The organism is Delftia sp. PX-1 (assembly GCF_055797465.1).
Map to the genome: position 1 here is coordinate 2228924 of NZ_CP184763.1, position 54898 is coordinate 2283821.

The 54898-nt window shown below is 67.5% G+C and carries 52 protein-coding genes, 1 tRNA gene and 1 riboswitch (1 of these 54 only partly in view); of the genes, 23 read left to right on the forward strand and 30 right to left on the reverse strand.

The genetic code is table 11. The features are described 5' to 3' along the window. Positions 1 to 208 precede the first annotated feature (208 nt). Positions 209 to 377, forward strand: a riboswitch (FMN riboswitch). Positions 378 to 486: 109 nt separating this feature from the next. Together ACN20X_RS10335 and ACN20X_RS10340 are read left to right on the forward strand one after the other, a co-directional pair. Further along, on the forward strand, positions 487 to 1029 hold the full coding sequence (locus ACN20X_RS10335; protein WP_016448969.1) for a 6,7-dimethyl-8-ribityllumazine synthase: 543 nt from the start codon (positions 487 to 489) through the stop codon (positions 1027 to 1029). A 158-nt stretch (positions 1030 to 1187) separates the two neighbouring features. Continuing rightward, complete coding sequence (locus ACN20X_RS10340) at positions 1188 to 2318, forward strand: branched-chain amino acid ABC transporter substrate-binding protein (protein ID WP_016448968.1); 1131 nt, start codon at positions 1188 to 1190, stop codon at positions 2316 to 2318. A 47-nt stretch (positions 2319 to 2365) separates the two neighbouring features. On the opposite strand, the gene ACN20X_RS10345 is transcribed toward ACN20X_RS10340, so the two are convergent. Then, positions 2366 to 3322 (reverse strand): LysR family transcriptional regulator, encoded by a 957-nt coding sequence (locus tag ACN20X_RS10345; protein ID WP_016448967.1) that lies wholly within the window; start codon positions 3320 to 3322, stop codon positions 2366 to 2368. 123 nt (positions 3323 to 3445) lie between these two features. Here ACN20X_RS10345 and ACN20X_RS10350 point away from each other — a divergent pair, with 123 nt between their 5' ends. The 3 genes from ACN20X_RS10350 (at position 3446) to ACN20X_RS10360 (ending at position 5895) form a co-directional block, all read left to right on the forward strand. Beyond that, positions 3446 to 4099: an NAD(P)-dependent oxidoreductase gene (locus ACN20X_RS10350; RefSeq protein ID WP_016448966.1), complete on the forward strand. Its 654-nt coding sequence runs from the start codon at positions 3446 to 3448 to the stop codon at positions 4097 to 4099. Positions 4100 to 4178: 79 nt separating this feature from the next. After that, complete coding sequence (locus ACN20X_RS10355) at positions 4179 to 4568, forward strand: VOC family protein (protein ID WP_016448965.1); 390 nt, start codon at positions 4179 to 4181, stop codon at positions 4566 to 4568. Between the two features lie 100 nt (positions 4569 to 4668). Beyond that, positions 4669 to 5895, forward strand: coding sequence for a sugar transporter (locus ACN20X_RS10360; RefSeq protein WP_473210560.1), 1227 nt, complete (start codon positions 4669 to 4671; stop codon positions 5893 to 5895). 6 nt (positions 5896 to 5901) lie between these two features. Here the strand turns inward: ACN20X_RS10360 and ACN20X_RS10365 are convergent, their stop codons facing one another. Both ACN20X_RS10365 and ACN20X_RS10370 read right to left on the reverse strand, forming a co-directional pair. Next, positions 5902 to 7140 (reverse strand): cyanate transporter, encoded by a 1239-nt coding sequence (locus ACN20X_RS10365; protein ID WP_016452581.1) that lies wholly within the window; start codon positions 7138 to 7140, stop codon positions 5902 to 5904. 4 nt (positions 7141 to 7144) lie between these two features. Next, a complete protein-coding gene (locus ACN20X_RS10370; RefSeq protein ID WP_473210561.1) occupies positions 7145 to 7606 on the reverse strand; it encodes a nucleoside deaminase in 462 nt (153 codons plus the stop codon). A gap of 117 nt (positions 7607 to 7723) precedes the next feature. Between ACN20X_RS10370 and ACN20X_RS10375 the strand changes: the two genes are divergently transcribed. Continuing rightward, positions 7724 to 8602: a LysR family transcriptional regulator gene (locus ACN20X_RS10375; RefSeq protein ID WP_016452579.1), complete on the forward strand. Its 879-nt coding sequence runs from the start codon at positions 7724 to 7726 to the stop codon at positions 8600 to 8602. A gap of 46 nt (positions 8603 to 8648) precedes the next feature. Here the strand turns inward: ACN20X_RS10375 and ACN20X_RS10380 are convergent, their stop codons facing one another. The 3 genes from ACN20X_RS10380 to ACN20X_RS10390 form a co-directional block, all read right to left on the reverse strand. Beyond that, entirely contained in the window at positions 8649 to 9623 is a 975-nt protein-coding gene (locus ACN20X_RS10380) for a tripartite tricarboxylate transporter substrate binding protein BugE (protein WP_016452578.1), read from the reverse strand. Positions 9624 to 9763: 140 nt separating this feature from the next. Then, a complete protein-coding gene (locus ACN20X_RS10385; protein ID WP_046986356.1) occupies positions 9764 to 11011 on the reverse strand; it encodes a CaiB/BaiF CoA transferase family protein in 1248 nt (415 codons plus the stop codon). Positions 11012 to 11200: 189 nt separating this feature from the next. Next, positions 11201 to 12397 (reverse strand): acyl-CoA dehydrogenase, encoded by a 1197-nt coding sequence (locus tag ACN20X_RS10390; RefSeq protein ID WP_016448959.1) that lies wholly within the window; start codon positions 12395 to 12397, stop codon positions 11201 to 11203. 229 nt (positions 12398 to 12626) lie between these two features. Between ACN20X_RS10390 and ACN20X_RS10395 the strand changes: the two genes are divergently transcribed. Next, positions 12627 to 13574, forward strand: coding sequence for a LysR substrate-binding domain-containing protein (locus tag ACN20X_RS10395; protein ID WP_012204131.1), 948 nt, complete (start codon positions 12627 to 12629; stop codon positions 13572 to 13574). A 120-nt stretch (positions 13575 to 13694) separates the two neighbouring features. Here ACN20X_RS10395 and ACN20X_RS10400 read toward each other — a convergent pair whose 3' ends face one another. Next, positions 13695 to 14441 carry an LrgB family protein gene (locus ACN20X_RS10400; protein WP_047217793.1) on the reverse strand — a complete coding sequence of 249 codons (747 nt, stop codon included), beginning with the start codon at positions 14439 to 14441 and terminating at the stop codon, positions 13695 to 13697. Next, a complete protein-coding gene (locus tag ACN20X_RS10405; protein ID WP_016448957.1) occupies positions 14438 to 14815 on the reverse strand; it encodes a CidA/LrgA family protein in 378 nt (125 codons plus the stop codon). Before ACN20X_RS10405 ends, ACN20X_RS10400 begins: the two co-directional genes overlap by 4 nt. A gap of 252 nt (positions 14816 to 15067) precedes the next feature. On the opposite strand from ACN20X_RS10405, the gene ACN20X_RS10410 reads away from it, so the two are divergent. Beyond that, positions 15068 to 15289 (forward strand): hypothetical protein, encoded by a 222-nt coding sequence (locus tag ACN20X_RS10410; protein WP_016452574.1) that lies wholly within the window; start codon positions 15068 to 15070, stop codon positions 15287 to 15289. Positions 15290 to 15927: 638 nt separating this feature from the next. On the opposite strand, the gene ACN20X_RS10415 is transcribed toward ACN20X_RS10410, so the two are convergent. Further along, positions 15928 to 16012 (reverse strand) — tRNA-Leu (locus ACN20X_RS10415). 39 nt (positions 16013 to 16051) lie between these two features. Between ACN20X_RS10415 and cysM the strand changes: the two genes are divergently transcribed. The 3 genes from cysM to ACN20X_RS10430 all read left to right on the forward strand — a co-directional run bounded on the left by cysM (position 16052) and on the right by ACN20X_RS10430 (position 17891). Beyond that, positions 16052 to 16957 carry a cysteine synthase CysM gene (cysM, locus tag ACN20X_RS10420; protein ID WP_017407070.1) on the forward strand — a complete coding sequence of 302 codons (906 nt, stop codon included), beginning with the start codon at positions 16052 to 16054 and terminating at the stop codon, positions 16955 to 16957. Positions 16958 to 17034: 77 nt separating this feature from the next. Further along, positions 17035 to 17637: an NUDIX hydrolase gene (locus ACN20X_RS10425; RefSeq protein ID WP_016452506.1), complete on the forward strand. Its 603-nt coding sequence runs from the start codon at positions 17035 to 17037 to the stop codon at positions 17635 to 17637. Between the two features lie 26 nt (positions 17638 to 17663). After that, positions 17664 to 17891, forward strand: a complete 228-nt coding sequence (locus tag ACN20X_RS10430) for a sulfurtransferase TusA family protein (RefSeq protein ID WP_012204137.1) — start codon at positions 17664 to 17666, stop codon at positions 17889 to 17891. A gap of 85 nt (positions 17892 to 17976) precedes the next feature. Here ACN20X_RS10430 and galU read toward each other — a convergent pair whose 3' ends face one another. From galU to ACN20X_RS10445, 3 genes are all read right to left on the reverse strand, one after another. Then, complete coding sequence (gene galU, locus ACN20X_RS10435; protein ID WP_016448953.1) at positions 17977 to 18864, reverse strand: UTP--glucose-1-phosphate uridylyltransferase GalU; 888 nt, start codon at positions 18862 to 18864, stop codon at positions 17977 to 17979. A gap of 11 nt (positions 18865 to 18875) precedes the next feature. Continuing rightward, the gene (locus ACN20X_RS10440; RefSeq protein WP_016452505.1) at positions 18876 to 21788 is read right to left on the reverse strand and encodes a valine--tRNA ligase; all 2913 of its coding nucleotides are present in this window, start codon (positions 21786 to 21788) and stop codon (positions 18876 to 18878) included. Positions 21789 to 21934: 146 nt separating this feature from the next. Further along, positions 21935 to 22564 (reverse strand): VOC family protein, encoded by a 630-nt coding sequence (locus tag ACN20X_RS10445; protein WP_012204140.1) that lies wholly within the window; start codon positions 22562 to 22564, stop codon positions 21935 to 21937. A gap of 246 nt (positions 22565 to 22810) precedes the next feature. On the opposite strand from ACN20X_RS10445, the gene ACN20X_RS10450 reads away from it, so the two are divergent. Together ACN20X_RS10450 and ACN20X_RS10455 are read left to right on the forward strand one after the other, a co-directional pair. Beyond that, positions 22811 to 23704 (forward strand): cation diffusion facilitator family transporter, encoded by an 894-nt coding sequence (locus ACN20X_RS10450; RefSeq protein ID WP_126311794.1) that lies wholly within the window; start codon positions 22811 to 22813, stop codon positions 23702 to 23704. 37 nt (positions 23705 to 23741) lie between these two features. After that, entirely contained in the window at positions 23742 to 23990 is a 249-nt protein-coding gene (locus ACN20X_RS10455) for a DUF1272 domain-containing protein (protein ID WP_012204142.1), read from the forward strand. Here ACN20X_RS10455 and ACN20X_RS10460 read toward each other — a convergent pair whose 3' ends face one another. From ACN20X_RS10460 to ACN20X_RS10470, 3 genes are read right to left on the reverse strand one after another with little or no spacing between them, the layout of a single operon-like run. Beyond that, positions 23991 to 24395 (reverse strand): ribosomal maturation YjgA family protein, encoded by a 405-nt coding sequence (locus tag ACN20X_RS10460; protein WP_473210562.1) that lies wholly within the window; start codon positions 24393 to 24395, stop codon positions 23991 to 23993. It abuts the gene before it with no gap. Positions 24396 to 24415: 20 nt separating this feature from the next. Next, a complete protein-coding gene (locus ACN20X_RS10465; RefSeq protein WP_473210563.1) occupies positions 24416 to 24763 on the reverse strand; it encodes an antibiotic biosynthesis monooxygenase family protein in 348 nt (115 codons plus the stop codon). A 34-nt stretch (positions 24764 to 24797) separates the two neighbouring features. Further along, entirely contained in the window at positions 24798 to 25427 is a 630-nt protein-coding gene (locus ACN20X_RS10470; protein WP_473210564.1) for an FMN-binding negative transcriptional regulator, read from the reverse strand. Between the two features lie 100 nt (positions 25428 to 25527). On the opposite strand from ACN20X_RS10470, the gene pdxR reads away from it, so the two are divergent. Further along, positions 25528 to 27033 (forward strand): MocR-like pyridoxine biosynthesis transcription factor PdxR, encoded by a 1506-nt coding sequence (gene pdxR, locus ACN20X_RS10475; RefSeq protein WP_473210565.1) that lies wholly within the window; start codon positions 25528 to 25530, stop codon positions 27031 to 27033. A 63-nt stretch (positions 27034 to 27096) separates the two neighbouring features. Here pdxR and ACN20X_RS10480 read toward each other — a convergent pair whose 3' ends face one another. From ACN20X_RS10480 to hemC, 7 genes are all read right to left on the reverse strand, one after another. After that, positions 27097 to 27675: a YceI family protein gene (locus tag ACN20X_RS10480; protein ID WP_016448945.1), complete on the reverse strand. Its 579-nt coding sequence runs from the start codon at positions 27673 to 27675 to the stop codon at positions 27097 to 27099. Between the two features lie 69 nt (positions 27676 to 27744). Continuing rightward, positions 27745 to 28317, reverse strand: coding sequence for a YceI family protein (locus ACN20X_RS10485; RefSeq protein WP_016448944.1), 573 nt, complete (start codon positions 28315 to 28317; stop codon positions 27745 to 27747). 92 nt (positions 28318 to 28409) lie between these two features. Continuing rightward, positions 28410 to 29003 carry a cytochrome b gene (locus ACN20X_RS10490; RefSeq protein WP_016452500.1) on the reverse strand — a complete coding sequence of 198 codons (594 nt, stop codon included), beginning with the start codon at positions 29001 to 29003 and terminating at the stop codon, positions 28410 to 28412. 198 nt (positions 29004 to 29201) lie between these two features. Further along, on the reverse strand, positions 29202 to 30509 hold the full coding sequence (locus tag ACN20X_RS10495) for a heme biosynthesis HemY N-terminal domain-containing protein (protein WP_016452499.1): 1308 nt from the start codon (positions 30507 to 30509) through the stop codon (positions 29202 to 29204). Between the two features lie 19 nt (positions 30510 to 30528). Next, positions 30529 to 31671, reverse strand: a complete 1143-nt coding sequence (locus tag ACN20X_RS10500; protein ID WP_034399587.1) for a uroporphyrinogen-III C-methyltransferase — start codon at positions 31669 to 31671, stop codon at positions 30529 to 30531. Continuing rightward, positions 31668 to 32477: a uroporphyrinogen-III synthase gene (locus tag ACN20X_RS10505; RefSeq protein WP_034365390.1), complete on the reverse strand. Its 810-nt coding sequence runs from the start codon at positions 32475 to 32477 to the stop codon at positions 31668 to 31670. The genes ACN20X_RS10500 and ACN20X_RS10505 overlap by 4 nt, the downstream gene beginning before the upstream one ends. 13 nt (positions 32478 to 32490) lie before the next feature. Then, the gene (hemC, locus tag ACN20X_RS10510; protein ID WP_074921588.1) at positions 32491 to 33429 is read right to left on the reverse strand and encodes a hydroxymethylbilane synthase; all 939 of its coding nucleotides are present in this window, start codon (positions 33427 to 33429) and stop codon (positions 32491 to 32493) included. A 112-nt stretch (positions 33430 to 33541) separates the two neighbouring features. On the opposite strand from hemC, the gene ppc reads away from it, so the two are divergent. Further along, the gene (ppc, locus tag ACN20X_RS10515; RefSeq protein WP_016452495.1) at positions 33542 to 36391 is read left to right on the forward strand and encodes a phosphoenolpyruvate carboxylase; all 2850 of its coding nucleotides are present in this window, start codon (positions 33542 to 33544) and stop codon (positions 36389 to 36391) included. A 126-nt stretch (positions 36392 to 36517) separates the two neighbouring features. Continuing rightward, positions 36518 to 38626: an EAL domain-containing protein gene (locus tag ACN20X_RS10520; protein ID WP_016448937.1), complete on the forward strand. Its 2109-nt coding sequence runs from the start codon at positions 36518 to 36520 to the stop codon at positions 38624 to 38626. Between the two features lie 36 nt (positions 38627 to 38662). Here the strand turns inward: ACN20X_RS10520 and flhC are convergent, their stop codons facing one another. The 5 genes from flhC to ACN20X_RS10545 all read right to left on the reverse strand — a co-directional run bounded on the left by flhC (position 38663) and on the right by ACN20X_RS10545 (position 43249). Beyond that, positions 38663 to 39205 carry a flagellar transcriptional regulator FlhC gene (flhC, locus tag ACN20X_RS10525; protein WP_016448936.1) on the reverse strand — a complete coding sequence of 181 codons (543 nt, stop codon included), beginning with the start codon at positions 39203 to 39205 and terminating at the stop codon, positions 38663 to 38665. Positions 39206 to 39232: 27 nt separating this feature from the next. Continuing rightward, on the reverse strand, positions 39233 to 39559 hold the full coding sequence (flhD, locus tag ACN20X_RS10530; RefSeq protein WP_012204159.1) for a flagellar transcriptional regulator FlhD: 327 nt from the start codon (positions 39557 to 39559) through the stop codon (positions 39233 to 39235). Between the two features lie 319 nt (positions 39560 to 39878). Further along, entirely contained in the window at positions 39879 to 40787 is a 909-nt protein-coding gene (locus ACN20X_RS10535) for a sulfurtransferase (protein ID WP_047325849.1), read from the reverse strand. 93 nt (positions 40788 to 40880) lie between these two features. Further along, positions 40881 to 41786, reverse strand: a complete 906-nt coding sequence (locus tag ACN20X_RS10540) for a DMT family transporter (RefSeq protein ID WP_016452492.1) — start codon at positions 41784 to 41786, stop codon at positions 40881 to 40883. Positions 41787 to 42109: 323 nt separating this feature from the next. Further along, positions 42110 to 43249 carry an aromatic ring-hydroxylating oxygenase subunit alpha gene (locus tag ACN20X_RS10545; RefSeq protein WP_016448933.1) on the reverse strand — a complete coding sequence of 380 codons (1140 nt, stop codon included), beginning with the start codon at positions 43247 to 43249 and terminating at the stop codon, positions 42110 to 42112. A gap of 340 nt (positions 43250 to 43589) precedes the next feature. Between ACN20X_RS10545 and xseB the strand changes: the two genes are divergently transcribed. From xseB to ACN20X_RS10570, 5 genes are all read left to right on the forward strand, one after another. Beyond that, the gene (xseB, locus tag ACN20X_RS10550; RefSeq protein ID WP_016448932.1) at positions 43590 to 43826 is read left to right on the forward strand and encodes an exodeoxyribonuclease VII small subunit; all 237 of its coding nucleotides are present in this window, start codon (positions 43590 to 43592) and stop codon (positions 43824 to 43826) included. Between the two features lie 8 nt (positions 43827 to 43834). Beyond that, positions 43835 to 44785, forward strand: coding sequence for a polyprenyl synthetase family protein (locus ACN20X_RS10555; protein ID WP_473210566.1), 951 nt, complete (start codon positions 43835 to 43837; stop codon positions 44783 to 44785). Between the two features lie 203 nt (positions 44786 to 44988). Continuing rightward, positions 44989 to 46869: a 1-deoxy-D-xylulose-5-phosphate synthase gene (gene dxs, locus ACN20X_RS10560; RefSeq protein ID WP_473210567.1), complete on the forward strand. Its 1881-nt coding sequence runs from the start codon at positions 44989 to 44991 to the stop codon at positions 46867 to 46869. A 264-nt stretch (positions 46870 to 47133) separates the two neighbouring features. After that, complete coding sequence (locus tag ACN20X_RS10565; protein ID WP_016452489.1) at positions 47134 to 48216, forward strand: TRAP transporter substrate-binding protein; 1083 nt, start codon at positions 47134 to 47136, stop codon at positions 48214 to 48216. 196 nt (positions 48217 to 48412) lie between these two features. Beyond that, positions 48413 to 49492 carry a TRAP transporter substrate-binding protein gene (locus ACN20X_RS10570; RefSeq protein WP_016448928.1) on the forward strand — a complete coding sequence of 360 codons (1080 nt, stop codon included), beginning with the start codon at positions 48413 to 48415 and terminating at the stop codon, positions 49490 to 49492. Between the two features lie 146 nt (positions 49493 to 49638). On the opposite strand, the gene ACN20X_RS10575 is transcribed toward ACN20X_RS10570, so the two are convergent. The 3 genes from ACN20X_RS10575 to ACN20X_RS10585 form a co-directional block, all read right to left on the reverse strand. Further along, entirely contained in the window at positions 49639 to 51471 is a 1833-nt protein-coding gene (locus ACN20X_RS10575) for a TRAP transporter large permease (RefSeq protein WP_473210568.1), read from the reverse strand. Positions 51472 to 51488: 17 nt separating this feature from the next. After that, positions 51489 to 52097: a TRAP transporter small permease subunit gene (locus ACN20X_RS10580; protein WP_016448926.1), complete on the reverse strand. Its 609-nt coding sequence runs from the start codon at positions 52095 to 52097 to the stop codon at positions 51489 to 51491. Positions 52098 to 52273: 176 nt separating this feature from the next. Beyond that, entirely contained in the window at positions 52274 to 53464 is a 1191-nt protein-coding gene (locus tag ACN20X_RS10585) for a helix-turn-helix domain-containing protein (protein ID WP_017405738.1), read from the reverse strand. A 267-nt stretch (positions 53465 to 53731) separates the two neighbouring features. Between ACN20X_RS10585 and ACN20X_RS10590 the strand changes: the two genes are divergently transcribed. Beyond that, a complete protein-coding gene (locus ACN20X_RS10590; protein ID WP_013803615.1) occupies positions 53732 to 54208 on the forward strand; it encodes a (2Fe-2S)-binding protein in 477 nt (158 codons plus the stop codon). A gap of 29 nt (positions 54209 to 54237) precedes the next feature. Next, positions 54238 to 54898, forward strand: the beginning of a protein-coding gene (locus ACN20X_RS10595; RefSeq protein WP_473210569.1) for a xanthine dehydrogenase family protein molybdopterin-binding subunit. 1730 nt of this gene lie beyond the right edge of the window; only the first 661 of its 2391 coding nucleotides appear in the window; the start codon lies at positions 54238 to 54240; its stop codon lies off the right edge, out of view.

A 54898-nucleotide genomic window follows, 5' to 3' on the forward strand; every position in this document is an offset into this window, starting at 1 on the left:
GTTGACCTGGATCGTCCTGGCGAGGCAACGACGGCGACAGCGGGACTTCTATTTTGATAGCAATTGGTCCATGTGCTGTAGGTGCTTCCAGATGAAATCCGCAGGCACAGCGCGCAATGGCTGCGGCCGCCCCCATCGCCGCAATGGCATCTGCGCGGGACTAGAATGTCCGCTGTCTTTGGCGGCGCGCAGTCCGTGCGCCGCAAAGCAGCGTTCTCAGGGCGGGGTGAAATTCCCCACCGGCGGTATCTGGATCTGTCTTTCGGCATGTGTCCGGCAGCCCGCGAGCGCCCGGCTAGCCGCAAGGCCGGCCGGGGTCAGCAGATCTGGTGAGATGCCAGAGCCGACGGTCACAGTCCGGATGAAAGAGATCGCGCAGCACCTGCATGGCAGGCGCCATGCCCATGGTTGTCCCATGGGCTGTGCCGCGCCATGCGGCGCCATGGCGCGCGCCCTGATTCATTTGTCTCATCTCGAAAGAGCACCATGAATCAGACTCCTGTCTCCTTGAACTTCTCCGCACACGGCACGGCCTCGGGCACGCCGTGGAAGGCCGTCGCGGGCCGCAGCCGCGTGGCCGTGATCTGCGCGAGCTGGCATACCGATGTCGTGCACCAGGCGCGCGACTCCATGGCGGCCGAGCTGCAGGCCCAGGGAGTGGCCGCGCAGAACATCAGCCACTTCAACGTGCCCGGTGCCTTCGAGATCCCGCTGCTGGCCAAGAAGCTGGCCGACAGCGGCCGTTTCGACGCGGTCATCGCCTGCGCGCTGGTGGTCAACGGCGGCATCTATCGCCACGAGTTCGTGTCCTCGGCCGTGATCGACGGCCTGATGCGCGTGCAGCTCGATACCGAAGTGCCGGTGTTCTCGGCCGTGCTCACGCCGCGCGATTTCCACGAACATGGCGACCATGTGGAGTTCTTCCGTGCCCACTTCGTGAAGAAGGGCGTGGAAGTGGCGCATGCCTGCCTGGCGGCGCTGGACCAGCTGGCGCAGGTACAGGCACTGGGCCAGGCGCGCGCGGCCTGAGCCGGCCAGCCTCCCAGCACAGCTTTGGTTGGGGATGGATTCTCGTAAACACTGAGTTGGGGCCGAGTGTCGCGGTCCCGTCACGCGGCGTGACGCGCCATTGCCAAGCCGCGATGACGGGAATAACGTGACGGCCTGTTTCAACTGAGGAGTGCGCGATGAAGATGTCCCGGAAGTTGTGTATTGCGGCCGTCGTGGCCGGCATGGGTGGCGTGGCCATGGCCCAGGAGCAGGTGATCCGCATCGGCCACATCGGCCCCGTGTCCGGACCCCAGGCCAATTTCGGCAAGGACAACGAGAACGGCGTGCGCATGGCCATTGACGACCTCAATGCCAAGGGCATGGAGATCGCCGGCAAGAAGGTCAAGTTCCAGCTGGTGGCCGAAGACGATGTGGCCGATCCCAAGCAGGGCACGGCCGCTTCGCAGAAGCTGTGCGACGACAAGGTCGCCGGCGCCGTGGCCTTCCTCAACTCGGGCGTGGCCATTCCCTCGTCCAAGGTCTTCCAGGACTGCGGCATTCCCATGATCACGGGCGCGGCCACCAACCCCGACCTGACCAAGCCCGGCTGGAACACCACCTACCGCGTGATTGCCAATGACAACGCGCTGGGTGCGGCGCTGGCCAAGTACGCGGCCGAAACGCTCAAGCTCAAGACCGTGGCCATCATCGATGACCGCACGGCCTACGGCCAGGGCCTGGCCAATGTGTTCAAGAAGGATGCGGAAAAGCTGGGCGTGAAGGTCGTGGCCTCGGAGTTCACGAACGACAAGGCCACGGACTTCATGGCCATCCTGACCTCGATCAAGGCCAAGAAGCCCGAAGGCATCTTCTACGGCGGCATGTATGGCCAGGCCGGCCCCATGCTGCGCCAGATGGCCCAGCTGGGCATGAACGATGCCAAGTACTTCGGCGGCGACGGCCTGTGCGTGCCCGAGCTGGCCAAGGTGGCCGCCGGCGCCAAGCCGCTGGACAACGTGATCTGCGCCGACGGCGGCGCCTCGCTGGCCAAGATGCCTGGCGGCACGGAATGGAAGAAGCGCTACGACGCCAAGTACCCCGGCCAGTTCCAGGTCTACAGCCCGTACTTCTACGACGCCACCATGATGCTGGCCGACGCCATGAAGCGCGCCAACTCCTGGGACCCCAAGGTCTACATCCCCTTCCTGCAGAAGGCCGACTACTCGGGCGTGACCTCCAAGATCGCCTTCGAGAAGAACGGCGAGATGAAGAACCCTTCGTACACGCTGAGCGTGTTCAAGAACGGCCAGAAGACGGCCCTCGACTGAGAGCCTGTCCTTCCTTCGTTTTCATGCCCGCCTTGTGCGGGCTTTTTTTATCGGCCCGGGACCTCGGCCGGGGCCTGCGCCGGCGCATCGACCACGCCGGGCAACTGCGCCAGATAGGCCTGCAGCGCGGCAATGGCCTGGCGCACCTTGGCGGGCTGGGCCTGGCGCTGCGGGGTGACGGCCCAGATGTCCAGGCCGCCGAAGTCCCAGTCGGGCAGCAGGCGCACCAGGCGTCCTTCGGCCACCGCGTCGGCAACGTCCATGCTGCCCAGCAGGGCCAGGCCCAGGCCGGCCTCGCACATCTGCTGGAGGGACAGTTGGTTGTTGCTGGCCACATGGGGCTGCACCTGCAGGCTGTAGGTCTCGCCCGTGGCCGGATGGCGTGCCTCGGCCCGCAGGGCCTGGCCCTGGCCTTCGCGCGCAAGGCCCAGCCAGCGCGCGCTGGCCAGCGGTGCCGGGTGGCGCCAGGCCGCGCCGCCGCCGTGCTCCTGTATCCATGCGGGCGAGGCGCACAGCCAGTTGCGCATGGCGCCCAGGCGCCGGGCCGCCCAGCCGGAGTCGGCCAGACGGCCAAAGCGCAGCGCCAGGTCGATGCGGCTTTGGATGAGGTCGATGGGCGCATCGTCCACATCCAGGTGCAGGCGCAGTGCCGGATGCCGGGCCAGCCAGCTGCCCAGGGCCGGCGCGATGTGGCGCGCAAAGCCCACGGTGGCCGACAGGCGCAGTTCGCCGCCGGGCTCGTCGCGCGCGGCGGCCAGTTCGGCCCGCGCCTGGCTGGCGGCCTGTGCCATGGCGGCGCACTGCTGGTAGTAGCGCTCGCCCGTGTCGGTGAGGGCGATCTGCCGGGTGGAGCGGTGCAGCAGGGTGACGCCGCCGTCGCGCTCGAGCTGGCGCACCTGCTGGCTCACGGCCGAGGGGCTCATGCCCAGGGCGCGCGCGGCGGCGCTCATCGATCCGTGCTGCACCACGGCGGCGAAAACGGCCATGCGTTTGTAGTCGTCCATGGGCTGTATTGTGAAGTGGTGCTTCAAGCTGTTGGTGAAAACTGCCGTCTTCCGCAGCGATTGTGAACGGCGTAATCTCAATGCCATCGTGAACAGGCGCCCAGGCGCCGCAAAGGAATGAAGATGAAAGTGGCACTCATTGGCGCAACCGGCTTTGTGGGTTCGGCGGTATTGAAGGAGCTGCTGCAGCGCGGCCACGAGGTCGTGGCCCTGGTGCGCGACCCCGCCAGGCTGGCGGCCCAGCCGCATCTGCACGCCGTGCAGGCCGATGTGCTGGATGCCGCCGCCGTGCAGCGGGCCGTGGCAGGCGCGGACGCCGTGGTCAGCGCCTACAACGCGGGCTGGGGCAATCCCGACATCTATGAGGATTTCATGCGCGGCTCGCGCGCCATCGTGGCGGGCACGAAGGCGGCTGGCGTCAAGCGCTATCTGGTGGTGGGCGGTGCGGGCAGCCTCTACATCGCGCCCGGCAGGCAACTGGTGGACACGCCCGAGTTCCCGGCCGCCATCAAGCCCGGCGCCTCGGCTGCGCGCGATGCCCTCAACGATCTGCAAAAGGAGCAGGGCCTGGACTGGACGATGCTGAGCCCGCCGATTGCCCTGCACCTGGGTGACCATGGCGAGCGCACGGGCCAGTACCGCACGGGCAAGGATGAGCCGTTGATGCAGGCCGACGGCCAGCCCGGCACCATCTCCGCCGCCGATCTGGCCGTGGCCCTGGTCGATGCGCTGGACAAGGGCCTGCACCTGCGCGAGCGCTTTACCGTCGCTTACTGAGCACCGGGGGCTCCCGGCTGGTGCGCAGGCGGCCTCCATGGCATGCTGGTGCCTGTCACGAACAGGCAGGAGCGCCGCCATGATCGACCACACGGGAATCCTCGTATCGGACTTCGACCGCAGCCGGGAGTTTTATGCGCGGGCGCTGGCTCCCCTGGGCTACGAGATCCTGATGGAGCTGTCCGCCGAGCTCACCGGCCACGGCGACACGGCCGGCTTTGGCGAGCCGCCCAAGCCTGATTTCTGGATCACCGGCGGCGAGCCCAACCAGCCGCCCATCCATGTGGCCTTTCGCGTGGACAACCGCAACATGGTCGATGATTTCCACGCGGCCGCCCTGGCCGCAGGCGGGCGCTGCAATGGCGAGCCCGGCCTGCGACCGCACTACCACGACGACTATTACGCGGCCTTCGTGCTCGACCCCGACGGCCACAACATCGAGGCCGTCTGCCACCTGCCTCCGGCCTGAGTCCCCCTGGCGGCACTGGGGCCTGCGCGGCAGCTGACATCAGGCGGTCGCATGGCGCAGCACAATATTGCGCTGCAACAAAAAAGGCCCCACGTTCCCCATGCCCCCTTCCGTCTCCGCTGCGGCCGGCTCCGTTTCCGCGTCATCCACACCCACGGCCGCCCAGGCCTGGCTCAGCGTGATCGCGCTGGCGCTGGGCGCCTTCGTCTTCAATACCACCGAGTTCGTGCCCGTGGGCCTGCTCAGCAGCATTGGCGCGAGCTTTGGCATGCCCACCGAGCAGGTCGGGCTGATGCTGACCATCTATGCCTGGATCGTGGCCCTGGCCTCGCTGCCCTTCATGCTGCTCACGCGCAATGTGGAGCGGCGCAAGCTGCTGATGGGCGTGTTCGCGCTGTTCGTGGCCAGCCATGTGCTGTCGGGCGTGGCCTGGAGCTTTGCCTCGCTCATGGTCAGCCGCATCGGCATCGCGCTGTCGCATGCGGTGTTCTGGTCCATCACGGCCTCGCTGGCCGTGCGCGTGGCGCCGCCCGGAAGGAAGGCCGTGGCGCTGAGCCTGCTGGCCACCGGCACCTCCATGGCCATGGTGCTGGGCATTCCGCTGGGCCGCATCGTGGGCGAATGGCTGGGCTGGCGCACGACGTTCCTGGCCGTGGGCGGGGTGGCGGCCATCGTCATGGTGGCCCTGGCCCGGCTGCTGCCGCGCCTGCCCAGCGAGAACGCGGGCAACCTGGCCAGCGTGCCCATGCTGCTGCGCCGTCCGGCGCTGCTGTCCATCTACATCCTGCTGGTGGTCGTGATCACCGGGCAGTTCATGGCCTACAGCTATATCGAGCCCTTCGTGCAGGACATCGCGGGCTTCGAGGGCAAGGTGACCACGGCCGTGCTGCTGCTGTACGGCGGCATGGGCATCGTGGGCAGCGTGATGTTCAGCTGGTGGGGCCTGCGCCATCCGCGCGGCTTTCTGCTGGCCGCCATTGGCGTGCTGTCGGCCAGCCTGCTGATGCTGGTGCCGGCCTCGGGCCATGAGGCCTCGCTCTATGTGATGAGCTCGGTCTGGGGTGTCGCCATGATCTGCTTCGCCCTGGCCATGCAGTCCCAGGTGCTCAAGCTGGCAGCCGACGCCACCGATGTGGGCATGTCCATGTTCTCGGGCATCTTCAACATCGGCATTGGCGGCGGCGCGTTGCTGGGCAGTCAGGTCAGCATGCATGCGGGCATGCAGAACATCGGCTGGATCGGCGGCGGCCTGGTGGCGCTGGGCCTGGCCTGGTGCGTCTGGGCCTTCGTGCGCTGGTCTGCCGGCTTCCAGGCAACGGCGCACTGAAGCGGGTCAGCCGCCGGGTGCCCGCATGGCCTGGGCGTAGCGCTGCGGTGCCAGGCGGGACACCAGTACGCAGACCACGAGCACGGCGGCCATCTGTGCCAGCCAGCCGGCGCCGAATCCGCCCGTGAACTGGTGCAGCCGGGCGATCACATAGGGCGCCAGCGCCGCAATCAGAAAGCCGCCGCCCTGCATCAGCGCATTGAGCGCCCCGGCCTGCGTGGGGTGGGGAAGATGGTCGAGCGCCACCACCATCATCAGCGCGAAGCAGCCACCCAGGCCGATGCCGAGGATGACGATGTTGAGCAGCGGCGCCGCATCAGGCCACCAGGCCAGCGCGGCCAGGCCGATGATCTGGCACAGCAGCGTGAACCCCAGCCATGGCCGCCGGTCGGCATGGCGCGAAGCCAGCACGGGCAGTCCCAGCGCGGCGCCGGCCTGTGCCACCGACAGCAGGGCGACCAGGCCGCCGCTTTGCGCGGGGCTCCAGCCGTGCGTCTGGTAGAAGGGCGCAAGCCAGGCCACCATGGCCGCATAGCCGCCGTTGATGAGGCCGAAGCAGGCCATCAGCATCCAGGTGCGCGGGCGCCGGCGCAGCCAGCCGGTGTCTTGCGTGGCGTTGGCCCCTGCCATGGGCGCCGGAGCCGGCAACGCACGCAGCGCATGCCGCGCCAGCGCCAATGCCAGCAGGGCGGGCGCAGTCCACAGCGCCAGCGCAAGGCGCCAGTCCAGTCCCCATTGCACGGCCAGCGGCGAAATCTGGGCGCCCAGGGCGCCGCCGCCCATGAGCGCGGCCGAGTACAGCCCCATCATCTGGGCCATGCGTGCGGGCGACTGGCGCTTGATCAGGCCCGGCAGCACGCCTTGCACCAGGGCGACGCCAGCGCCGCACAGCGCGGCCGTGGCCAGCAGGGTGGCCGCACTGGAGCCCGCCACGCGCAGCGCACAGCCCAGCGCAATCACCGCCAAGGACCCGACCACGGCGCGGCGCGGACCCAGGCGCTGAAGCGCGGCCGGGGCCAGCCAGGCGCCCAGGCCCATCAACGCCATGGGCAGCAGGGTCAGCCAGGACAGCGTGGACAGATCCATGCCGGTGGCGGACTGGATCTGCGGTCCCAGCGGGCCGATGGCCGTGAGAAACGGGCGCAGGTTCAGCGTGACCAGCACGACGGTGGCCAGCCACAGCGCCGTTGGAATGGCGTGTGCCGCGGCAGGGGTCTCGGTGTGCGCAGGCGCAATGGACGACATGGCTTCAGGCCCAGGGGGCGTTGCCGTACAGCTGGGCCGCCGTGATGCCCGTGTCCAGCCGCCTCAGGGGCAGCGGTGGCGGCTGCAGCGGCATGCGCAGCCGCTGGTAGGCGCCCTCGCTGGACAGGCCATACGGCTGGGCATCCGCGTTGTCGAAGGCGAAGAAGACCTGCTCGGCCCCGGCCATCACCAGCGCCGCCAGGCACATGGGGCAAGGGTGGCCGCTGGCGTAGATGGTGCAGCCGGCCAGGCGGGCGTTGGCCTGGGCGCGCGTGCCCGCGCGCAGCGCCTGCATTTCTGCGTGGGCACTGGGGTCATGGCTTTGCACGATCTCGTTGACGCCCGTGGACAGGATCTGCCCCTCGCGCGCGAGCAGGGCACCGAAGGGCCGGCCGCCCCGCAGGCGGTTGTCGTGCGCCAGCTGCACGGCATGGCGCAGCAGGCGGATGTGTTCTTGTTCTTGCATGGGGATGGCTGGGCAATCGGGAGCTGAGGCCGCAGTCTAGGACGGGGGTCATCAATTGGAAAATTAAATGATCAAATGCCAGGCAGTGACAAAGCCACTGAAATTCGCCCAAGCCCCATGCAGCCCTCTTCCATAGACCCCACCCTGCTGCGCAGCTTCTGCGCCGTGGCCGAAACCGGCAGCTTCACGCGCGCGGCGCAGGGCGTGCACCTGACCCAGTCCACGGTCAGCCAGCAGATCCGCAGGCTGGAGGAGCAAATGGGCTGCACGCTGCTGGACCGCAGCGGGCGCCATGTGGAATGCACGCTGGAAGGAGAGCGCTTGCTGGCCTATGCGCAACGCATCCTGGCCCTCATGGACGAGGCCGTGGAGCAGTTGGCTGGCGCCACCGAGGCCGTGCTGCGCATCGGTGTTCCCGAGGACTTTGCCGGCCATGCCTTGATGCCCGCCTTGGGCGCGCTGGCGCGCAGCCAGCCGCAGTTGCGCCTGGAGCTGACCAGCGGGCTGTCGCAGGCGATATGGCAGCAACTGCAGGCCGGCGAGCTGGACCTGGCCATCGTCAAGCAGCGCAGCGGCAGCACGCCCGGCATGGCGCGCTGGCCCGAACCGCTGGCCTGGATAGACAGTGCGCGGCATCCCTGCCACGGGATGGATCCCTTGCCCCTGGTGGTGTTTCCGCAGGGCGGCCTGTACCGCAGCGAGATGACGCATGCGCTGGATGCCGCCGGCCGGCGCTGGCGCCTGGCCTATGTGAGCGCCAGCCTGGCCAGCCTGGAAGCCGCCGTGGAGCAGGGCCTGGGCATCAGCCTGCTGCCGCGCCGGCTGGTCGGGCCCGGCCACCGCCTGCTCGACGGCATGGCCGGCTTCGCCCCCGTGCCTGATGTGGAAGTGGCACTGCACGTGCGGGCCCAGTTGTCGGCGCCGGGTCGACGTCTGGCCGGGCGCCTGTGTGAGGTGTGCGAGGCGTTGCTGTCGCCTGCCGCTGGCGAAGCCTGAAAAAATCCCCGCCGTGGCGGGGATGGTCGGCGGGTGACGCGCAGGCTCAATCCATCGTCAGGTTCTGCTTTTGCACCACGTCCTTGTAGACCGCCAGTTCGGCCTTGATCTCTTCAAAGAAATGCTCGGGCGTGTCGGCCACGATCAGCGAGCCGGTTTCCTCGATGCGCTTCTTGATGGCGGGGTCCTGCAGCACCTTGCGCGTGGCGGCGTTGACCTTGTCCACGATGTCGCGCGGCAGGTTCTTGGGGCCGACGATGCCGTAGTAGGCCATGCGGTTGACGGGGGCCAGGCCCACTTCCTTGAAGGTGGGCACATCGGGCAGCGCTGCCAGGCGCTGGGGCGCGGCCACCACGATGGGCACCAGGCGCTTTTCCTTGACGAAGCCCAGGGCCGAGGGCAGGTTGTCGAAGATCAGCGGAACCTGGCCGGCCACGGCGTCGTTCAGCGCGGGGCCGCTGCCACGGTAGGGCACGTGGGTGATGTCGGTGCCCGTGGACAGCTTGAACATCTCCATCATCAGATGGGTGATGCTGCCGTTGCCGGGCGAGGCGTAGGAGTACTTGCCGGGGTTCTTCTTCACCTCGGCCAGGAACTCCTGGTAGTTCTTGCCCGCGAACTTGGGGTGGGCCGCAATGATGTTGGGCGTGGCCGCGATGTTCACGATGGGCGTGAAGTCTGTCAGCACGTTGTACGGGATCTTGGGGTTGATCGCCGGGTTGGTGGCCGTGGTGGACACGGTGGCGATGCCCAGGCTGTAGCCGTCGGGCTGGGAGCGCGCCGTCTCGGCCGCGCCGATGCTGCCGCCGCCGCCGCCCTTGTTCTCGACCACCACGGGCTGGCCCAGGGCGCGGCCCAGCGGCTCGGCCACGATGCGCGCGATCAGGTCGGTGGTGCCGCCGGCCGCGAAGGGCACGAGCAGCTTGATGGGTTTGGCAGGGTAGCCCTGGGCATGGGCTGCGCCCGACAGCGCGAGGGCGCCGAGGATGCCGGCGAGCGCGATGCGAGTGGTGTGAGTCATGGTGTTGTCTCCTTGAATGGATGTTGTGAGCGTTTGTTGTGAGGCACCGACGGGTGGGAAGGCTGGGTTTTTTAAGACATTCGTATGGCGGTGCTTGAGGAAAAAGATGTGGAGGAGGCGGTGTTGCCTGGCGCAGGCGATCAGACCACGCCGCGCGAGCGCAGCGCCTGGATGGCCATGGGCGCCAGGCCCAGCTCGCCCAGTACTTCATCGGTGTGCTGGCCCAGGGAGGGCGGTGCGCTGCGCAGCACGGGCGGGGTATCGCTCAGGCGCATGGGGCTGGCCACGCTGGCGATGCGCGAGATGCCGTCGCCGGCCTCGCGCGGCAGCTCGACGCGTATGCCGCGTGCGCGCACCTGCGGGTCGTCGAAGGCCTGGGCGATGGTGTTGATGGGGCCGCAGGGCACGGCCTTGTCTTCCAGCAGCGCAATCCATTCGGCCGTGCCGCGTGTCTTCATGAGGGGCACCATCCGCTCCAGCAGCGCCTGGCGATTGCGCACGCGCGCGGTGTTGGTGGCAAAGCGCTCGTCCTGCGCCCAGCCGGCTTCGCCGACGGCGGCGCAAAAGCGCGCGAACTGCCCGTCATTGCCAATGGCCAGCAGCACGTTGCCGTTGGCCGTGGCGAAGTCCTGGTAGGGCGCCAGGCTGGGGTGGATGTTGCCGGCGCGGCCCGGCGATTCGCCCGTGGCCAGAAAGCCGGCGGCCTGGTTGGCCAGCACGGCCATGCCCACGTCGAGCAGGGCCATGTCGATGTGCTGGCCCCGGCCCGAGGCCTGGCGCGCATGCAGCGCGGCCAGGATGGCATTGCTGGCATACAGGCCCGTGAAGACATCGATCACGGCCACGCCCACCTTGAGCGGGCCGCCTCCGGGCGCCTCGTCGGCATGGCCGGTGATGCTCATCAGCCCGCACATGGCCTGCACCATGAGGTCGTAGCCCGCGCGCTCGGCATACGGGCCGGTCTGGCCGAAACCCGTGACCGAGCAATAGATCAGGCGCGGGTTGAGCGCCTTGAGGCTTTCGTAGTCCAGCCCGTACTGCGCCAGGCCACCGACCTTGAAGTTCTCCACCAGCACATCGGCCCCGGCCGCCATCTGGCGAATCAGCTGCTGCCCATCGGGGGTGGACATGTCGATGGTGACCGAGCGCTTGTTGCGGTTGCAGGCCGTGAAATAACTGGCCTCCTGCGTGGCCTGCCCATCGTCGCGCGGCAGGAACGGAGGCCCCCAGTGGCGCGTGTCATCGCCGGCCACGGGCCGCTCGACCTTGATCACATCGGCGCCCAGGTCGGCCAGTGTCTGCGTGCACCAGGGCCCGGCCAGCACGCGGGAAAGATCAAGCACCTTGATGCCAGCCAATGCGGCCGGCGCGGAGGATGTGGAGGACATGAGAGGGAAGAAATATGAGCGCGCCCGATGCCGCTGGTAGTTCAGATCAGGGCTTGAGCTTCCATCACCCATAGCGTGTGACATGGGCGTGGAGCAGGCCAGGGACGCCGAGCAAGAGCCGCCTCGCGGCGAGGGCGTCGTCCCCCTCCGCGAAGCGAGAAGGGGGAAGGCGCGAAGCGCCTCAGGGGGTCAGTTGGCAAAAGCTGCGATGCCGGTCTGCGCCCGGCCCAGGATCAGCGCATGCACATCGTGCGTGCCTTCGTAGGTGTTGACCACTTCCAGGTTGACCAGGTGGCGGGCCACGCCGAACTCGTCGCTGATGCCGTTGCCGCCCATCATGTCGCGCGCCATGCGGGCAATGTCCAGCGACTTGCCGCAGTTGTTGCGCTTGATCAGCGAGGTGATCTCGATCACGTTCTGGTGCTCGTCCTTCATGCGGCCCACGCGCAGCGCGGCCTGCAGGCCCAGGGTGATCTCGGTCTGCATGTCGGCCAGCTTCTTCTGCACCAGCTGGTTGGCGGCCAGGGGGCGGCCGAACTGCTTGCGGTCCAGCGTGTACTGGCGCGCCGTGTGCCAGCAGAACTCGGCTGCGCCCAGGGCGCCCCAGGCAATGCCGAAGCGTGCGCTGTTCAGGCAGGTGAAGGGGCCCTTGAGGCCGCGCACCTCGGGGAAGGCGTTTTCCTCGGGGACGAAGACATCGTCCATCACGATCTCGCCCGTGATGGAGGCGCGCAGGCCCACCTTGCCGTGGATGGCCGGGGCCGACAGGCCCTTCATGCCCTTGTCCAGGATGAAGCCGCGGATCTCGCCCACATGGCCGTCCTCGGTCACTTCCTTGGCCCAGACCACGAACACGTCGGCCACGGGGCTGTTGGTGATCCACATCTTGTTGCCCTTGAGGCGGTAGCCGCCGTCCACCTTGTAGGCGCGGCTGGACATGCTGCCGGGGTCGGAGCCGTGGTCGGGTTCGGTCAGGCCGAAGCAGCCGATGAACTCGCCGCTGGCCAGCTTGGGCAGGTACCTGTTCTTCTGGTCTTCGGTGCCGAATTCATTGATGGGCACCATCACCAGCGAGCTTTGCACGCTGGCCATGGAGCGGTAGCCCGAGTCCACGCGCTCGATCTCGCGCGCCACCAGGCCGTAGCTGACATAGTTCAGGCCCGCGCCGCCGTACTGCGTGGGGATGGTGGGGCCCAGCAGGCCCAGCTCGCCCATCTCGCGGAAGATGCTCACGTCGGTCTTTTCATGGCGGAACATTTCCAGCACGCGGGGTGCCAGCTTCTCCTGGCAGTAGGCATGGGCCGCGTCGCGGATCATGCGCTCGTCTTCGCTCAGTTGCTGGTCGAGCTGGAAGGGGTCATCCCATTGGAAGCTGTTGCGGGCCATGGCGTGGTTTCTCCAAAAAACAAAGAGGTCAAGGGCGGGTCGCTGCCATATGCCAAAGCCGGGCAGGCTGTGACCATGGAGCGTTGTTGCGACGCATCTTAGAAGCGGGCCTGCGCGTGGCGCAAACGATGTTTGTTCATCCATGAATGCGTAAAACGCATGTATGAATGGGTTGTTGCGGGTTATTCCCTATGATGTGAGGCTCTGAAGTGCATTGAATTCATGAGATATGCGTAGAGCCCTGCCATCCACCCAAGCCCTTGCCTGCTTCGAGTCGGCCGCCCGCCACATCAGCTACACGCGTGCTGCGCAGGAGCTGTCGCTCACGCAAAGCGCGGTATCGCGCCAGATCATTGCGCTGGAGGAGTTCCTGGGCGTGCAGCTGTTCCGGCGCACGCGCCACGGCGTGCTGCTGACCGAGGCCGGCACGCAGTACGCCCAGCAGGTCTCCCGCTGGCTGCACGGCCTGGAGCGCGACACGCTGGACATCATGGCCCACCAGGGCGAGGGAGGCCCGCTCAATCTGGCGGCCGTGCCCACCTTCGCCACGCGCTGGCTGCTGCCGCGCCTGCCGCAGCTAGCGCGCGAGCATCCCGAGGTCACCGTGCACATCGATGTGCAGACGCGGCCCTTCCTGTTTGCCGATACCGTGTTCGACGCTGCGCTCTATGCAGGCACGCCCGAGCAGGTGGCACGCTGGCCCGGTGTGCAGGCGCAATGGCTGATGGACGAAGAGGTGGTGCCCGTGTGCAGCCCGCAATTGCTGGCCACGGCCCAGGCGCGCGAGCCGGGCCGGGCCTGGCTGCCTGTGGGGGCGGACATCGTGGCCCGGATGCCGCTGCTGCAGCAAAGCACGCGGCCCTACGGCTGGCAGCAGTGGTTCGATGCCATGGGCGTGGCCGCGCCGCGCGCGCTGGACGGCATGCGGCTGGAGCTGTTTTCCATGCTGGCCGTGGCCGCCAGCCAGGGCCTGGGCGTGGCGCTGATGCCGCCCATGCTGATCGAGCAGGAACTGGCGCGCGGCGACCTCATCATTGCCTGCCCCCAGCCGCTGCGCGGCAACCGCGCCTACTACCTGGTCACCCCGGCCCTGGCGCCCGATGCCCAGCCCGCGCCCGCCCTGCGCGTGTTCTCTTCATGGCTGCAGCAGCGCGCCAGGGAGCACCGGCCTGCCTGAAAATTAAGCAGGCCTTGGATTGTTCAACGATGACAGTCACTTAACTGACTTATCCTTGCTGCTGGCGGCGCTTGTCCACAGGCTTGTGGGGGTGTCTCTGGGGAAAACCCGCAATCGCGCTCAAAACCAGGGCAGCACGGCCAGGCACAGCGGCATGACCACGGCCGTGGCCACGCCGTTCAGGCCCATGGCCAGGGCCGAGAAGGCGCCCATGGTCGGATTCACCTGCAGCGCGCGTGCCGTGCCGATGGCGTGGGCCGTAAGTCCCAGGGCAAAACCCTGCACGGCCGGGTCATCGCTGCGCACCAGGCGGATCAGCAGCGGCGCCATCATCGTGCCCGCAATGCCGGTGATGGCCACGGCCACTGCCGCCAGCGAGGCCGGCCCGCCAAAGCGCTCGGCCATGGGCAGGGCGATGGGAATGGTGGCCGACTTGGGCGCCAGCGCCACCAGCGTCTGCACCGTGGCGCCCAGGCTCCAGCCAATCAGCAGTGCCGACAGCAACGCCACCACGCAGCCCACGGCCAGCGCCACGCTGATGGGCAGCCACAGCGCGCGGATGCGCTCGCGCTGGGCGTACAGCGGAATTGCCAGCGCGACGGTGGCCGGGCCGATCAGCAGCCCCAGCAGCGAGACGCCGCTGCGGTAGCTGGCATAGGAGGTGCCCGTGGCCAGCAGCACGCCCACGATGACGACCACGGCCGTGAAGACGGGAATCAGGAGCGGATGGTTGCCGCTTCTGCGGTACAGCGCCATGGCCGCCAGGTAGACGGCCATGGTCAGCACCAGCCAGGGCAGGTGGGCGGTGGAGGCATTGCCGGACAGCGACTGCCAGGCGCTGTGCCAGTGGGTGGTGAGCGCGCTCATGCCTTGTCTCCCTGGCTGGCGGCCGCCTCGCGGGCGCGCTGGCGCTCCAGGCACCAGCGGAAGGTGAAGGCCGTGGCCAGGAAGGTAATGGCTGCACCCGCCACGCAGGCGATCACGAAGGGCTGCCATTCGCGCGACAGCCGGTCGAACTCCAGCATCACGCCTGCAATGACGGGAATGAACAGCAGCATCATGTTCTGCAGCAGCACGCCGGCGGCCTTCTCCAGCGACTCGGGCAGGCGGCCGTGCAGCAGCAGCGCCGCCAGCAGCAGCAGCGTGCCCACGAGCGCTCCCGGAAGCGGCAGCCCCGTGAGCTGGACGATGGCCTCTCCCAGCAACTGGAAGGCGAACAAGGCGGTGATGGCGTACAACATGAAAACCTGAATCCCTGGAGCAGATGGCAAGAGCGGAGAGCAGAGGGCGGCGGCAAGAGAGCGGGCTGCCCGTTTCCCGGACAGGGCAGTGCCCCGGCACCTGTGGGACGCCGCCGCAAAGCGTGCCATCATCGCCCACATCGCGAAAAAAGGTGCGGACACCGATTGCGCGGCGTCCCGGCCAACGCTATGTTGGGACCCATGCCTTGGGCAGTGCCGGGGCATGAGACTTTGAATAGCGAAGGAGTAGCGATGGCCGAAACCACATATCACGCACCCGTGTACGAGCCGACGGTGGATGAACTCGAAGTGCTCAAGAAGCTGGAAATGGGCGAGCCCGTGTCGCTGGAAAGCGCGGCGCGCGAGCATCTGTCCAAGAGGCTGCGCGAGCGTGGACTGGTCGAAGTGGACAGCAGCCATCAATGGCACATCACGGCGGCGGGCCGCGCCCAGATCCGCCGCTCCGATGCCTGAGGCGCGGCGCGGCAGGTGACCCCGGTTTCAAGGGTTTTCCCTTGGATTCAGGGGCTGCCTGATTTGCAGGCAGCCTAGCTTGCGGCCAGTGAATGCAAGCACTTGGACGCCTCGTTCACTTGCTGTTCACTGAATATCCACAGGGTTGTTCAAGGGTTCTGTGGAGAAAAAAAGCCACCCCAGGGTGGCTTTTTTCATGGGCATCACCAGGCTTTTGCAGCGGGCGCACCGGGCTGGTGCCCGCGCCGGAAATTGGCTGCATGGCGATGGTGCAGATACCGGTTTTCAGAGGGAAGGTGCCGGATTTCGCGCACTGGGCAAGGCTAGGGGGCAGGCCGCGGTGGGGGCGATTCGGGGCGGGCTGGACATGCGCCTGATTGCAGTCCGTTTCCGCCTTGGAGGTGGCTTGATGCCAAAGTTGTACACAGGTTGGGCGGTGTGCGGGTGAAAGCGCGCAGGGGCTATCCCGCCCAAGGCATGAGGACGCAGGATCTGGTCAGGCTGGAGGCCTTGAATTGCAGTGCAGCCGCTGAAAAGGGCTGGTGCAGGAAGGAGGGGTGTGCGGACACTGTGAAGACAGCGGCCGGAAAAGAAATAGCCGAAAAAGCAGCGGACTGCTTTTTCGGCTACGTAATCTCTGGTGCCCGGGGCCGGAATCGAACCGGCACGCCTTGCGGCGGGGGATTTTGAGTCCCCTGCGTCTACCAATTTCACCACCCGGGCTACTTAGCGCAGGGGCGAATTATGGCACAGTGTGAGGCTATGAAAATTTATCCGACCATCGAAGACGCCATCGGCCGCACGCCCCTGGTGGCATTGCAGCGCATCGGTGCGCAGTCTCGCCAGGAACGTGGCAACGTGGTGCTGGGCAAGCTGGAAGGCAACAACCCGGCCGGTTCGGTCAAGGACAGGCCGGCCCTGTCGATGATCCGTCGCGCCGAAGAGCGCGGCGACATCAAGCCCGGCGACACGCTGATCGAGGCCACCTCGGGCAATACCGGCATTGCGCTGGCCATGGCCGCCACGATCAAGGGCTACCGGATGGTGCTGATCATGCCCGAGGACCTGTCCATCGAGCGTGCCCAGACGATGAAGGCCTATGGCGCCGAGCTGATCCTCACGCCCAAGAGCGGCGGCATGGAATACGCGCGCGACTTGGCCGACCAGATGGTGGCCCAGGGCAAGGGCGTGGTGCTCGACCAGTTCGGCAACCCCGACAATCCGCGCATCCACTACGAGACCACCGGCCCCGAGCTGTGGGAGCAGACCGGCGGCGAGATCACCCATTTCGTGAGCGCCATGGGCACCACGGGCACGATCACCGGCGTGGCGAAGTTCCTCAAGGAAAAGAACCCTGCCATCCGCATCGTGGGCGCCCAGCCGGCCGAAGGCTCGCGCATCCCCGGCATCCGCAAGTGGCCCGAGGAATACATGCCCAAGATCTACGACGCCTCGCTGATCGACGAGACCGTGCTCGTGGGCCAGGACGATGCCGAGGACATGGCGCGCCGCCTGGCGCGCGAGGAAGGCATCTTTGCCGGCATCTCGGCTGCCGGCGCCTGCTGGGTGGCCCAGCAGATTGCCGAGCGCGAGAACAACGCCACCATCGTCTTCGTGGTCTGCGACCGCGGCGACCGCTATCTGTCCACGGGCGTCTTCCCCGCCTGATACAGCGACAGGCCCGCCTTCCGGCGGGCCTTCCTGTTTGCATTGAGCCAGGACAGCAAAAAACCAGGAACAGCCCCATGCACTATGAAACCCGCTATTGCACGCACTGCGCAACGCCCCTGCAGTGGGTGATCCAGGCCGAGGACGGCGGCGATGTATCGCGCCTGCGCTGCCCCGAGTGCGGCTGGACGCACTGGAACAATCCCACGCCCGTGCTGGCCGCCATCGTGGAGCTGGACGGCAAGGTGCTGCTGGCGCGCAATGCGGCCTGGCCCGAGAAGGTCTTCGGCCTGATCACGGGCTTCATGGAGGCCGGCGAGTCGCCCGAGGAGGGCGTGGCGCGCGAGGTGGCGGAGGAAACCGGCCTGAAGGCCGAGTCGCTGGAGCTGATCAGCGTGCATGAGTTCCTGCGCATGAACCAGGTGATCATCGCCTTCCATGTGCGCGCCAGCGGCCAGGTGCGGCTGTCGCCCGAGCTGCTGGAATACCGCCTGCTGGAGCCCGAGAAAGTCCAGGCCTGGCCTTCCGGCACGGGCATGGCGCTGGCCAAGTGGCTGCGCAGCCGGGGGCATGATCCTGTGATCCGTGACTTCTGGAAGCGTGCCGAGCAGGCCCAGGAGGCTGAAGCGAGTCGCGCCGATCAAGACACTGCTGCCGGCCTCAGCCGCGATGCCGCCTAGAATCCCAGGCTCAAGAGGTGCATCCGATGGAAATTCACAAGGAAATCGACACGCGCGGGCTCAACTGCCCGCTGCCCATTCTCAAGGCCAAGAAGGCGCTGGCCGAACTGGACAGCGGCCAGCTGCTCAAGGTGGTGGCCACGGATACCGGATCGCTGCGCGACTTCCAGGCCTTCGCCAAGCAGACCGGCAATGAGCTGGTGGAGCAGCAGACCGTGGGCGCGGAGTTCATCCACATCCTGCGCCGGCGCTGAGCGGCTGCACGCGGCTCGCTCCAAAGAAAAAGGCCTGCTTTCGCAGGCCTTTTGCATGGGGCAGGGGCGGCCCTGGGGCCCGGCCTCAGATGCTCAGGCCCTGCAGGTATTCGCGGAAGCTCGCGCCCACATCCTCGTGCTGCAGCGCCAGCTCCACCGTGGCCTGCAGAAAGCCTTCCTTGCTGCCGCAGTCGTAGCGCTTGCCCTGGTACTGGAAGGCGTAGACGGCTTCATGGGCCATCAGGCGTTCGATGGCGTCGGTCAGCTGGATCTCGCCGCCCACGCCCTTGGGCTGGTTGCGGATCTCCTCGAAGATGGCCGGTGTCAGCACATAGCGGCCGGCCACGCCCATGCGCGAGGGCGCCTTCTCGGGCGCGGGCTTTTCGACGATCTTCTCGATGCGCATCAGCGCGCCGCCGGCCGGCTCGCCGGCCACGATGCCGTAGCGCTTGGTCTGCTCCAGCGGCACTTCCTGCACGGCCAGCAGGGAGCGGCCCTGTTTCTGGAAAGCCGAGGTCATCTGGGCCATCACGCCCGGGCCGCCGGACTCGCCCACCATCAGGTCGTCGGCCAGCAGCACGGCAAAGGGCTCGTTGCCCACCAGCGGCTCGGCGCACAGCACGGCGTGGCCCAGGCCCAGGGAGCGCGGCTGGCGCACGAACAGGCAGTTCATGTCGGCGGGGCTGATGCTGCGCACCAGCTCCAGCATGGCCTGCTTGCCGGCGTTCTCCAGTTCGTTTTCCAGCTCGTAGGCGGTGTCGAAATGGTCCTCGATGGCGCGCTTGCTGCGGCCGGTGACGAAGATCATGTCGCGGATGCCGGCCTCGTAGGCCTCTTCCACGGCGTACTGGATCAGCGGCTTGTCCACCACGGGCAGCATCTCCTTGGGAGAGGCCTTGGTGGCGGGCAGAAAGCGCGTGCCGAGCCCGGCAACGGGAAACACGGCTTTGCGGACACGGGTCTGGGTGCTCATAAACGGATCTTTCAACCCAGGCGGGCGAGTTGTTCCTGGATGCGGATCAGCGTGGCGCCGAAGTCGGCCACGCGCTTCTTTTCCTGGTCGATGACGGCCGGGGGCGCCTTGGCCACGAAGGCCTCGTTGCCCAGCTTGGCATTGGCCTTGGTGATCTCGCCTTCCAGGCGTGCGGCTTCCTTGGACAGGCGGGCCTTTTCGGCAGCCACGTCGATCTCCACGAACAGCGCTAGGCGCGCCTCGCCCACCACGCAGACGGGCGCGGCCTGGGCGGCCTCGGCCCAGGCGGCTTCGTCGTCGAACACCTTGACTTCGCTGAGCTTGGCCAGGTTCTGAAGCACGGCGGCGTTGGTGCGCAGGAACTGCGCCTCGTCGGCCGAGCTGGCCACGGCCAGCAGCGGCAGGCGCTGTGCGGGCGACACGCCCATCTCGCCGCGCAGCGTGCGGCAGGCGTCGATCATCTGCTTGATGCGGCCCACGTAGGCGATGGCGGCTTCGTCGATCTTCTCGGGCTGGGCCTCGGGGTAGCGGGCCACGGCCACGGACTCGCCGGGCAGGCCGGCGACCGGGGCGACCTTCTGCCACAGGGCTTCGGTCACGAACGGGATGATGGGGTGGGCCAGGCGCAGGATGGCCTCCAGCGTGCGGATCAGCGTGCGGCGCGTGGCGCGCTGCTGGGCCTCGCTGCCGGTCTGGATCTGCACCTTGGCGATTTCCAGGTACCAGTCGCAGAACTCGTTCCAGACGAAGTCGTACAGCGCGTTGGCCACGTTGTCCAGGCGGAATTCGGCAAAGCCCTTGGCCACTTCGGCCTCGACCTTCTGCAGCTGCGAGGTGATCCAGCGGTCGGGCTGGCTGAACTGCATGTAGCCCGCGAACTCGCCGCCGGCCTGGCATTGCTCCTTGGTGTGGGGCAGCAGGCCGCAGTCATGGCCTTCGCAGTTCATCAGCACGAAGCGGCTGGCGTTCCACAGTTTGTTGCAGAAGTTGCGGTAGCCCTCGCAGCGCTTGCTGTCGAAGTTGATGGAGCGGCCCAGCGAGGCCAGGGCCGCGAAGGTGAAGCGCAGCGCGTCGGCGCCGTAGGCGGGAATGCCCTCGGGGAATTCCTTTTGCGTGTTCTTGCGCACCTGGGGGGCGGTCTCGGGGCGGCGCAGGCCCTGGGTGCGCTTGTCCAGCAGGGTGTCCAGGTCGATGCCGTCGATCAGGTCCACGGGGTCGAGCACGTTGCCCTCGGACTTGCTCATCTTCTTGCCCTGGGCGTCACGCACCAGGCCATGCATGTAGACATGGCGGAAGGGCACGCGGCCCGTGAAGTGCGTGGTCATCATGATCATCCGGGCGACCCAGAAGAAGATGATGTCGTAGCCCGTGACCAGCACCGAGCTGGGCAGGTAGAGGTTGTAGTCATCGTCGGCCGCCTCGGTCTGGTTCGGCCAGCCCATGGTGGAGAACGGCACCAGGGCCGAGGAGTACCAGGTGTCCAGCACGTCCTCGTCACGCGTGAGCGTCTTGCCGGGGGCCTGGGCCTGGGCTTCTTCCTCGGTGCGGGCCACGTAGACCTTGCCGTCCTCGTCGTACCAGGCGGGAATCTGGTGGCCCCACCACAGCTGGCGCGAGATGCACCAGTCCTGGATGTTGTTCATCCACTGGTTGTAGGTGTTGACCCAGTTCTCGGGCACGAACTGCACCTGGCCGCTGGAGACGGCATCGATGGCCTTCTGCGCGATGGACTTGCCGGTGGCATCGCCTTCGCCGACCTTGTTCATGGCCACGAACCACTGGTCGGTCAGCATGGGCTCGATCACCTGGCCCGTGCGCGTGCAGATGGGCACCATGAGCTTGTGCTTCTTGGTCTCGACCAGCAGGCCGGCCGCGTCCAGGTCGGCCACGATGGCCTTGCGCGCCACGAAGCGGTCCATGCCGCGGTACTTCTCGGGCGCCTCGTCGTTGATGGTGGCCGTGAGCGTCAGCACGCAGATCATCGGCAGGCCGTGGCGCTGGCCCACGGCGTAGTCGTTGTTGTCATGCGCGGGCGTGACCTTGACCACGCCCGTGCCGAACTCGCGGTCCACGTAGTCGTCGGCAATGATGGGGATCTCGCGGCCCACCAGGGGCAGGATCACGGTCTTGCCGATCAGCGCCTGGTAGCGCTCGTCCTCGGGGTGCACCATCAGGGCTGCGTCGCCCAGCATGGTTTCCGGGCGCGTGGTGGCCACCACGAGCTGGCCCGAGCCGTCGGCCAGCGGATAGGCGATGTGCCACAGCGAGCCGTCCTTTTCCTCGTTCTCGACCTCGAGGTCGGAGACGGCGGACATCAGCTTGGGATCCCAGTTCACCAGGCGCTTGCCACGGTAGATCAGGCCCTGCTGGTACAGGCGCACGAAGGTCTCGTTGACGATGGACGACAGCTTGTCGTCCATGGTGAAGTACTCGCGGCTCCAGTCCACGCTGTCGCCCATGCGGCGCATCTGGCCGGTAATGGTGTTGCCGCTCTGGTTCTTCCATTCCCAGACCTTGCTCACGAAGTTCTTGCGCGCCTCGGGAGGCGTCGCGCCCATGTCGTGGCGGCTGGCGATGCCCTGCTCCTGCAGCTGGCGCTCCACCACGATCTGCGTGGCGATGCCCGCGTGGTCGGTGCCGGGCACCCAGACCGTGTTGTGGCCCTTCATGCGGTGGTAGCGCGTGAGGCTGTCCATGATGGTCTGGTTGAACGCATGGCCCATGTGCAGCGTGCCCGTCACATTGGGCGGTGGCAGCTGGATGGAGAACGAGGGCTGGGATGCATCTGCCTGGCCCGTGCCGCGCACGCCGGCTGCGCCGTAGCCGCGCTTTTCCCATTCGGGGCCCCATTGGGCCTCGATGGCTGCGGGTTCAAACGATTTGGACAGGCTGTCGAGGCCTGGCTGGGCAATGGTGTCGCTCATGGCTTGCTTGCGGGGAATTGTGCGAATGGCGTTTGGCAAATGAAAACGGCATCCGTTGAAGGGATGCCGTCTGCATATGCGAAATGGATGACGGTTTGACGGGGATTCTACCGACCCCGTCCGCCTGCCTGTTCGCCGGGTCTTATTCAGGCCGCTGCGTCGGGGACGAACTCGGGCCGGTCGTTGCTCTGGGGCTTGAGCGGCTGGGCGGCCTTGCCTTCGGCGCGTTCCTTGCGCCATTGCTCCTTGCGTGCCGTCCACTCGTTCAGGCGGGCGTGGGCGGTGGTGCTTTCGCGCGCCATCTGCACTTCGTCGGCCAGCTGGGCCGACAGCTCCAGGCGGATGCCGTTGGGATCGAAGAAATAGATGCTCTTGAAGATGTGGTGGTCGGTCACGCCCAGCACCTCGATGCCATGCGCCACCAGGCGGGCCTTGGTGTTCTCCAGTTCCTCGACGGTGTCCACGCGGAAGGCGATGTGGTTGATCCACAGCGGCGTGTTGGGCGAGGGCAGGGCCTTTTCGTCGTCGCCGATGTCGAAGAAGGCGATGAACGACCCATCCTTCAGGCGGAAGAAGAAGTGCGTGTAGGGGCAGTACTCGCCCGTGCTGGGCACGTAGTCGCTCTGGATGATGTGGTAGAGCGGCAGGCCCAGGATGTCCTCGTAGAAGTGGCGGGTCTCCTCGGCATCGCGGGCCTTGTAGGCGTAGTGGTGCAGCTGCTGCACGGCGGCGGGCGGTGGCAGTGTGGACAGGTCGGGACGGGCGCTTGTGTTCATCGAATGTCTCCTTGGTGGATGTCTTGATTCTACTATTCGTAATCAATTTACCTAAATGAAATGTTGCGATGGATGCAGGGATATGCGCGCTGCGGTGTCCGGGCCACCTGCGGTGCCGAGTTGCCGCCAGCACTTGACCTTCAAGTCACTTCACGCTTTCTCATCGAGGTCCGATCCCCCGCTTGCCATGGTCGCCATGGATGCGGCGGCCCTCTGTTCACAACCGTTTTCAAGTCAAGGAACCTCATGAGCGACAGCCATCAGCACGGCGACGTGCGCGCCCTGCCGGAATCCCGTCTCTGGTTTGCCTTCGGATTGACCGGCACCTTCATGGTGGTGGAGATCATCGGCGGCATGGTCACGGGCAGCCTGGCCCTGATCTCCGACGCCATGCACATGCTGACCGACGCGATGGCGCTGCTGCTAGCCCTGGTGGCCATACGCGCCGGCCGCAAGGCAGCCGACCTGCTGCGCACCTACGGCTATGCGCGCTTCGAGATCCTGGCCGCCGCCGTCAATGCGCTGGTGCTGCTGGGCGTGGCCTTCTACATCCTGTATGAGGCCTACCGCCGCCTGTCGGCACCCGCGGAAATCCAGTCCCTGGGCATGATGGCGGTGGCGGCCGCGGGCCTGGTGATCAATCTGATCTCCATGCGCCTGCTGTCGGGCGGCAAGGACGAGAGCCTGAACGTGAAGGGCGCGTACCTGGAGGTGTGGGCTGACATGCTGGGCTCGATCGGCGTGCTCGCCGGTGCCGCGCTGATCTGGCTGACGGGCTGGCGGTGGATCGACTCGGCGGTGGCCGTGGGCATCGGCTTCATGGTGTTCCCGCGGACCTGGACCCTGTTGCGCGAGTGCATCAATATCCTGCTGGAAGGCGTGCCCTCGGGGATGAACCTGCAGGCAGTGCGCGAGACGATTTCGGGCACGGCGGGCGTGGCAGCGATCCACGATGTCCACCTGTGGGCGGTCACGCAGAGCAAGCGCATGCTGACCGGCCATGTGGTGCTGCTGCCCGGCGCGGACGGCGAGCAGGTGCGCCGCGATATCGAAGACAGGCTGCAGACCGGCTTCGACCTGCACCATACGACGCTGCAGATGGAGAGCGAGGACCGCTCCCCGGCAGAGCACATCCACTAGGATGCCAGTCTTCATGGACCACACCCGGAGTGCACCGATGCTTGAGCTTCGACCCAACTGCGAATGCTGCGACAAGGACCTGCCGCCAGAGTCTGCCGAGGCCCGCATCTGCACCTTCGAGTGCACGTTCTGTGCCGGCTGTGCGGATCATGTGCTGCACGGCGCCTGCCCCAACTGCGGTGGCGAGCTGGTGGCCAGGCCGCGCCGGCCGGCGGACAAGCTGGAGCGGTATCCGGCCTCGACGAAGCGGGTGCTCAAGGCCGGTGGCTGCGCTGTACGGGCCTGATCAGAGCACACGCCTGGCTCTGCGGCTTTGGAACGCAGCCTCCACCACCAGCACGGCTGCAAAACCCATCACATAGGCCAGCACATCCCACCAGTCGGCCGTGCTGCCCAGCACGATGCGCAAAGCGCGGTTGGGAATGTGCAACTGGAAGGTCGATGCCAGGAACTGGCCCAGCTCCACCAGCAGGCCCACGCACAGTGCGGCCGATGCCAGCGTCAGCACGCGCGCGGCGATCACGGTCTTGAACACGGCATAGACCCAGGCCACGGCCAACACGTCGCCGAAGAAGCTGCGCACCCAGCCCCAGCGCGCGCCGACGGTGGCCAGCAGCACGAGCAGGACAAACAGGGCCACCGCCCACACCAGGGAAACAGGATCAAAACGCCATCGCATGGCCGCCATCATCGGGCCAAAAGCGGGTCCGGTCAGCGAGCCGGGTGCGCAGTGCCTTGCGCAGCGGTGGCCAGCGGGTGCGCTATCCCGCCATCGCCGTAGGTGCCCACCACCTGGGCGATCACCACCTGGTAGCCCTTGAGCCAGCGCGCCTGCTGCCGCTTGGCCTCGATATGCGCAGGGTGGCGCATCAGCTCTTGCAGCGCCTCCCAGGTCTGCCAGTAGTAGACGTTGGAGACCAGGCCTGTGGCGGGGTTCTCCCAGGCCTCTTCGCCCAGGTAGCCGGGGATGGCGCGGGCGATCTCGGCGATCCGGCCGTCAAGGGCATGGAACTGCGCGTCGTATGCGCCCGGCGCGAAGGTGAAGGTGGAGGTGTACATCGATGGTTGGCAACCTGTGTGAGGGTGGCTGGCGCTAGATGCGCGGCGCCGCATCCATGGCGCCGGCCAGCGGCTCCTGTCCGCGCTCGCGCAGCGCGCCGATGGCGCCTTCCAGGTCGCGGGCCTGCCGGTTCTGGCTGAGCTTGGCCTTGCCCTCCAGGCGGGTGATGCGGATCTGCAGGCCGACGATGGCCTGCAGCATGCCGTCGATGAATTCACGCGGCGAGTCGGACATCTTCCAGGGCTGGGCCTGCGATGCCTCATGGACCCGCGTGAGCCGCCCGACCAGGCCGCGCACGAATCTCTCGTCGTCATGGATGCTGATTTGCCCGTGCACATGCACGGCCTCGTAGTTCCAGGTGGGCACCAGGCGGTGCGTCTCGTGCTTGCTTGGATACCAGCTGGGCGAGATATAGCCTTCGGCACCACGGAAGACGACCAGCACCTCGGCGCCGTCGCGGCACTGCTGCCAGATGGGATTGGCGCGGGCCACATGGGCGCTCAGCGTGCCCATCTCCCCTGGGGCCGCATCCAGCAGGAACGGCAGGTGGTTGGCGTCCAGCACGCCGTTGGCCTGGGTGACGAGCGTGCCCAGGGGGTGGCTGCGGATCAGGCCGTGCAGGCTGCCGGAATCGGTGAGGGAGAAATGGGCGGGCGTGTACATGGAGCTTGGTGCAACGGTGGACCGGCATCGGGGGAAACAGGACTATCCACCATCCCTGGCACAATGAAAAATCCAGTTTCGTGATTTTTTGGAAGACCAGTTGAAGTCCCATTTCGCCGCCGATACCGGGGCTGCGCCCAGCGCCCGCCGCATCCACGAATGGCTGAAATCCCAGATGGCCGACGGCAGCCTGGCCGTGGGCGCGCGCCTGCCTTCCACCCGCGCGCTGGCGCTGGACCTGGGTGTGTCGCGCACCACCATCACGGCGGCCTACGAGCAGCTTGCGGCCGAGGGATATCTGGAGACTGCACAGGGCGCCCGGGCGCGCGTGGCAGCTGGCGCGGAGCAGCGCAGCCGCGCGCCCCGCATTGCGGCTGCGGCGCAGGATTGCCGATCCCGCCTGTCCTCCTATGGACGGCGCGTGGATGCGCTGGCGCAGGCCCAGCCCGCTCGCGCCGGGGATGAAGGGCCTGCCGTGATCGACTTTCTGTACGGCGCCCTGGCCTTTGATGACTTTCCCACGCTGGCCTGGCGGCGCGCCTACAACCGCGCCATCGTGCAGCGCCAGTCCTCCCTGTCCTACGACGCGCCCGAAGGCGAGCCGGCGCTGCGCATGGCGCTGCAAGGCTATCTGCGAAGGGCGCGGGGGCTTGTCTGTTCGGCCGATCAGATCGTGGTGGTGCAGGGCTCGCAGCAGGCCATCGACCTGTGCGCGCGCGTGCTGGTCGATCCGGGCGAGACCGTGCTGATGGAAGAACCCTGCTACCTGATGGCGCGCCGCGTGTTCGAGGCCCAGGGCGCATGCCTGCAGGAAATGGCCGTCGATGAACAGGGCCTGGATACCTCGGCGCTGGCCGGGCGCCAGGCGCGGCTGGCCTATGTCACGCCCTCGCACCAGTTTCCGCTGGGCGGCGTGCTGCCCATAGGCCGCAGGCAGCAGCTGCTGGCCTGGGCGCGCGCCACGGGTGCCTGGATTCTGGAAGACGACTACGATGGCGATTTCCGCTACGGGCTGCGCCCCATCGACGCCCTGCAGTCCATTGACGAGGTGGGTTGCGTCATCCATGTCGGCACCTTCTCCAAGGCCTTGTCCCCACAAATGCGCATGGGCTACCTGGTGCTGCCGCCGTCCCTGGTGCCCGTGTTCCGGGAAGCCCGGCGGCTGGCCGACCGGCATGCGCCGCGCCTGGACCAGCTGGTGCTGGCCGCGCTGATCGAGGACGGCAGCTACGAGCGCCATGTGCGCGCCGCCCGCCGCCGCAACGAAGGCCGGCGGGCGGCATTGCTGCAGGCGCTGGAGCGGCATCTGCCGGGCGCGGTGCAGGTCGAAGGTTCGGCCTCGGGCCTGCATGTGGTGGCCTGGGTGCCTGCCGTGCACCAGCGCGATGAAATTGCCCTGGTGCGTCTGGCGCGAGAGCGCGGCGTGGGCGTGCGCCCCATCTCGCCGCTCTATGCGGCCGGTGACGCCCATCGCCGCCAGTCCTGCGCCGGGCTGGTCCTGGGCTATGCGAGCCTGCAGCCGCAGGCCATCGAGCAAGGGGTGCGCAGGCTGGCGGGCGTGGTCAGGAGGTGGCAGGCCCGGCCCGCAACGCAAAAAAGCCCGTGACCGGCTTCCGGATCACGGGCTTTGGGTCGCATCGCCCCGAAAGGCACTGCGGCGAATACCGTTTTACTGCTGCTTGACCGCTTCGATGGACATCACCAGGCGCACTTGCTTGGGGAAGCCGTAGTCCACGCCGTAGTTCACGCCGAAGGCGGTGCGGTCGATCACGGCCTCGAAGTCGCCGCCGCAGGTCTCGCGCTTTTGCAGCATGGCGTTGGGGTAGCAGGTGAACTTGTTGGCCTTGATGGTCACGGGCTGGGTCTTGTCCAGGATGGTCAGCTGGCCGGTGACTTCCTTGAGCTTGTCGCCGTCGAAGACGAACTTGTCGGAGACGAACTTGGCCTGGGGGAACTTGGCCACGTTGAAGATGTCGGCGCTCTTGAGATGCTTGTCGAAGGCGGCGGTGCCCGAGCTCAGCGAGTCCATTTCCAGCACGACTTCGACCTTGCCGGCCTTGGCGTCACGGTCGAATTCCACGGTGCCGCTCTTCTTGTCGAAGCGCACGCGGTTGGTCGAGGCACCGTTGTGGTCGATCTCGAACGTGGCGAAGGTGTGCGTCGGGTCGATGGCGTAGGTTGCGGGAGCCGCCTGGGCAGCGGTGGCGAACAGGCCGGCAATGGCCAGGGCAAACACGGAAGTGCGCATGAAAGAACTCCTAGGTTGGGGTTGCACGAAACGGAAAAGAAAACAGCCAATCCTGGGCAAGAGTGCCGCTTACAGCTTGCCCACGCCGGTCAGGGCCAGCTTGAATTGCACCTGGACCTCGTCGGCCACCATGGAGGTATCGCCCCATTCGCCTTCGCCGATCTTGAACTGCAGGCGCTTGAGCGGCAGCGTGCCGGTGGCCGTGGTCGTGGTACCGGACTGTGCCAGTTGCACGGGAATGCTCACGTTCTGGACCTGGCCCTTGATGCTGAGCTTGCCGTCCACCTGGTACTTGCCGCCGCCCAGCGCCTTGACGGCCGTGGAGTCGAAGACGGCCTGGGGGAATTTGGCGACATTGAACCAATCGGCCTTGGGCAGCTCGGCATCGGTTTCCTTGGCGCCCATGGTGGCGCTGCCGGTGTCCACGGTGAAGCGGATCTTGCTGGTGTCGGGCTTGGCCGTGTCGAACTGGACCTGGGCGTCGAATTTCTTGAAGTGGCCCTGCAGGGGCACGCCCATCTGCTTGGCCGTGAAGTTCACGGCGCTCTGGGCGGGAACGAGCTTTTGCTCGGCCAGGGCCGCCTGGGAGGTCAGGGCCGCAGCGGCCAGGGCAATGGTGGTCAGCGTGGCGGAAAAGCGCATGGCAGGACTCCTTTGGGGGTCGGGAAACATTCGATCGGGGATGGCTGGGGCGCGCGCAGCGCGGTGCGCAGGCCCTGGCTGGGGGAGATAACTCAGGCGCGGCCCGGCAGCATGCGGGAGATGAGGCCGTCGCGGTCGATGAACTGGTGCTTGAGGGCGGCGCCCACATGCATGGCGATCAGCGCGACCAGGGCCCAGGCCGCCCAGCCGTGCAGGGGCTTGAGGGTTTCGGCCAGCTCGGGGCTTGCGCTCACGAAGTCGGGCAGGGGCAGCACGCCGAGGAAGACGATGGGAAAGCCGGCCGCCGAGCTGTAGGCCCAGCCCAGCAGGGGCACGGCAAAGAACAGCAGGTACATGGCGTGGTGGGTGCCGTTGTGGGCCCAGTGCTGCCATTGGGGCATGGCGCGGGCCACGGCGGCGGGCAGTTCGGGCGGGCGATGGGTGATGCGCCAGACCAGGCGCAGCAGGCTCAGCGTCAACAGCGTGACGCCCAGCCACTTGTGCCAGTTGTAGAGCTTCAGGCGCGAGGGCGAGAACGGCAGGCCTGTCATGTACCAGCCCAGGGCCAGGGCGGCGATCAGGCCCAGGGCCAGCAGCCAGTGGGCAGCCATGGCCACGCCGTTGTAGCGCGTGGCTTTGGAGGAGGATTTTGCTGGCGCGTTGGCGCGGGCTGAGGACTCTGTCATGGATGGCGGCAGGCTTTGGAACCGTTCAGGGCCCCTGCAAAGGGGCCCTGGATGGCAAGAAAGGGTGCGGTGCGCTCTGCGTGGACTTCGTGCACTGCGGACAACGTGCAGTGTAGGAAGCGGCAAATCCAAAAGAGTTCAGCGGTATTGACGGCTCGATTCAAAAAAGATGAAGGCTCGCCGTGCCGCGCGGAGGGCTCAGGGCCGGGTCGGATCGGCGGGCAGCACGACCACGGCCTGCGCTGCCTGCTTCCAGGCGGCAGCCGCTGCATCGGCATCGCCGCGGTGCTCGGCCATCAGGGCCAGGCGCTGCCAGGCGCGGGTGCGCAGTGCGCTTTCCTGCAGGTGGGGGGCTGCGCGCAGCAACAGCTGCTGGGCCTTGCCCCAGAGCTGGCGCTGCACGCATGCCATGCCGGCCAGGTATTGCAGGCGGGCTTCGCGCGGATGGGCGTTGCTGGCCGCCTCGATGCGAGCCAGCCAGGCGCCGTCCAGGCCGTCCAGGCAGGGCTCCAGCACCTGGACCAGGCGCGGCAGGTGGGATTCGCTGCGCGGGCCTGCGTGGGACAGCAGGCGCTCCCACACGGGCAGCAGCCAGGCACGGGCCTGCGCGGCCTCGCCGCCCAGGGCCATGAGGCGCGATGCGGCCGGCAGCGCAATCTCGGGCATGGCGCGCTCTTCCGTGTCCAGCGACAGCCAGAAGTGCTGCAGCTGCGTGGTGTCGCGTGCCTCGTTGATGCTCTCCAGTACCAGGCCGCGCACCACGCTGGCGGCGGCCGCGGGCGAGAAGGCGCGGTGCTTGGCCAGCAGGCGCGCCGTGTCCAGCGCCGTCGATGTCTGGCCTGCCAGGCGCGAGGCCTTCAGGCGGATGCGCAGCGCGATCGTGCGGCGTGCCGCGCCCTGGGGCAGTTCGGCCAGGCGGCGCAGTGCGTCGGATGCGTCGCGGTCGTCCAGGGCCCAGCGCGCGGCGCGCATCTGTGCGCCTTCGCGCATTTCCTGCTCCTGGGCGTTGCCCTGGGCCGGTGCGTTGGCCAGGACCTCACGCCAATGGTGGTCGCGCTGCTGGCGGTCCTGCAGTGCATGGGAGGCATCGGCGGCCACCATGTGGGCGGCGGCGCGCAGCCGCATGCCGTGCGGCACGGCGGCATGGGTCTCGGCCAGGGACTCTTCCATGGCCAGGGCCGCCAGCGCGGACTTGCGTGCGCGCAGGAAGCGGCCGGCCTGCTGGTGCGACAGGGCTTCCAGCAGGCTGTGGTGCATGGCGCGCTCTTTCTGCTGGCTGCGCCAGCGCCGCGCCTGGTGCGGCATCTGCAGCAGCGCGGCCAGCGCGCGCAGCGCGGCATACAGCAGCACGAAGGCCAGCACGATGATGGCAATGGCCAGGTTCAGTGACAGGTCCAGGCGGTAGGGCGCCCAGAACAGGGTCACCGTGCCCTGGTTGGAGCCCGCGAACAAGGCGGCCGCAACGGCCATGCCGAACAAACCGATCAACCACAGTGCAGCGCGCATTCGTCTGTCTCCCGGCTGCTCAGCGGCCTGCGGCCGCTGTTGCCAGCGCCGCCAGGGTTTCCTGCAGCGCAGGCTGTTCGGTGGTGCGCAGATTGGCCTGGATCTGCTGCAGCTGGGCCTGCACGATCTGGGTGCGCCGCGCGGCAGGATCAAAGTACTTGTTCACGGCCATCCCGGAAGCGGCCAGGTCGGCCCGCGCCGCATCCCACTGGCGCGACAGCAGGGCCAGGCGCGAGTTCAGCAGCTTGAGCTTGAGGTTCTCGCGCAGGAAATAGGCCTGTTCCGGCGCCAGCAGGATGGCGTCCGGGTGGTCTATGCGGCTGACGCGCAGCAGGTCCTGGGCTTCTTCGCGCACGGCCGTCCAGCCGCGCTCGCCCCAGGATTGCCACCAGCGCCATTCGGTGGGGCTGCCCTCGATGGGGGCGGGCTCGGGCTGGCGGGCCGCCTGGCCGGCCACGCCGCGATGGCGGCTGGCGCGGGGCTGGGCCACGGCGTTGAGCAGGGGCATTTCGTCGACCAGGCGCACCAGGTCCTCGATGCGCGTGAGCAGGCCGGCGGTGTCGGTCACGCTCATGCGGGCCAGCCGTTCCAGGTCGCGGTCCAGCGCGCGCATGACCGGGGCCAGCCGGGGCTGGGCGGCGCGTTCAATGCGCTGGCGGGCGTTCTTGAGCGTGGCCACCAGCGGCTGCAGGCTGCCGGACAGCTCGGCCTGCTGCTGTGCCAGGCGGATGGAGGATTCGATGTCCACCACCAGGTTTTCGTCGCGCGAGCGCGACATGCTTTGCAGGAGTTCGTCGAGCTGGGTGCGCTGCAGAGACAGCTCGGCAATGCGCGCCTCCATGACCGAGGTGCGCGCCGCGCTATCGCGGGCCAGGTCCTGGGCATCGCGCGCCAGGGTGCGGGCCTCGACCGACTGGGAGCCGGACTGCGCGGACTGGCGCGCCAGCTGTTCCTGGATATTGCCCAGGCGCTGCCACAGCATGCCGCAGGCAATGAGCGCCGCGACGGCCACGGCGCCCACGCCGTAGACCAGGGCCGAGGAGCCGCCGCGCAGGTCTGCAGCGGGGCTGCTTTGGGCGGAGCCGGCTGCGAAGGCTGCTGCGGAGGATGCGGGCGTTAGGTCCTGCGGGGTGGGGCGGTCTTGCGCTGCGTCGGAACTCATGGCGACGATTCTATCGACGCAACCACGTCCTCCAGAGCGGGCCGGCATTGCTTGACATCTCCGAATCCCATGTGTCTTGCCTGGGCAGCGATTCGCTCGTGCGTAGCGAGCGCTCGCGCTTTTTGCCACGATTGGCCCGGCAGGAGCTGTTGCAGGTTGGCAACGGATTCGGCGCTGCTGAGCAGCCACAGCGTGCCATCTTCGGCCGCCAGGCGTGCCAGTGCCGTCTGGGCTGCATCCCAGGCAGGCAGTTCGCGCTGGTAGACGGCCAGCATTTCGACCTGGGCACCTGCCTCGCGCAGTCGGGCGGCCAGCCAATCGCGGCCGGCGCCTGCCGTGGCCGGCACGGTCCTGGGCGCTCCTGCCTGGCTGTCGCCGCGCACGATGAGCACGCGGTCGCCCGCATGGATCTGGTCATGCACGCGCTGCCATAGCGTTTCGGATTCGAACTGGGCGGCGTCCGGTGGCGGGCCGTCGATCTGTGCTGGCGCAATGCCCAGGGCCAGCAGCGCCTGGGCGGTGCCGGGGCCGGGCGTCCAGGCGCGGGTGGAGGCCGGAAGCCGTGCGGGGTCGGTGCCGAAGAAATGCTGGACGGCGTTGCCGCTGACGAACATCACGGCGCGGTAGCCCGGGCCTTCGCGCAGCGCGTTGCGGGCGGCCTGCAAGGCCTGTTGCGTGGCCGCATCGCGGCAGGGGCCTATGGCCATCAGCGCCAGCGGCTGGGCCGGAAGGCCCCGGGCCTGCAGCGCATCCACCCACGCGGCCGCGTCATGGGCCGGGCGGGTGACGAGTATGCGCGGTGGCATGTGGGCGTGCCGTCTAGAGCTTGGGGACCGGCTGGGCGCCCGCCGCCTGCAGCAGCGCAGCCACGTGCTGGCCCAGTGCGTCGGCACTGGCGAAGTCGGTGACGGTGGCATCGGCGTGCACCTGCACCAGCGGCAGCCGGCCTTCCGGGTCTCCCCAGGCTGCGTCCAGGCGCAGTTGCTGGCCGTCGAAGGTGCCGTGCGCCGCCAGCGGCATGGAGCAGCTGCCGCCCATGCAGCGGCTGACGGCGCGCTCGGCGGTCACGGTCAGCCAGGTGGTCTGGTGGGCCAGCGGGGCCAGGGCGTCGATCAGGTCCTGGCGGTCGGCGCGCACCTCGATGCCCAGCGCGCCCTGGCCTGCGGCAGGCAGCATGCCGGCGGGCTCGAACCTGGCGCGGATGCGGTCGGCCAGGCCCAGGCGCATCAGGCCTGCGGCGGCCAGCACGATGGCGTCGTAGTGGCCTTCGTCCAGCTTGCGCAGGCGGGTGTTCACGTTGCCGCGCAGCGGCTCTATCCTCAGGTCGGGGCGCAGGGCCTGCAGCAGTGCCTGGCGGCGCAGGCTCGATGTGCCGACGACGGCGCCCTGCGGCAGCTCGGCCAGCGCGGCGTAGCGATTGGAGACAAAAGCGTCGCGCGGGTCTTCGCGTTCCATCACGCAGGCCAGCACAAAGCCTTCGGGCAGCTCCATGGGCACGTCCTTGAGCGAGTGCACGGCGATGTGGGCGCGTCCTTCTTCCAGCGCCACTTCCAGTTCCTTGACGAACAGGCCCTTGCCGCCCACCTTGGACAGCGTGCGGTCCAGGATCTGGTCGCCCTTGGTGGTCATGCCCAGCAATTCCACTTCATGCCCCCGGGCGCGCAGCAGTGCCTGGACATGCTCGGCCTGCCACAGTGCCAGCTGGCTCTCGCGCGTGGCGATCACGATGGAGTGGGGGATCAGTGGTTTGGTATTCATCAGGAGCCTCGGGGGGAGCGCGGGATGCTAGCATGCTGCGCCGCAGTAAACCCGGCACCAGGACCGAAGCCCAAGCAAACCGATACGCTGACCGATTCCAGGAGATTCGTTGATGGCCACCGCCCCCCGCAAGAGCAATGCGCGAGATGACAGGCGTGATGACAAGCCTGTCCGCAAGACGGACAAGGACCTGCCGCTGATCGAGGACATACGCCTGCTGGGGCGCATTCTGGGCGATGTGATCCGCGAGCAGGAAGGCGTGGCGGCCTTCGAGCTGATCGAGCAGGTGCGCCAGCTGTCGGTGACCTTCCGCCGCGATGCCGACGAGACCGCCGACCGCGCGCTCAAGCGCCTGCTCAAGGGCCTGACCACGGACCAGACGGTGAGCGTGATCCGCGCCTTCACCTATTTCAGCCATCTGGCCAACCTGGCCGAGGACCGCCACCACATCCGCCGCCGCGCCGTGCACGAGCGCGCGGGCAACACGCAGGAAGGCAGCATCGAAGTGGCGCTGGCGCGGCTGCGCTGGGCCGGCATCTCGGCCGGTACCGTGGCGCAGACGCTGGCCAGGAGCTATGTGGCGCCCGTGCTCACGGCCCACCCCACGGAAGTGCAGCGCCAGAGCATCCTGGTGGCCGAGCGCGACATCTCCCAACTGCTGGCCGCGCGCGAGGACATCGTGGCCCGCGCCCAGCTGTACAACAGCGCCAAGGACGCGCTCACCCCGCGCGAACTCGAACGCAACGAGGCCCAGCTGCGCGCCCGCGTCAGCCAGCTGTGGCAGACACGCCTGCTGCGCTACTCCAAGCTCACCGTGGCCGACGAGATCGAAAACGCGCTGTCCTACTACGAAGCCACCTTCTTGCGCGAGATTCCCAAGCTGTATGCGCAACTGGAGCAGGAGCTGGGCAACACCCTGCCCGTGCACAGCTTCCTGCGCATGGGCCACTGGATCGGCGGCGACCGCGACGGCAACCCCAATGTCACGGCCCAGAGCCTGGAGCTGGCGCTGTCGCGCCAGGCCGACGTGGCGCTGCGCCACTATCTGCGCGAGGTGCACTACCTGGGCGGCGAGCTGTCGCTGTCCCAGCGCCTGGCCGATGTCACGCCCGAGATGCAGGCGCTGGCAGAGCGCTCGCCCGACACCAACGAGCACCGCTCCGACGAACCCTACCGCCGCGCGCTCACCGGCATCTACGCGCGCCTGGCCGCCACGCTCAAGGTGCTGACCGGCGGCGAGGCCGCGCGCCATGCCGTGGCGCCGCAGAACGCCTATGCCTCGCCCGAGGAGTTCCTGGCCGACCTGTGCGTCATCGACGACTCGCTCAGCCGCAACCATGGCGAGGTGCTGGCGCCCCAGCGCCTGCGTCCGCTGATGCGCGCCGTGCAGGTTTTCGGCTTCCACCTTGCCACCGTGGATCTGCGCCAAAGTTCGGACAAGCATGAGGAGGTGGTGGCCGAGCTGCTGGCCACCGCGCGCCTGGAGCCCGACTATTCGGGCCTGCAGGAAGACGCCAAGTGCGCCCTGCTGGTGCGCCTGCTGGAAGAGGCGCGGCCGCTGCGCGTGGTGGGCGCCGACTATTCCGAGCATGCGCGTGGTGAACTGGCCATCTTCGAGGCCGCGCGCCGCCTGCGCGCGACCCTGGGCGCCGAGGCGATACGCCACTGCATCATCAGCCACACCGAGTCGGTCAGCGACCTGCTGGAAGTGCTGCTGCTGCAAAAGGAGGCGGGGCTGCTGCGCGGCACGCTGGACGACGGCGCCGTCTGCGACGTGATCGTCGTGCCGCTGTTCGAGACCATCGGCGACCTGCGCAGCGCCGCGCCCATCATGCGGCGCTACTTCCAGCTGCCCGGCGTGGCGGCCATGGTGCAGCGCAGCGGCGGCGAGCAGGACATCATGCTGGGCTACAGCGACAGCAACAAGGATGGCGGCATCTTCACCAGCAACTGGGAGCTGTACCGCGCCGAGATCTCGCTGGTCGAGCTGTTCGATGATCTGGCCGACAGCCATGGCATCAGCCTGCGCATGTTCCATGGCCGCGGCGGCACGGTGGGCCGTGGCGGCGGCCCCAGCTACCAGGCCATCCTGGCGCAGCCCCCGGGCACCGTGCGCGGCCAGATCCGGCTGACCGAGCAGGGCGAGGTCATCGCCTCCAAGTACGCCAACCCCGAGATCGGCCGGCGCAACCTGGAGACCCTGGTGGCCGCCACGCTGGAGGCCACGCTGCTGCAGCCGACCAAGCCGGCCACGCGCGCCTTCCTGGACGCGGCGGCGTTTCTGTCCGAGGCCAGCATGGGTGCCTACCGCGCCCTGGTGTACGAGACTCCCGGCTTCACCAGCTACTTCTTCAGCAGCACACCCATCCGCGAGATTGCCGAGCTGAACATCGGATCGCGCCCGGCCTCGCGCAAGCCCTCGCAGAAGATCGAGGACCTGCGCGCCATTCCCTGGGGCTTCAGCTGGGGCCAGTGCCGGCTCACGCTGCCGGGCTGGTACGGCTTCGGCGCGGCGGTGCAGGCCTTCATCGGGCAGCCGGGCAAGGATGGCAAGGCCCAGCTGGCCCTGCTGCAGAAGATGTACCGCCAGTGGCCGTTCTTCCGCACCCTGCTGTCCAACATGGACATGGTGCTGGCCAAGAGCGACCTGAACCTGGCCTCGCGCTATGCCGACCTGGTGCCGGACGCACGCCTGCGCCGCCGCATCTTCAGCGCCATCGAGGCCGAGTGGCACAGCACCGTCGATGCGCTGGCGCGCATCACGGGCGACAAGCAGCGCCTGGCCCACAACGAGGCGCTGGCGCGCTCCATCCGCCACCGCTTTCCCTACATCGATCCGCTGCACCATCTGCAGGTGGAGCTGGTGCGCCGCTGGCGCGGCGGCCAGACCGATGAGCGCATCAAGACCGGCATCCACCTGTCGATCAATGGCATTGCGGCCGGCGTGCGCAATACCGGCTGAGCGAGGGCGCGAGCGGGCCGGGAGGCCCCTCGCGCCGCCATGCGCAGGGCGCCGGCCGGCCGCCGTGTAGGATGTGCTTCGGACAGGGGCGCATGACTCCTGCCGGGAAGTGAAGGGTGGGAGCTTATGGGCAACAAGACGCCATGGCCGGGGTTCCCGGACATGCAACTGTTCCTGACGCAGCGCCTGGCCAGGCTGGCCGGTGCCAACTCCATGCGGGCCATACGCGAAGGCCTGCTCTGGCTGGTCCCATGCCTGCTGGTCTCGGCCCTGTTTCTCATACTGTCGGCGCTGGCGCAGATGTCCGGCCAGCCCGAGCCCGTGGTGCAGCTTCTTGCGGGCCTGCATGCGCAGATCGGCAGCATCCTGCCGCTGCTGGTGGCCGCCTCCATCGGCTACATGCTCTCCATACGCCACAGGCTGCCGCGCCTGCCGGTGACCTTTCTGTGCTTTGCCCATGTGCAGATGGCCATCTTCCTGCTGCGCGAGCATCCGCGCGCGGCCGCCACGCTGGTGCTGTTCATCGCCATAGCCTCGCCCCTGATCACCGTGCCGCTGATGGCCAGGCTCAGCGCCATGCGCTGGACGCGCATTGCGCGCACGGGCTTTGTGGGCGAGAACGTACGCGAGGTGATGAACCTGGTCGTGCCCGGCTCCATCGTCGCGCTGCTGCTGGTGGTGCTGCTGCTGGGCCTGCAGCAGGTGCTGCCCGATATCACCCAGGCCGAACTGCCGCTGGCCATCGCCACCCCCGAGAGCCCCTATCGCAGCGGGTTGACGCTGACGCTGCTCAATTCCGTGCTCTGGTTCTTTGGCGTGCAGGGCTACTACGCCATGCAACCCTTCTTCCAGGTGCTGGACCAGGCCGTGCTGGCCAACGCCGCCGCCGTGGCCAAGGGGCTGGTGGCGCCCTGGGCGCTCAACGGCGGCCTGATGGGGTCCTTCGTCTTCATCGGCGGCTCGGGGGCCACGCTGTCACTGGCGCTGGCCGTGCTGCTGTTTTGCAAGGGGCGCGGCCTGCGCATGCTGGCGCTGGCCGCGTTGCCCATCTCCCTGCTCAACGTCAACGAGATCCTGCTGTTCGGCCTGCCGGTCATCCTGAACCTGCGCCTGCTCGTGCCTTTTCTGGCGGTGCCCGCCATCAACCTGGTCGTGGCCGTCACGGTGGTGCAGGCCGGCTGGGTGGCTCCGGCCTCGATGGTGCTGCCCCTGACCGCGCCCGTGGTCTTCAATGCCTACGTGAGCACGGGCGGCGACATGGGCGCCGTGGTGCTGCAACTGGCGCTGACGGTGTTGGGGGCGCTGGTCTATGCGCCTTATGTGCGCTCCATCGACCGGCTGGGCCAGGACGATGGCGCCATCGTGCTGCGCGCGCTGGACACCACGTTCTCCCGGCTGCCCGAGGAGGCAGGCCTGGTCACGCGCGATCCGCTGGTGCTGGCGCACGAGACCCAGGCCCGGCGCGAGACCATGCTGTCCCATATCCGCCGCATCAGCGAGTACGAATTCCACCTGGAATTCCAGCCCCAGGTCTCGCACCGCAGCGGCTTGTGCCTGGGCTGCGAGGCCCTGTTGCGCGCCCACGATTCGCAGGGCAGGCTGCAGCAGCCCGGCGGCTTTCTGCGCTGGCTGGGTGATGCCGGCCTGATGCGCGAGGTCGATCTGTGGGTGGCGGGCGCTGCCGTGCGCCAATGCCGGCTGTGGCGCCAGCACGGTTTTTCCCTGCCGATCAGCATCAATGTCACGGGCGCCACGCTGACATCGCCCGAGTACTGCTCGCGCCTGCTGATGCTGCTGGCGCAGGCCAGGGGCCAGGTGGGCGTGGAGATCACGGAGGAAGCGCTGGTGGGCGATGTGGAGGCGATCCGCAAGGCCATAGGCCAGATCCACGCGCTGGGCGCCAAGGTGGCCATAGACGACTTCGGCACCGGCTTCTCGTCCATGAGCTACCTGCACCAGTTCGACGTGGATGCCATCAAGATCGACCGCAGCTTCGTCGTGGCCAGCGGTCATGCCAAGGGCGCGCTGGTGCTGGACGGCCTGCTGCGCTTTTGCGAGGCGCTGCAGCTGAACGTGGTGGCCGAAGGCGTGGAGACCCAGGCGCAGCTGCAGGCCCTGGGCTTCGAGGGCGAGCTGCTGGTGCAGGGCTGGTACTTCAGCCGGGCCCTGCCGGGAGAGCAGTTGCCGCAGTTCGCCAGCGACTGCGCCGCCAGGGCAGGCGGCGAGACGGTCTGAATCCGTGCTGGTGCATCGCTGCGGCGATGCAGGGGCTCAATGCAGCATCAGGGAGCCGGCGCTCTTGCTCTTGCCGGCGCGTGCGGGCGGATTGCACAGGCCGCACTGGTAGTGGCGCTCGTTCTCGTAGGGCTCGGTCACGAACTGGCCCTTGCACACGGAGCACTGGGTGCGGGTCAGCATCTGCGCATCGACAAACTTCACCAGGCGCCATGCGCGTGTGAAGGACAGCAGCGCCTCCAGCTCGGCGGCCTGGATCTGCTCGGTATAGAGACGGTAGGCCTTGGTCAGTTGTTCAACGGCATCCAGCTCGGCGCCCTTGGACAGGTATTCGTAGATATTCAGGAACAGCGAACTGTGGATGTTCTCCTGCCAGGTCAGGAACCAGTCGGTCGAGAACGGCAGCTGGCCCTTGGATGGCGACTTGCCGGCGATCTCCTTGTACAGGCGGATCAGGCGCTCGTAGGACAGCGTGGTCTCGGATTCGAGCACCTGCATGCGTGCACCCATCTCGATGAGCATGGCGGCACGCTCGATCTGCTTGGACTCGTTCAGGACACTTTTGACGGCGGTGGACATGGCGGGCTCCAGAGTTCTTCGGGCGGATCAGAGGACTTCGGAAACGCGGCTGGCCATCAGGATGTTGGCGTGCAGCGTATTGGTCGCACCGTTGCCGATCTTGTTGCTGCTGTGGTTGGTCAGCAAGCTCCAGACCATTTCGTCGTCCACGCGGAAGCTGGCGAGCAGGGTATTGCGCGAGGCCAGCTTCAGCACCTGGGCTGCCGACAGCGCGGCCAGCAGGTCGCAGGATTCTTCGTTCAGTCCCAGGCGGAACACCGCTTCCGCCTTGTCCTGGCGGATCAGGGTCTGGGCCAGCATCAGGTAAGTGAGGTTGGCTTCGCGGATTTCGGCAAGCAGCTGTTCATTGTTCATAGGACCATCCTTTGCATCTCGGCAGCCGCAACACCGGGGTAGAAACAAGATGTTCAACCTGTTGCGATCTGTTGGGATGGATTTTGGAGGAGGGTCCCTGGCCGTTGAAGTCGGGGCAGGTCTGCGCCGGATGTCTGGTTGTGAGACGGCGTTTGTAAGATTTACCTTACACCTGTAGCAAGGTTTGGATGACTCGATTTCGCCCGGCCTCTGCCGTCCGGGGGCCTGGGAGCAGGCCGCTGCAGTGGTGTTGTTGCATGTCGGCCTTTTGACACAGTGCTGTCATTGTGCAGCCTCCCAGGGGCGGGCATAAGCCGAATTAGCCGCGCTCCACCGGCCTCTTCGGGTCACTGCACCACTCGCTCCAGCTGCCCGCGAAAAGCCGTGCCGGCGGCAGTCCTGCAATGCGCATGGCCAGCAGGTTGGGCAGGGCGCTCACGCCGCTGCCGCACTGGTGGACCACGCTGGCCGGATCGCGGCCGGCCAGCAGCCGGTCGAACTCGGCGCGCAGCAGGGCGGCGGGCTTGAAGCGGCCGTCGGCCGCAATGTTTTCGGTGAAGGGCCTGTTCAGTGCGCCCGGGATATGGCCGGCCACGGGGTCCAGCGGCTCGACTTCGCCGCGATAGCGTGCCGGCGCGCGCGCATCGACCACGGTCTGGCCGGCGCTGCCCAGTGCATCTAGCACCTGCTGTGCCGTCACCAGCTGCTGCAGCGGCTCGTGCAGCTCGAAGTTGGACTGAAAGCGCGCGCTTTCCTCGCCCGATGCCACAGGCTGGCCTGCGGCCTGCCAGGCCTGGAGACCTCCGTCGAGCACGGCCACATCGCCATGTCCGGCCCACTGCAGCATCCACCACAGGCGCCCGCAGTAGTTGGCGCCATTGCGGTCATAGACCACGGCCTGCATGTCGTTGGAAAAACCGATCTCCGACAGCCACATGGCAAACAGCTCGCGGCTGGGCAGCGGGTGGCGGCCGCCCGAGGCGGCCTGCTCGCTGGCCGCCACGCTGCCATGTGCGCCGGGCACGCCGTGTTTTGCGCTGAGGTCATGGTCCAGGTCGGCGAAGACGGCGCCGGGAATATGCGCCTGCAGGTACTGCGCCTTGCCGGCTGCGGGTTGGGCCAGGTCGAAGCTGCAGTCAAAGACCATCAGCGGACGGCCGCCGGACTGCAGCGCGGCCAGTTCCTGGACGGAGATCAGGGTCTGGTAGGAGGAGGTGTTGGATGTCATGGATGCGGAACTCCGAAAGCCAGCGCAGGCGGCGGTGCGCCTGCGGCAAAAGGTCCGATCCATTATGCGACGGCCCCAGGCGGGCCGTCGCCGTCAGCCGCGTGAACGCAGGGCCGTGGCCAGTGCGCCGCTGGCCACGATCAGCACGATGCCGGCCCAGCCGATCAGCGGCACGCTTTCGCCGAACAGCGCCAGGCTCAGCAGGGCGGCAAAGACGATGCCCGAGTACTGCAGATTGGCCACCACCAGGGTATTGCGGCTGTTGCCGGCCGAAGCGTAGGCCGCCGTCATGCAGACCTGGGCCACGGCAGCCAGCACGCCCACGGGCAGCAGCCACAGCGCGCGCCAGCCCGGCCAGGCGGACACGCCCGTGAAGCACATGGCCAGGGCGCCGGCCACGGCCGAGCCCAGTGCGAAGTAGAAGACCACGCGCGCCTCGGGCTCGCCCATGCGCGACAGCGTGGCCACCTGCATATAGGCCATGGCGGCGAACACCCCGCCGATCAGGCCGCCCGCGCTGGCCACGAATTCCTGCGGCGCCGCGCTGGGGCGCAGCACCAGGATCACGCCAACGAAGCCCAGGGCCACGGTGGCGACCAGGCTCCAGGGAAACGGCGGCAGTGCGCGCAGCGCATGCGATTCGGGCTGGCGGCGCAGCTGGTGGCGCAGCAGCAGGCCCTGGCCGATCAGAAACACCGCCATCCAGATGCTGCTCATGGAGTTGAAGGTGGCGGCCGTGGCCAGCGGCAGGTGGCCGATGGAGTAGAACCAGGCGCCCATGGAAGTCACGCCCACGAAGCTGCGCCAGGCATGCTCGCGCGGGTAGCGCGTGGCCAGCGAAATGCCCTGGTGGCGCGCCAGCCACCACAGCGCCACCATGCTGACCAGCCCGCGGTAGAAGACGATCTCCGCCGCGTTGAAATCCTGGGAGGCGAACTTCACACACACACTCATGACCGCAAAGACGAATGCGGCCGCCACCATCCACAGGGCTTGCATATTAATGACCGGATAGAGCCGCACAAGGACCGCGGCGCTGGACGAGAAAAGGGTTGGGTTTTGTTTTTGGCGCATGCCGCCTGGCTGTCTACGGCCCGGGGCCGCGGCAGGGGCACGCGCAAGGCACTGTATTGCATAAGCCAAGACATTGGATCTGCCTCGGGATGCATTGCAGTCGCCAGCCCTGCCCATTGGGCACACCAGGGCGCTTGCATTCAGAAGAGCTGTGCGGCGGGCCTGCCGCTCGATGAAGGCGGCCCGATGCAGGAGGCCCAATGCAGACGGCCCGCACGAATGCGGGCCGTCGGAAGAGCCGGAGCCGATCAGCGTGCGGGGACTGCGTCGCCCATCACGCCGCGATACCACTCATGGAAGTGCTGCATGCCGTCTTCCATGGGGCTCTGGTAGGGGCCGACCTCGTTGTCGCCGCGCTCGTACAGCGCTCTGCGGCCGGCGTCCATGCGCTCGCCGATCTCGTCGTCCTCGATGCAGGTCTCCATGTAGGCGGCCTTTTGCGCCTGCACGAATTCGGGCTCGAAGGCGGCGATCTCTTCGGGGTAGTAGAACTCGACCACGTTCAGTGTCCGGTCCACGGCCAGCGGGTGCAGGGTCGAGACCGTGAGCACGTGCGGATACCACTCCACCATGATGTGCGGGTAGTAGGTCAGCCAGATCGCTCCGCGTTCGGGCAGCTCGCCGTTGCGGTAGGCCAGCAGCACGTCGTGCCACTTCCTGTAGGTGTCCGAGCCGGGCCGGGCAAAGCCGGGCGCCACGCCCACGGTCTGCACCGAGTACTCCCTGGAAAACTCCCACTGCAGGTCATCGCAGGTCACGAAGTTGCCCAGGCCCGGATGGAACGGGCCCACGTGGTAGTCCTCGAGGTAGACCTCGATGAAGGTCTTCCAGTTGTAGTTGCACTCGTGCATCTCGACATGGTCGAGCACGAAGCCCTCGAAGCTCAGCTGCTCGCGCAGCTTCATGCCGGCGAGGTCGGCCTCGATGTCGCGGCCGTTGTCCTCGAACAGCAGGCCGTTCCACTCGCGCAGCCGGTAGTTGTTCAGGTTCAGGCAGGGATCGTGGCTGAAGTGCGGTGCGCCCAGCAGCTCGCCGCTGGTGCTGTAGGTCCAGCGGTGCAGCGGGCAGACGATGTTGCCCCCCGCATGGCCCTTGCCTTCGGTCATCAGGTTGCCCCTGCCCTTGAGCATCACGGCCTGGCGGTGGCGGCAGACGTTGGAGATCAGCTCCACCTGCCCCCTGGCGTTGCGCACCAGCGCACGGCCTTCCTTTTCCTGGGGCAGGGCGTAGTAGTCGCCTATCTCGGGAACGGCCAGTTGGTGGCCCACGTAGCGCGGGCCGCGTTGAAAGATGGTCTCCAACTCACGCTGGAACAGCGCAGGGTCGAAGTAGCTGGAAACTGGTAGTTGGCTTGCGGCCTGCTGCAGTTGAAGACTTAAATCAGACATGGGTGACCTGACCTAAAGACTCCCCACAGGGAGGGTGCGCGTGCGCACGGGATTGGAAAAAGCAAAACCGGCCGTTCCTGGACATGGAGACAGGCTTCACGACTTGAAAACAAGCGGCGCCCGAGGCGTCCTGTCTTGTCGGTGAGCCCGACCGCATGCCTAGGCAAGGGGCCGGTTTGGCGGGGAATGGGATTATAGCCCGTGGGGTTATTTCCGGATGCCCGGTACGTGTATTGCAAGCGGCCGATGGCGCCTGTCAAGGGCTGTCCGGTTATTGGCGGCGCGGTCGCGGAGGGACGCCTAGAATCGTCGGTTCCCCACAACGCACTGCCAACGCCACATGCCCAAGGCTGCCCCCAAGGCTCCCGCCGAGCCCACCAGTTACGAATCCGCGCTGCAGGAGCTGGAGCAGCTCATCGCGCAGATCGAGTCGGGCCAGCTGCCTCTGGAGCAGATGCTGGCCGGCTACCAGCGCGCGGCGCAGCTGCTCGGCTACTGCCGTGGCCAGCTCGACGCGGTGCAGGAGCAGGTCAAGGTGCTAGACGAGGGGACCCTGGCCCCTTGGAGCCAGGATTGAAGATTGCCATGAGTGCCCTGATGACTTCCGCTTCCGATGTTTCCCAGGCGCCGGGCCTTGGCGCGCTGGATTTTCCCTGCTGGATGAACGACCGCCTGGCGCGCACCGAAAGCGCGCTGTCCCAATGGGTGGGCGTGGATGCGCCGGCCGGCCTGGGCGAAGCCATGCGATACGCCGTGCTCGATGGCGGCAAGCGCCTGCGCCCGCTGCTGGTCTGGGCTGCGGCCGATGCCGTGGCCGGCCTGCCGTCGGCCGCCGTGCGTGCCGGCTGCGCCGTGGAACTGATCCATGCCTATTCGCTGGTGCACGACGACATGCCCTGCATGGACAACGACGTGCTGCGCCGTGGCAAGCCCACGGTCCATGTGCAGTTCGGCGAGGCCTCGGCCCTGCTGGCCGGCGATGCGCTGCAGGCACTGGCCTTCGAGCTGCTCGTGCCCGCGCCCGACGAGGCTGACGGCATGCCCGATGCGCTGCAGGCGCGGCTGTGCCGGCTGCTGGGCCGTGCCGCAGGCGCGCAGGGCATGGCCGGTGGCCAGGCCATCGACCTGGCCAGCGTGGGCCTGCAACTGAGCGAGGCCCAACTGCGCGAGATGCACCGCCTCAAGACCGGCGCCCTGCTGCATGCCAGCGTGCTCATGGGCGCAGCCTGCAAGGAGGGCGTGGATGCCCAGGCCTGGCAGGCGCTGTCCGACTACGGGCAGGCGCTGGGCGTGGCCTTCCAGGTGGTGGATGACATCCTCGACGTGGTGGCCGACTCGGCCACCCTGGGCAAGACGGCCGGCAAGGACGCGGCCAACGACAAGCCGACCTATGTCTCGCTGCTGGGCCTGGACCAGGCCCGCGCCCATGCCGACGAGCTGTGCGCCCTGGCGCACGCGGCGCTGGCGCGCAGCGGCCTGCCGGACACGCGGGCCCTGGCGGCACTGGCCGACATGGTCGTGAGCCGCACTCACTGACAATGAAGCACCCCCTGAGTCGCTTCGCGCCTTCCCCCTCTCTACCCGCTTCGCGGGGGAGGGGGGCGACACCCTCGCTGCGGGGCGGCCCTTGCTCGGTGTCCCTTGGTGGGGGCGCGCTACTTGCAAGGGTGGCGTTCGATGCCACAGGCAACTGATACGAAAATATGGGCGATGGTCTTGCGGCCATCAAGATATCTAGCATGACCACGAACACCTACTCCCTGCTGCAGACCATCGACGATCCCGCGGATCTGAGGCGTCTGTCGCGTGCCGAACTCAAGACCCTGGCCCAGCAGCTGCGTGCCTATGTGCTCGACAGCGTCTCCAAGACCGGCGGGCATCTGAGTTCCAACCTGGGCACGGTGGAGCTGACGGTGGCGCTGCATGCGGTGTTCGACACGCCCTACGACCGCGTGGTCTGGGACGTGGGCCACCAGACCTATCCGCACAAGATCCTCACGGGCCGGCGCGAGCGCATGGCGTCGCTGCGCCAGTTCGGCGGCCTGTCGGGCTTTCCGCAGCGCGCCGAGAGCGAGTACGACACCTTCGGCACGGCCCACTCCTCCACCAGCATCTCGGCCGCCCTGGGCATGGCCCTGGCCGCCAAGCAAAAGGGCGAGGACCGCCGCGCCATCGCCGTCATCGGCGACGGCGCCATGACGGCCGGCATGGCCTTCGAGGCGCTGAACAACGCCGGCGTGACCGATGCCAACCTGCTGGTCATCCTCAACGACAACGACATGAGCATCAGCCCGCCCGTGGGCGCGCTCAACCGCTACCTGGCCCAGCTCATGAGCGGGCAGTTCTATGCCAAGGCGCGCGACATGGGCAAGAGCGTGCTCAAGCAGGTGCCGCCGCTGCTGGAGCTGGCCAAGCGGCTGGAGCAACAGGCCAAGGGCATGGTCGTGCCGGCCACGCTGTTCGAGAACTTCGGCTTCAACTACATCGGCCCCATCGACGGGCATGACCTGGACTCGCTGATCCCCACGCTGGAGAACATCAAGAGCCTCAAGGGCCCGCAGTTCCTGCATGTGGTCACGAAGAAGGGCCAGGGCTACAAGCTGGCCGAGGCCGACCCCGTGGCCTACCACGGCCCCGGCAAGTTCGACCCCAGCGTGGGCCTGGTCAAGCCGGCCACGCCCCCGAAGCAGACCTTCACCCAGGTCTTCGGCCAGTGGCTGTGCGACATGGCGAACAAGGACCAGCGCCTGGTGGGTATCACCCCCGCCATGCGCGAGGGCTCGGGCATGGTGGAATTCCACAAGCGCTTTCCGGGCCGCTACTACGACGTGGGCATTGCCGAGCAGCATGCCGTCACCTTCGCGGCCGGCATGGCCTGCGAGGGGCTCAAGCCCGTGGTCGCCATCTACTCGACCTTCCTGCAGCGCGCCTACGACCAGCTGATCCATGACGTGGCGCTGCAAAAGCTGCCCGTGGTCTTTGCGCTGGACCGTGCGGGCCTGGTCGGCGCCGACGGCGCCACGCATGCCGGTGCCTACGACATCGCCTTCGTGCGCTGCGTTCCCCACATGAGCATGGCCTGCCCGGCCGACGAGCGCGAATGCCGCCAACTGCTCACCACGGCCTACGAGCAGGACCATCCGGTGGCCGTGCGCTACCCGCGTGGGGCGGGCGTGGGCGTGGCCCCGCTGGAGAGCCTGCAGGGCCTGCCCTTCGGCAAGGGCGAGGTGCGCCGCGAATCGGCGGCGAAGAAGGTCGCCATCCTGGCCTTCGGCACCTTGCTGTATCCCGCGCTGACCGCAGCCGAGGCGCTGGACGCCACCGTGGTCAACATGCGCTGGGCCAAGCCGCTGGACGAGGAACTGCTGCGCCAGGTGGCCTCCACGCACGAGCTCATCGTCACCGTGGAAGAGGGCTGCATCATGGGTGGCGCAGGCAGCGCCGTGGCCGAGTCGCTGCAGGCTGCCGGCATCACGCGACAGCTGCTGCAGCTGGGCCTGCCCGACGAGTTCATCGAGCACGGCGATCCCGCCAGGCTGCTGGCCCTGCAGGGGCTGGACGCGGCCGGCATCGAGGCGTCGGTGCGCGCCCACCTGGCGCCCGAGCGCGCCGTGGCCTGAAGATGGGACGGGCCTGTGCCCCGCGATGGGGCGCATCGCGCATGCCGAGCAGGACTACGCGGGGGAAAACCCCGTCCGCGCTTGCTTTGCGGCGTTTTTAGAATCGATACCACCTGATACAGTGTGAATGCACGTGCGAACGTGCGTTTTTTTTGCCGCCGGGCCCCCAAGGCAGAAGCGGCCCCTCGGAGGGGCAGCGGACCTTGCGCAGCAAGGGGTGGTGGTGGCTTTTTCTGACTGACAACACATCGCGGAGAGACATTCATGGACCGTCGTTCGATCATCAAACATGCGGGAATCGCCGGCGTGCTGGCTGTGGGAGCCGCACCCGCAGTCCACGCCCAGGAGGCGGTCCGCTGGCGTCTGGCCGCGAGCTTTCCCAAGTCGCTGGACACCATCTTCGGCTCGGCCGAAATGTTCTCCAAGACGCTCAAGGCGATGTCGGGCGGCAAGTTCGAAGTCTCGGTGCATGCGGCCGGTGAGCTGATGCCCGCCTTCGGCGTGGTCGACGGCATCCAGAACGGCACCATCGAGATGGCGCTGACGGCGCCCTACTACTTCACCGGCAAGGACTACATCTTCGCCTTCGGCTGCGCCGTGCCCTTCGGCCTGACGGCGCGCCAGATGGATGCATGGATGGAGCACGGCGGCGGCCGCAAGCTCATGGACGAGTTCTATGCCCAGTACAACATCAAGAGCCAGAGCGCAGGCAACACGGGCACCCAGATGGGCGGCTGGTTCCGCAAGGAGATCAAGTCGGTGGCCGATCTCAAGGGCCTGAAGATGCGCCTGGGCGGCGGCCTGTTCGGCGACGCCATGCTCAAGCTCGGCGTGGTCGCGCAGAACATGCCCGTGGGCGAGGTCTACCAGGCGCTTGAAAAGGGCACGCTGGATGCCGTGGAGTTCGTGGGTCCGTACGACGACCAGAAGCTGGGCTTCAACAAGGTCGCTCCCTACTACTACTACCCCGGCTGGTGGGAAGGCGGCGCCGAGCTGGAGTTCTTCATCAACACCAAGGCGTATGCGGCCCTGTCGCCCGAGTACAAGGCCATGGTCGATGCGGCCTGCAACGTGGCAGCGCGCGACATGACGGCCAAGTACGACGCCAACAACCCCGTGGCGCTCAAGAAGCTGGTGGCCGACAAGACCCAGCTCAAGGCCTTCCCCAAGGACTTCATGGATGCCGGCTACAAGGCCGTCATGGAGATCATGGCCGAGCATGACGCCAAGTCGCCCATGTTCAAGAAGATCAACCAGAGCCTGCGCACCTTCCAGCGCGACCAGCTGCTGTGGGAGCGCTTCTCGGAGTTCCGCTACAACAGCTACATGACCACGGCCAAGCTGTAAGCAGGTCTGCAGCCAGCAGCACGCACAAGGACGGTCCATGCCTTCCACGCCTGCAGGCCAAGCCCGCGTCCCCTCTGCGAAATGCAGCGGGGACGGCGGGCTTTTTTGTTCCGATGATGTATGTGGGCCGAGCTGCCAAGAGCAGTCCGGCCTTTTTTGAATGCTCTCAAGCAGAGCGAATCAGGAGGAGACAGAGATGGACAGAAGAAAAGCACTCAAGCACGCCGGTCTGGCCGGCGTATTGACTGCCGCAGCGGCGCCAGCCGTTCATGCGCAGGCGGCGGTGCGCTGGCGCCTGGCGTCCAGCTTTCCGCGTTCGCTGGACACCATCTACGGCTCTGCCGAGGTGTTTTCCAAGGCGATCAAGGAAATGTCGGGCGGCAAGTTCGAGGTGTCGGTGCATGCGGCCGGCGAGCTGATGCCCGCCTTCGGCGTGGTCGATGGCGTGCAAAACGGCACGGTGGAGATCGCGCACACGGCGCCCTACTACTTCTTCGGCAAGAACGAGGCCTTTGCCATCGGCGGCGCCATTCCGTTCGGCATGAACTCGCGCCAGCTCACGGCCTGGAACGTGGACGGCAACGGCGGCAAGCTGATGCGCGAGTTCTATGCCGAATACGGCATCGTCAACTTCCTGGGCGGCAACACCGGCGCCCAGATGGGGGGCTGGTTCCGCAAGGAGGTCAAGACGACCGAGGACATCAAGGGCCTGAAGTTCCGCATCGGCGGCTTCGCGGGCCGGATCATCGAGCGCATGGGCGGCGTGCCCCAGAACATCCCGGGTGGCGAAATCTACCAGGCGCTGGAAAAGGGCACCATCGATGCGGCCGAATGGATCGGCCCCTATGACGACCTCAAGCTGGGCTTCAACAAGGTCGCGCCGTTCTACTACTACCCCGGCTGGTGGGAAGGCAGCCTGAACCTCGAGTTCTACGTGAACCAGAAGGCGCTGGCCGCGCTGACGCCCGAGCAGCGCGCCATGGTGCAGGCCGCCTCGCACGAGGCCCATGTGGTCACCCAGGCCCGCTACGACGCGCGCAATCCCGGCGCGCTCAAGCAACTGGTGGCCAGCAAGGCCAAGGTGCTGGCCTTCCCGCAGACCGTGCTCGATGCCTCCTACAAGACCACCATGGCGGTCTATGCGGAGCTGGCCGAGAAAAACCCTGCATGGAAGAAGATCTACAGCGACTACCGCAACTTCCAGCGCGACGAGGTGCTGTGGTTCCGCTTCGCCGAGGCGCGCTACGACGCCTTCATGTCGGCGCAGAAGCTGTGAAGTCGCGGCGCCCTCGGGCGTCATGCGCGAAAGCCGGGCACTGCCCGGCTTTTTTCATGCGCGCAGGGGACCGGCGCACGCCGGGGTCCGAACGAAAAAAGGCCCCGCGGTTGCGGGGCCTTTGCTGTCCTTGAGGGAGCCTGCGATCAGCTGCCGGACTTGCTCTCGCCCGGCGTGGCCGGCTGCTCGCGCTGCAGCTGGTCCTGCAGCGCCTTGAGCGCATCGTCCTCACCGCCCGCCGGGGCCGAGGGCTCGCCAGGGGTGCCCTCGGGTGTGGGGGGCTGGTTCGCGCCGTCGCCGTTGAACATGGGGTCGTTGAAGTCGATGGCCTCGGGCATGGATGCCTCCATCTCCTGGCGCACCTTGTCCAGGTCGTACTCCACCTTCTTGTCCAGCCCGCTGGATACGATGCCGGGGAAGATGATGATCAGGGCCACCATGACCAGCTGGATCAGCAGGAAGGGGATGGCGCCCGCATAGATCTGCATGGTGGTCACGGGCTCGGTCATCTTCTTGGTGACCTTGTCCACGTAGGCCTTGGCCGGGGCCACGCTGCGCAGGAAGAACAGCGCGAAGCCGAAGGGCGGGTGCATGAACGAGGTCTGCATGTTCACGGCCAGCAGCACGCCGAACCAGACCAGGTCGATGCCCAGCTTGTCGGCCACGGGGGCCAGCAGCGGCACGACGATGAAGGACAGCTCGAAGAAGTCCAGGAAGAAGGCCAGCACGAAGATCATGATGTTGACCACGATCAGGAAGCCGATCTCGCCGCCGGGCAGGGACACCAGCAGCTCCTCCACCCACTTGGGGCCGTCCACGCCCTGGAAGGTCAGGCCGAACATGGTCGCGCCGATCAGGATGAACATCACGAAGCACGACAGCTTGGTGGTGGACATCAGCGCCTGCTTGAGCAGGTCCATGCTCAGGCGGCCGCGCACGAAGGCCATGACGGCCGCGCCCAGTGCGCCCATGGCGCCGCCTTCGGTGGGGGTTGCCACGCCCAGGAAGATGGTGCCCAGCACCAGGAAGATCAGCAGCAGCGGCGGGATCAGCACGAAGGTCACGCGCTCGGCCATGCGGCTGAGCAGGTGCAGGCCCGTGAGCTTGTTGAACATGGCGGCGATGAAGGCCAGCGCCACGCCGAAGCACATGGACACCACGATGGTCTCGTCCAGAGCGACCTTCTCCACCACATCGCCGGACCACCAAGTGTGCAGCTGGGGCATGTACTGGGCGACCACCATCGAGGCCGCCACGCACAGCACGGTCAGCACCAGGGTGGAGGGCAGGCCGGAGTTGCCATTGGGCTCGCGCAGCGTGCGCGCCTCGGGCGGCAGGGCGGGCACCATGGCGGGCTTGAAGATGGCCAGCACGACGATGAACAGCGCATAGAAGCCCGTCAGCATCAGGCCAGGCAGGAAGGCGCCCTTGTACATGTCGCCCACGCTGCGGCCCAGCTGGTCGGCCAGCACGATCAGCACCAGGGATGGCGGAATGATCTGCGCCAGCGTGCCCGAGGCCGCGATCACGCCCGAGGCCACCCGGCGGTCATAGCCGTAGCGCATCATGATGGGCAGGGAGATCAGACCCATGGAGATCACCGATGCCGCGACCACGCCCGTGGTCGCCGCCAGCAGCGCGCCCACGAAGATCACCGCAAAGGCCACGCCGCCGCGCACGGGGCCGAAGAGCTGGCCCACGGTCTCCAGCAGGTCCTCGGCCATGCCGCTTCGCTCCAGTATCAGCCCCATGAGGGTGAAGAACGGTATGGCCAGCATCGTCTCGTTCTGCATGATGCCGAAGATGCGCAGCGGAAGGGCCTGCAGCAGGGCTTCGGGCAGCACGCCCAGTTCGATGCCGACAAAGGCGAAGAACAGTCCGCAGGCGCCCAGGCTGAATGCCACGGGAAAACCCACGAGCAGGAAAAGTATCAGCCCCGCGAACATGATCGGGGCCAGGTTGTGGATCACGAATTCCATGATGTCTGTTTCCCCGATCAGGCGCCTTGCCCGCTTTTGTCCTTGGCTCCTGCCAGCCCGCGCAGGGCTTCGGCCAGGTCTTGCTCTGCGGTCTTCTCGCCCTTCTTGGCCGTGGGATCGTCGATCAGGCCCTTCAGGAAGGCGATGCGCTTGATCAGCTCCGACATGCCCTGCAGCAGCAGCAGCCCGAAGCCCAGGGGAATCATCAGGTAGACGGGCCAGCGCACCAGGCCGCCTGCATTGCCCGACATCTCGCCGGTCTGGATGGCCTGGATCACGAACGGCGTGCCGAACCACAGGATGGCCAGCGCCATGGGGGTCAGGAAAAAGACGAAGCCGAAGATGTCGATCCAGATCTGCGTGCGCTTGGACAGGCGGCTGGCGATCACATCCACCTTCACGTGCTCGCCCTGCAGCAGCGTGTAGCCGGCGGCCAGCAGGAAGGAGGCGGCGAACAGGTACCACTGCACTTCGAGGTAGGCGTTCGAGCTGGTGTGCAACACCTTGCGCACGATGGCATTGATGCCGCTGATGACCGTCGAGGCCAGGATCAGCCAGATAAGGCATCGCCCGACCAGGCTGTTGAGCCAGTCGACCCCTCTTGAGAATTTGAGCAAAGCCTGCATGGTGTCTCCAAAAAGTAGGCTGTATTGGGTCCGTCGCCGTACGCCGGCCTGTAGGCCGGCGCGCAGCGCTCTTGTCGGCGCATGGACCAAAGCCGTCGATTCTACGGAGACCCGAACGCCGCAGGCGGCCTGCTCCCCCTAAAAGAAATCCGTGTGAACCCGAGGAAACGTCCCGTTCAGGTTGTCGCGCGGGGCCTGCGGGCCCCCAGTTTTCGGTACATCGTGGCCCGGCTGATGCCCAGCGCGCGGGCGGCCCGGGTCACATTGCCCTGGGCATCCTGCAGGGCCTGCTCGATCAGCACGCCCTCGCTGGCGCGCAGCGGGCTGGCCTGGGCGGCGGCAGCGAGTGCCGCCGTGCCCAGCGCAGGCAGCAGCTGGCGCAGCTGGGGCCCGGGCTGCACCAGTGCCTGCAGCCGCAGGCCCGACCACAGCGGCAGGCGCAGCGGTTCGTTGGGGCGCTGGCGCGCATGCTCCACCAGCGCCGTCCAGGGCATGGCCAGCAGTTCGCTGCAGTGCAGCGGCTGGCTCGGCTGCGCCAGCGGCTGGGGCACCAGCTGGCGCGCCAGGGTATTGCTGCCCGCCACATGCCCTTCGGCGTCCACGGCCAGCAGGCCTTCGCCCTCCTGACCCAGAGGCCCGCCGGGCCAGTTCAGGTGCAGCAGCAGCGCGTGGGGCAGGGCGCGCAGCAGCCGGTCCTCGATGGCGCGGGCGCAGCGCAGCGCCAGGTGCATCAGCTCGGGCCGCTCGGGCACGTCCACGCCCGTGATGTCCAGCATGCCCAGGCAGCGGCCGTCCGGGGCGTACAGCGGTGCGCCCGCGCAGCTGTAGTGGCGGTTGGCCTCGAAGAAATGCTCGGCCCGGTGCAGCCAGACGGGGCCGTGCTCGGCCAGGGCCGCACCGATGGCGGTGGTGCCCACGCCCTGCTCGGACAGGTCCACGCCCACACGGGCGATGGCCTGCACGCGGATGTCGCTGCGGTCCAGCGGCCCCTGCACGTCCAGCACGGTGCCGTGCGCATCGGTCAGCAGGCTGAAGTAGCGCATGGCGCCCACGGCGCCCACCAGCTGGGTCATCACGGGGTGCGCCGCCTGCAGCAGCGCCTCGTGGCCGTCACGTGCCTGGCGCAGCGCATGCGGCCCCAGTGCTTCGTAGACCACGCGCTCGCCCGGGCGGCGGCCTGCCGCCAGGCAGCGCTGCCAGGAGCGCCACAGCCAGGGCGCGATGCCGGCAGGGGTGGCGGGCAGAGTGGCAGGCGGCATGCCGGCCAGCGCCTGCTCGCCGAAGGCCAGGCTGCGGGCCCGGGCGATCTGCGCGTGGCGCGGATCGGCGGGGCAGGGCTGCGCGGCGTCGGGGCTCAGGGCGAACATGGGGCGGGGACTCCTGTGGCTGGCTGGCAAGGGATTGCGAACGGGCTGGCAGGCGGGCACGGTCGAAGCTGGGGGCGCAGGCGCAAGCGGTGCGGGCTGCGGCTGCGGTGACGACTGTGTCATTTTGAGAATATCCGCGCCGCCCGGCCCGGGCTTGCGGGTCAACCCTAGAACGGGCGCCTGCGGGCAGGGCGACCATGGCAGGCGAGGTTTCCGGCGTTCCCCCACGTTCCAGATCACCGCCGAACACAGGCAGGAGACAGCACGATGAATGTCCAGCTCACCGTCAACGGGCGCGCGCAGCGCATCGACGTTCCACCCAACACCTTGCTCGTGCATGCGCTGCGCGAGCACCTGCGCCTGACCGGCACGCATGTGGGCTGCGACACCAGCCAGTGCGGTGCCTGCACCGTCATCGTCGACGGCCACGCCGTCAAGTCCTGCGCCATGCTGGCCGTGCAGGCCGAAGGCTGCGAGGTGCGCACCATCGAAGGGCTGGCGGATATCGACGGCGGCCTGCATCCCATGCAGGCGGCCTTCAAGGAGTGCCACGGCCTGCAATGCGGCTTTTGCACGCCGGGCATGGTCATGAGCGCCGTGGACCTGTGCCAGCGCCAGCCGTGCGCGGGCGATCGCGAGATCCGCGAGGCGCTGGAGGGCAACCTGTGCCGCTGCACGGGCTACCAGAACATCGTGGCCGCCGTGAAAAAGGGCAGCCAGGCCATGGCAGGGCCTGCGGCCTGAGCGCCGCAGGTCACCACAAGGAGACAGCCATGGGTGCATCCGACTTTTCCAAGCTCCCCCACATCGGCGAGCCCGTCAAGCGCAAGGAGGACTACCGCTTCCTCACGGGCGCGGGCCAGTACACCGACGACATCGCGCTGGCCGCCCAGGCCCATGCGGTGTTCGTGCGCTCGCCGCACGCGCATGCGCGCGTGCGCTCCGTTTCCACCGATGCGGCCAGGGCCGCGCCCGGCGTCATCGGCGTGCTCACGGGCGCCGACGTGGCGGCCGACAAGATCAACGGCCTGCCCTGCGGCTGGCTGATCACCAGCACCAACGGCGAGCCCATGAAGGAGCCGCCGCATCCCATCCTGGCGCTGGACACCGTGCGCTACGTGGGCGACCAGGTCGCCATGGTCGTGGCCGAGACGCTGGAGCAGGCGCGCGACGCGGCCGAGCTGGTGGAGGTGGACTACGACCCGCTGCCCGCCGTGGTGCTGGTGGCCGACGCGGCGGCCGGCAGCGTGCCCGGCGCGGTGGTGCACGACATCGCCCCCGACAACCACTGCTACAAATGGGCCATCGGCGACAAGGCCGCCGTGGATGCCGTGTTCGCCGGTGCCGCCCACATCGCCCAGCTGGACCTGGTCAACAACCGCCTGGTTCCCAACGCCATGGAGCCGCGCGCGGCCATCGGCAGCTACAGCCGCG

Excerpts from the sequence above, each read along its gene's own strand:
- ACN20X_RS10490 (WP_016452500.1), bottom strand. The coding sequence starts at position 29,003 with ATGACAGAGTCCTCAGCCCGCGCCAACGCGCCAGCAAAATCCTCCTCC.
- ACN20X_RS10405 (WP_016448957.1), bottom strand. The coding sequence starts at position 14,815 with ATGTTGTACGCCATCACCGCCTTGTTCGCCTTCCAGTTGCTGGGAGAG.
- ACN20X_RS10465 (WP_473210563.1), bottom strand. The coding sequence starts at position 24,763 with ATGTACACCTCCACCTTCACCTTCGCGCCGGGCGCATACGACGCGCAG.
- ACN20X_RS10335 (WP_016448969.1), top strand. The coding sequence starts at position 487 with ATGAATCAGACTCCTGTCTCCTTGAACTTCTCCGCACACGGCACGGCC.
- ACN20X_RS10520 (WP_016448937.1), top strand. The coding sequence starts at position 36,518 with ATGGGCAACAAGACGCCATGGCCGGGGTTCCCGGACATGCAACTGTTC.
- ACN20X_RS10580 (WP_016448926.1), bottom strand. The coding sequence starts at position 52,097 with ATGCAGGCTTTGCTCAAATTCTCAAGAGGGGTCGACTGGCTCAACAGC.
- ACN20X_RS10400 (WP_047217793.1), bottom strand. The coding sequence starts at position 14,441 with ATGAGCGCGCTCACCACCCACTGGCACAGCGCCTGGCAGTCGCTGTCC.
- ACN20X_RS10570 (WP_016448928.1), top strand. The coding sequence starts at position 48,413 with ATGGACAGAAGAAAAGCACTCAAGCACGCCGGTCTGGCCGGCGTATTG.
- ACN20X_RS10505 (WP_034365390.1), bottom strand. The coding sequence starts at position 32,477 with ATGCCACCGCGCATACTCGTCACCCGCCCGGCCCATGACGCGGCCGCG.
- ACN20X_RS10380 (WP_016452578.1), bottom strand. The coding sequence starts at position 9,623 with ATGACTCACACCACTCGCATCGCGCTCGCCGGCATCCTCGGCGCCCTC.
- ACN20X_RS10350 (WP_016448966.1), top strand. The coding sequence starts at position 3,446 with ATGAAAGTGGCACTCATTGGCGCAACCGGCTTTGTGGGTTCGGCGGTA.
- ACN20X_RS10535 (WP_047325849.1), bottom strand. The coding sequence starts at position 40,787 with ATGACATCCAACACCTCCTCCTACCAGACCCTGATCTCCGTCCAGGAA.
- ACN20X_RS10395 (WP_012204131.1), top strand. The coding sequence starts at position 12,627 with ATGCGTAGAGCCCTGCCATCCACCCAAGCCCTTGCCTGCTTCGAGTCG.
- ACN20X_RS10565 (WP_016452489.1), top strand. The coding sequence starts at position 47,134 with ATGGACCGTCGTTCGATCATCAAACATGCGGGAATCGCCGGCGTGCTG.
- ACN20X_RS10485 (WP_016448944.1), bottom strand. The coding sequence starts at position 28,317 with ATGCGCTTTTCCGCCACGCTGACCACCATTGCCCTGGCCGCTGCGGCC.
- ACN20X_RS10470 (WP_473210564.1), bottom strand. The coding sequence starts at position 25,427 with ATGTACACGCCCGCCCATTTCTCCCTCACCGATTCCGGCAGCCTGCAC.
- ACN20X_RS10540 (WP_016452492.1), bottom strand. The coding sequence starts at position 41,786 with ATGCAAGCCCTGTGGATGGTGGCGGCCGCATTCGTCTTTGCGGTCATG.
- ACN20X_RS10460 (WP_473210562.1), bottom strand. The coding sequence starts at position 24,395 with ATGATGGCGGCCATGCGATGGCGTTTTGATCCTGTTTCCCTGGTGTGG.
- ACN20X_RS10455 (WP_012204142.1), top strand. The coding sequence starts at position 23,742 with ATGCTTGAGCTTCGACCCAACTGCGAATGCTGCGACAAGGACCTGCCG.
- ACN20X_RS10365 (WP_016452581.1), bottom strand. The coding sequence starts at position 7,140 with ATGTCGTCCATTGCGCCTGCGCACACCGAGACCCCTGCCGCGGCACAC.
- ACN20X_RS10480 (WP_016448945.1), bottom strand. The coding sequence starts at position 27,675 with ATGCGCACTTCCGTGTTTGCCCTGGCCATTGCCGGCCTGTTCGCCACC.
- ACN20X_RS10385 (WP_046986356.1), bottom strand. The coding sequence starts at position 11,011 with ATGTCCTCCACATCCTCCGCGCCGGCCGCATTGGCTGGCATCAAGGTG.
- ACN20X_RS10370 (WP_473210561.1), bottom strand. The coding sequence starts at position 7,606 with ATGCAAGAACAAGAACACATCCGCCTGCTGCGCCATGCCGTGCAGCTG.
- ACN20X_RS10500 (WP_034399587.1), bottom strand. The coding sequence starts at position 31,671 with ATGAGTTCCGACGCAGCGCAAGACCGCCCCACCCCGCAGGACCTAACG.
- ACN20X_RS10425 (WP_016452506.1), top strand. The coding sequence starts at position 17,035 with ATGCACTATGAAACCCGCTATTGCACGCACTGCGCAACGCCCCTGCAG.
- cysM (WP_017407070.1), top strand. The coding sequence starts at position 16,052 with ATGAAAATTTATCCGACCATCGAAGACGCCATCGGCCGCACGCCCCTG.
- xseB (WP_016448932.1), top strand. The coding sequence starts at position 43,590 with ATGCCCAAGGCTGCCCCCAAGGCTCCCGCCGAGCCCACCAGTTACGAA.
- ACN20X_RS10445 (WP_012204140.1), bottom strand. The coding sequence starts at position 22,564 with ATGAACACAAGCGCCCGTCCCGACCTGTCCACACTGCCACCGCCCGCC.
- galU (WP_016448953.1), bottom strand. The coding sequence starts at position 18,864 with ATGAGCACCCAGACCCGTGTCCGCAAAGCCGTGTTTCCCGTTGCCGGG.
- ACN20X_RS10430 (WP_012204137.1), top strand. The coding sequence starts at position 17,664 with ATGGAAATTCACAAGGAAATCGACACGCGCGGGCTCAACTGCCCGCTG.
- ACN20X_RS10440 (WP_016452505.1), bottom strand. The coding sequence starts at position 21,788 with ATGAGCGACACCATTGCCCAGCCAGGCCTCGACAGCCTGTCCAAATCG.
- flhD (WP_012204159.1), bottom strand. The coding sequence starts at position 39,559 with ATGAACAATGAACAGCTGCTTGCCGAAATCCGCGAAGCCAACCTCACT.
- ACN20X_RS10340 (WP_016448968.1), top strand. The coding sequence starts at position 1,188 with ATGAAGATGTCCCGGAAGTTGTGTATTGCGGCCGTCGTGGCCGGCATG.
- ACN20X_RS10585 (WP_017405738.1), bottom strand. The coding sequence starts at position 53,464 with ATGTTCGCCCTGAGCCCCGACGCCGCGCAGCCCTGCCCCGCCGATCCG.
- ACN20X_RS10555 (WP_473210566.1), top strand. The coding sequence starts at position 43,835 with ATGAGTGCCCTGATGACTTCCGCTTCCGATGTTTCCCAGGCGCCGGGC.
- ACN20X_RS10375 (WP_016452579.1), top strand. The coding sequence starts at position 7,724 with ATGCAGCCCTCTTCCATAGACCCCACCCTGCTGCGCAGCTTCTGCGCC.
- ACN20X_RS10345 (WP_016448967.1), bottom strand. The coding sequence starts at position 3,322 with ATGGACGACTACAAACGCATGGCCGTTTTCGCCGCCGTGGTGCAGCAC.
- ACN20X_RS10495 (WP_016452499.1), bottom strand. The coding sequence starts at position 30,509 with ATGCGCGCTGCACTGTGGTTGATCGGTTTGTTCGGCATGGCCGTTGCG.
- dxs (WP_473210567.1), top strand. The coding sequence starts at position 44,989 with ATGACCACGAACACCTACTCCCTGCTGCAGACCATCGACGATCCCGCG.
- ACN20X_RS10450 (WP_126311794.1), top strand. The coding sequence starts at position 22,811 with ATGAGCGACAGCCATCAGCACGGCGACGTGCGCGCCCTGCCGGAATCC.
- ACN20X_RS10590 (WP_013803615.1), top strand. The coding sequence starts at position 53,732 with ATGAATGTCCAGCTCACCGTCAACGGGCGCGCGCAGCGCATCGACGTT.
- hemC (WP_074921588.1), bottom strand. The coding sequence starts at position 33,429 with ATGAATACCAAACCACTGATCCCCCACTCCATCGTGATCGCCACGCGC.
- ACN20X_RS10575 (WP_473210568.1), bottom strand. The coding sequence starts at position 51,471 with ATGGAATTCGTGATCCACAACCTGGCCCCGATCATGTTCGCGGGGCTG.
- flhC (WP_016448936.1), bottom strand. The coding sequence starts at position 39,205 with ATGTCCACCGCCGTCAAAAGTGTCCTGAACGAGTCCAAGCAGATCGAG.
- ACN20X_RS10545 (WP_016448933.1), bottom strand. The coding sequence starts at position 43,249 with ATGTCTGATTTAAGTCTTCAACTGCAGCAGGCCGCAAGCCAACTACCA.
- ppc (WP_016452495.1), top strand. The coding sequence starts at position 33,542 with ATGGCCACCGCCCCCCGCAAGAGCAATGCGCGAGATGACAGGCGTGAT.
- ACN20X_RS10355 (WP_016448965.1), top strand. The coding sequence starts at position 4,179 with ATGATCGACCACACGGGAATCCTCGTATCGGACTTCGACCGCAGCCGG.
- ACN20X_RS10410 (WP_016452574.1), top strand. The coding sequence starts at position 15,068 with ATGGCCGAAACCACATATCACGCACCCGTGTACGAGCCGACGGTGGAT.
- ACN20X_RS10360 (WP_473210560.1), top strand. The coding sequence starts at position 4,669 with ATGCCCCCTTCCGTCTCCGCTGCGGCCGGCTCCGTTTCCGCGTCATCC.
- ACN20X_RS10390 (WP_016448959.1), bottom strand. The coding sequence starts at position 12,397 with ATGGCCCGCAACAGCTTCCAATGGGATGACCCCTTCCAGCTCGACCAG.